Genomic DNA, 57,671 nt, shown 5'->3' with positions numbered 1-57,671 from the left:
TTACCTCGTTAAGGGGACGAAGTTTTTGGAAGGTTTTCATCTTCCACCGAATGTTACCTCCTTTTGGACGCATGGCTTCGGTCATGAATTTACCCCAGGTGCCCATCTTATAAGATTCGGTTGAGGCATCTGGATAGGTGTTTTTGGCAATAGCACGATTTACCGCCTTTACGTAATAGGCGTTGGTGAGATTGAGGTGCTCGATACATTGCAGGATGCTCCAAGATTTTTCGCTTGGCTTCATGTTGAGCTCTTCAGCTTCCATAAAGTAAAAGGCGTTCTCTACTTCCTTTTGAAGCTGAAGAATCTGCTCCTTTAGACGACGTGCAAATTCCTGCTGATTCATTGGTTTTCGCTTGAAGTTTTTTCCATCACCATCTCTTGTGGAATCAACGGTTGAAGCAATTCCATAGCGTCCGAGATGGTTTCTACTTTGTTGATTACCAGGCTCAATCTATCCTTGCGTTGCTTCATTTGAGCACGCTTGTGCTGTTGTGCAGTAAAGGCCAGCATGCTGTGGAAAATCGGTGATTCGAAGTATTCGCTTTCTGGTTTCGATAGGAAGTATCCGATGAACTTGCCCATCTTCAATACGATCTTTTCAAAGCCAAGTTTTTGCCCCATCCAACGCAAGTGCATAGATGTGATGAGGTCGTCCACTTCACGTGGAAGTTCGCCAAAACGGTCTTCTAGTCCCTCGCGGAAATCTTGGAGTTCCTGCTCGGTCTCAAAGCTGTCGAGATCTTGATACAAGCGGAGTCGCTCCTCAATATTGTTGACGTAATTGTCGGGAATGAGAAGTTCGAGATCGGTATCAAGCTGACATTCTTTGACGTATTTGCCCTCTTTCAACTCCTCGTTATAGAGGTCTTTGAACTCAGTTTCTTTCAGTTCTTCTACGGCTTCGGCGAGAATTTTTTGATACGCTTCGATACCCATGTCGGTAATGAAGCCAGACTGTTCAGCTCCTAGCATGTCGCCTGCACCGCGAATCTCCAAGTCACGAAGGGCAATCTTGAAACCGCTTCCCAAATCGGAGAATTGCTCAATGGCTCTAAGTCGTTTCCGGGACTCATCTGGAAGACTTCCCAACGGCGGAGCGATGAGTTTACAGAATGCTTTCTTGTTGCTTCGTCCAACACGCCCACGCATCTGGTGAAGGTCACTCAATCCAAAGTTCTGCGCGTGATTAATAATGATGGTATTCGCATTCGGAACGTCAAGTCCACTTTCGATGATAGTTGTACTAACGAGGACATCAAACTCGCCTTCCATAAAGCGCAGCATGAGATCTTCGAGTTTCTTGCCCTCCATTTGACCATGTCCGATGCCAAAGCGCACATCGGGACAGAGCCTTTGTAATGTTCCAGCTACCTCACGAATATTCTGAATTCGATTGTGAATGAAGAATACTTGTCCACCTCGACTCACCTCATACATAATGGAATCGCGGATGACGTCTTCGTTGAAGCCGACAATTTCGGTCTCAATAGGCTGGCGATTTGGAGGAGGAGTGTTAATTACGCTCAAGTCGCGCGCCGCCATCAATGAGAATTGAAGTGTTCTCGGGATTGGGGTGGCGGTAAGGGTGAGCGTATCGACATTCACGCGCAAGGTCTTCAGCTTATCTTTTACGGAAACACCAAATTTCTGTTCCTCATCAATAATGAGAAGGCCTAGGTCCTTAAACTTCACATCTTTCCCTACCAATCTATGGGTGCCGATTATGATGTCCACCTTTCCTTCTTCAAGATCTTTCAAAGTCTGGCGTGTTTTGCCCGTGCTTTTGAATCGATTCAGGTAATCCACCCGAACGGGAAAATCTTTAAGTCGCTCTGAGAAAGTCTTGTGGTGCTGGAAAGCGAGAATGGTTGTTGGGACGAGAACCGCAACTTGTTTTCCATCAGCTGCCGCTTTGAATGCCGCGCGAATGGCCACCTCGGTTTTGCCGAATCCAACGTCGCCGCAAACTAGACGATCCATTGGAATGGTTTTCTCCATGTCGGCCTTCACATCTTGGGTCGCCTTGAACTGATCAGGCGTGTCCTCGTATAAGAATGAAGCTTCTAACTCGTGCTGTAAGTAGCTGTCGGGCGAGAATGAGAAACCTTCGGCGCTCCTTCGCTTTGCGTAGAGCTGAATGAGGTCGTAGGCAATTTCCTTGACCTTTCGTTTTGTCTTATTCTTCAGGTTGCTCCATGCGGGTGAACCGAGCTTATGCACAACTGGCGCGACGCCATCTTTCGAATTGTACTTCGAAATTTTGTGAAGTGAGTGAATGGAAATGTAGAGCACATCACTGTCTCGATAAATGAGCTTGATGGCTTCTTGAGTCTTTCCATTGACATCAATTTTCTGCAGTCCGCCAAACTTCCCGATTCCATGATCGATGTGTGTTACAAAGTCGCCGTACTGAAGGCTGTTCAGTTCTTTGAGCGTGATGCTTTGCTTTTTCTCAAAGCCGGTTTTTAACCTAAAGCGTTGATATCGTTCAAAGATTTGGTGATCGGTGTAGAATGCCAATTTCCGATCTGGATCATCCCATCCCTCATGCAGGGCACCGAGAATGGGGGTGAATTTCACATCGGCTTCGAGGTCTTCGAAAATAGAGTGGAAGCGCTCAATTTGCTGCTGACTTCCACATAGAATATGGTTCGTCATCTCCTTAGAACTGTTGGCATTCAACGTGTCCTTTAAGAGATCAAAATTCTTGTTGAAACTAGGTTGAGGCTGGGCGTTGAACTGTATCCGTTCGCGAACGGGGTGAGTTTTTGCTCCGAACTCCACGACTGTATAAGCTTCCAAGTTGCGCTTGAAATCCTCGCCTCGGAGGAACATTTCGTACGGTTTGTAATGCTTGATATCGGTAGAAAGTGTCGCAAATATTTCCTCTGCCTTGGCGTAGAGTTTGTCGAGTATTTGCCCTGTAGTGCTGATATCCTTAACCCAAACGGAGGTCTTTTCTGGAATGTACTCCAGGAAGCTCTCACGCGATTCAAGTACCTTTTTGTTTTCAACGTTTGGCACTATTTCCATCCGCTTTATTTGCTCGATGGAAAGTTGCGTTTCTACATCGAATGTTCGGATGGATTCCACTTCATCACCAAAGAACTCAATTCGAACCGGGTGATCGTGTGCAAAGCTGAATACGTCGGCTATACCGCCTCGGATACTAAATTGTCCGGGGTCGGTGACGAAATCAACTCTTTCGAAATGATATGCGAATAGGGTTTCATTTAAAAAATCAACACCTAGTTTTTCTCCAACCTTTACCTGAAGTGTATTGGCGCGCAGTTCCTTTTTGGTGATGACTTGCTCGAAGAGGGCTTCGGCATAGGACACCATCAACGGAGCTTTTCTGCGATTCGAGATGCGGTTCAGCACTTCTGCTCGTAGGAGAACGTTGGAGTTGTTCGTGCCATCGACTTCGTAAGGTCGGCGATACGAACCTGGATAGAATAGCACGTCGCGGTCCTTGACGAGCTTCTCGAGGTCGTTTAGGATATAGGCGGCTTCTTCTTTGTCTGTTAGAACGAGAAGCAGAGGCTTATCATCGGAGACATAAGAGGTTGCGGCAATGACAGAAAGGAGGGATCCGGGTACGCCGTCTAGTCCGAGAGCGTTACCACTGGGGGTGTCTCGGAGCAGTGAAATCCACTGTTGTACAGTTTCATTTTCGGCGTAAAGCGAGAGTATATCTTTCGCGTTCAAATTTTAGTGCTCTTCGGCTCGGATAAAGGCCTCGGCAGTTTCTACCATTTTGGGTGATCCAATGAAATAAGGCACACGCTGGTGAAGCTCCTCTGGCTGGATATCCAAGATTCTATTGATTCCATCGCTGGCTTTTCCACCTGCCTGTTCGGCAATCATGGCCAACGGATTACATTCATATAGCAAGCGTAACTTTCCTTTCGGGGCTTTTGTTCCCGTCGGGTAGATATAAATTCCACCTTTCAACAAGTTTCTGTGGAAGTCGGAAACAAGGGAACCGATGTATCGTGAAGTGTACGGGCGGTTGGTCGACTCATCCACTTCCTGACAATACTTGATATATTTCTTTACGCCCCCGTGGAAGTGCGCATAGTTTCCTTCGTTTACAGAGTATATTTTTCCTTCTTCTGGAATACACATGTTCGGATGCGATAGGCAGAACACGCCAATTGAAGGGTCGAGCGTGAATCCGTTTACGCCATGACCTGTAGTATATACCAACATGGTAGATGATCCGTAAACCACATACCCTGCGGCCACTTGCTTGTTTCCTGGCTGTAGGAAATCTTCTAGCTGAACGGGTGTTCCCACTGGAGTAACACGTCGGTAGATAGAGAAGATGGTACCTACGGAAACGTTCACGTCGATATTCGATGATCCGTCGAGAGGATCCATCAAAACCACGTATTTGGCTTCTTTGTGAATCTCGTCATTGAAGCTGATGAAGTCTTCGAGTTCTTCGCTGCCTACACCGCAAACCTCACCCATAGCGCGCATGGCGTTGATAAAAGTGTCGTTCGCGAATACATCTAGCTTCATCTGATTCTCACCCTGTACATTTTCAGAACCGATGGCCCCGAGAATGTCAGCCAATCCGGCTTTGTTGATTTCGCGGTTAACCACTTTTGCAGCAAGTCGGATAGAAGTAAGGAGTTGCGAGAGTTCGCCTGTGGCGTATGGGAATTCGCTTTGTTTTTCTACAATGAATTCTCCAAGAGTTACGGGTCTGTTCATGACGGGATTTTTCTGAGCTCGACAAAGATAGCGATGCTTGGGGAATTGAACATCGTCGCCGCAAGAGGAGATGGCTATCGAATTCATTCCTTGGACTTGTTAAAAATAGTACAGAATGTTATAAAATAGTTCAACGAGTTGAAAAAGGTTGTGCAAGGCTATTTGTCGATTTACATTTGCAGCCCTAAAATCATGACAGAGAATGAGTCAGCAAGCAATTGAATGGAACGCAAAGATGGCGGCGCAGCTAGTGCAAGAGCACGGTTCACCGCTATTTGTTTATGATTCGGCGGTAATCGACCGTCAATATCATCGTTTGCGCAGCGCCTTTAAACGTTGTGCAACGCGAATTCACTTTGCGGGTAAATCTTTGAATAATATCAATGTTTGGAGATACATCCATGAATTGGGTGCTGGTTTCGACGCTGTTTCGATTGAGGAAGTACAACTTGCACTACACGCCGGATTTGCCCCTCAAGATATCCTCTTCACACCCAACAGTGTTGGACTCGCCGAGTACGAGGAAGCGATCCGATTAGGCGTACATATCAACGTAGATAACCTCACAGTTCTTGAAGAACTCGGGGCTATCTATGGAGATAGAGTTCCTGTGGGCATTCGCATCAACCCGCATATTTTGGCGGGAGGGAATTCAAAGATTTCTACGGGTCATATCGACAGTAAGTTTGGAATTTCAGTTCATCAAATGCGTCATCTACATCGCATAGTAGATCACTACAACTTGCGCATTGATGGATTGCATATGCACACGGGGAGCGAGATCCTTGACGTTGAAGTATTCTTGCGCGGAGCACAGATCTTATTGGATCTCGCCCTCGATTTCCCACATCTTGAATACGTTGATTTTGGTTCGGGCTTCAAGGTGGCTTATCGTCCAGACGACCTAGAAACCAACATTGAAGAGTTGGGCGAACAGATGTGTGACCTCTTTGCAAACTTTTGCGAGGAGTATGGACGTGAACTTGAGCTCATCTTTGAGCCCGGTAAGTTCCTCGTGTCAGAAGCGGGAACGTTCCTTACCACTGCGCAAGTGATAAAGCAAACTACCAGCACTGTATTCGTTGGTGTTGACAGTGGTCTAAATCACTTCATCCGTCCCATGTTCTACGATTCGTATCATCACATTGAAAATCTCACAAATCCCGACGGGAAACAGCGTATTTATTCTGTAGTCGGTTACATTTGTGAGACAGACACTTTCGCGTGGGATCGACCACTTCCGGAAGTCCGTCAAGGTGATATCCTGGCATTTAAAAATGCCGGAGCCTATGTGATGTCGATGGCGAGTAACTATAACAGCCGACGCTTACCCGCGGAGGTCTTTCATCACAACGGACAGTTCCACTTGATTCGACGAAGACAAGAAGTTCAAGATCTTCTGCGCGATCAGATAGAAGTACAATGGAATCAACCCGCATTGAGCTAAGGCGCGCCGCTGCAACGGATATGTCATCCGTTCTTCATCTGATTCAATTATTAGCTGTTTACGAGCGAGAGCCCGATGCCGTTGAGGTTACGGAGGATGATTTGGTACGCGATTATGAAGCCAGCAAATTCGAAGTTTTTCTTGCCGATCTGGATGGAAAGACCGTTGGAATGGCACTGTTTTATGAACGGTACAGCACTTGGAAGGGTCCCTACATTCATCTCGAAGATTTAATCGTTGAAAAAGAGCACCGAGGCTACGGAATTGGACGCATGCTTCTCGAAGCTATCATTGCTACGGCAGCGGAAAGAGGGTGTAGAAGACTGGGGTGGGAGGTTCTTGACTGGAACACTCCGGCGGTAGAATTCTATCAAAAAATAGGAGCGAGTATAGAGAAAGAGTGGTGGCAATGCCGCATGTATGCTGAATCGATTCAATCGTTCTCCTATCAATATTCAGAAAAGATTAAAGCGCTTCTTTCATGAGCGACGTGTTTAGAGTTTACAAGTTTGGTGGTGCATCAGTAAAAGATGCTCAGGCCGTGCAGAACGTGGTTAACATTATCCGAAACTACGCGGAAGAACCGATGGTAGTGGTTGTTTCGGCGATGGGTAAAATGACAAACGCCCTGGAAGAGGTTGTTGCGGCAGTGATGGCCAACGATGAATCTCGCATTCACAATAGTATTCAGGTTGTGGTCGATTTTCACCGAGTGATTGGCGAAGAGCTCTTTTCAGAGAATCACCCCGTTTGGGAAACTCTTGAGGGGTATTTCAATCAACTTCGCACTCGCGCTGCGCTCCATTCTGGGGAGTCGTACGGCGCAGTGTATGACCGACTTATCTGTTTTGGAGAGTTCCTTTCAACCCAAATTATTCAAGCTGTATTATTAGATGCCGGACTTAACTCTCGCTGGCATAACGCGCAAGAGTTGGTCATTACAAATGGACATCACAGAAGAGCTACGGTAGATTTTACGGTAACGGAAGATGTGGTGAGAAAATCAGTTGCTCCAGAAGGAATTCACATCGTTCAAGGTTTTTTAGGAGCTACTGCGGAAGGGACGCCCACTACCTTAGGAAGAGAGGGGTCCGACTATACCGCAGCTGTTCTGGCTTACGTGCTAGACGCTTCGGAGGTGTGCATTTGGAAAGACGTTCCCGGAGTACTTACCGGCGACCCGAAGGTGTTTAGCGATGTCATTCGACTTGAAACAATTTCGTTTCGTGAGGCGATTGAGTTGGCATATTATGGAGCTTCAGTCATTCACCCAAAAACGATTCAACCCTTACAGCGTAAGGAGATTCCATTGAGGGTGAGAAGTTTTGTGAATCCAGATGAGCCCGGCACGGTTATCCAGAAGGGAAAGTTGCTGCACCCGATGTCGCCTTGCTTCATCCGAAAGGGACAGCAGGCACTCATTACGCTAAGTACCCGCGATCTCGCTTTTATAGTTGAAGATCACCTCAGCAAGATTTACAACACTTTTCACGAGTTGGGCATTGCGGTCAATTTGATGCAGAACTCCGCCGTGAGTAGCTCGTTCTCCATAAATCATGATCCCATCTTGTTGAATGATTTATTGGAGAAACTGCGAGAAGATTTTGTAGTAAAACACAATACAGATCTGTGTTTGTATACCGTACGACACTACGACGAAAAGTCCACCGCATCTATTCGAAGTAAAGGTGAGGTGTTCTTGGAGCAGGTGACTAGGCACACCCATCAATTCGTTGTAAAAGAATAACTTGGACAAATGGATCAGGGTTCTAGATGACGCAGCTTAAAGAAGCACCTGATTTACTACATTTGTTCTGGAATGGATACCACCAAACAACTCGTAGCCAAAGAAGATCTCGCCAAAGCGGCTAAGCTAGACAAGCTCGGAATGAGCTGGTTAGCAGGTGTCGTTATGGACCTGACAAAAATTACCGAAATCAATGAGCTCTACGCTCGCTTTGGTGATAAAAGTGGAATTGAATTCATAGATGCAGTTTTCGACGCACTAGATGTAGAATTTACCTACTTCGAGGACGAGCTAAAACGCATTCCGAAAGAAGGACCATTCATTACGGTCTCCAATCATCCACTTGGTGGCATTGACGGACTTGTTCTCCTGAAACTTATTTCGCTGGTTCGCCCAGATTTCAAGGTGATGGCAAACTTTCTTCTCAAGAAGATAGAGCCGTTGTCAGACCAATTCTTTGCTGTCAACCCGTTTGAAAATCGAAAGGAAGCTTACAACAGTTCGGTTGGTCTGAAGGAAGCAATCAAGCACCTGAAGGAAGGTCATGGACTCGGGATGTTTCCGGCAGGCGAGGTGAGTGCCTATAAGTTTGGTGAACGCAAGGTGATTGACCGTGAATGGCAAGAAGGGGCTATTAAGCTCATCGAGAAGATGGGTGTTCCGGTTGTTCCTATTTACTTCAAGGCTAAGAATTCGCCTCTTTTTTACCTGCTTTCTTCACTGTCATCAACACTCCAAACCGCCAAGTTGCCAAGTGAGCTCTTAACCCAGCGAAACAAGCAGATTTTGGTTCGCGTTGGCAAGCCGGTTGAGAAATCAGAAATGGAGAACTGCAAGAGTTCACATGAAGTGAACTGCCTCCTGAGAGAGCGAACATACCGCCTGTCTTCACCTCTGGAAGATCCTTCCCGACTAGAGCGCTTACGCAAAGTTGTGGCCAGGACTCCAAAAGAGCCAGCGAAAATTATCGACGCTACTCCTCAACATCTCATTTGGGATGAGATTGAGAACCTTCGCGAGAATGGCGGAAGGATGACGGAGTTCCGCACTTTCGAAGTTTTTTGTGGCGAAGCAAAGGATATCCCCAACATCTTAAGGGAAATTGGTCGTCTTCGCGAGATAACTTTCCGAGCAGTAGGGGAAGGCACAAACGACGAAACGGATATAGACGATTACGATTTAGAGTACCTTCATTTATTCCTATGGGACAATGAAAAGCAAAAGATCGTTGGAGCTTACCGTTTAGGTATGGGTGCTGACCTGTATGCCCGAAATGGCATCAAGGGATTCTACGTTCAGAGCCTGTTTAAGATTGAAGAAGAAGCCTATCCAATCTTCCAAAAATCATTGGAAATGGGCCGAGCTTTTATCGTTCAAGAATACCAGCAAAAGCCGATGCCGCTATTTCTTTTGTGGAAAGGCATCGTTCACGTTATTCTAAGAAACCCTGAAAAGGTGCGCTACCTAACGGGGTGTGTAAGCATATCGAATCAATTTTCAACCTTCTCAAAAGCAATGATGATTGCCTACGTGCAACACCACTTTTTTGATAAGGAATTGGGCAAGTATGTTCACCCGAGAAAGGAATTCCGCGTTCGTTTGAGTGATGATGATGAGAAGTTTATCCGAAACACTTCGGGTGAAGATTTGAATAAGTTCGATCGATTCATCGATGAGGTAGAGCCGGGAAATATGCGTTTCCCTGTACTATTCAAGAAGTACATCAAGCAGAATGCGAAAATTGTGTGCTTCAATGTTGATCCTAAGTTCAACAACTCGATTGATGGCTTCATGTATATCGACATCAACGATTTGCCTGAACAGACTATTCAGCCTGTTTTAGAGGAATTGGAAGAAGCCACGAAGAACGAGGTAAAACGTCAGCCTTAACCGTTTAAGGTTCGAATCATTTTTTGAGCGAGCAGCTCTCCCATTTTTTGAAAAGCTTCGGTCGTCCACCCACCCACATGTGGAGTAAGAATCACTTTCTCCGAACTTAAGAGTTCCTGCAGTACGGGGTTCGAGTCGTGGTTTAGCTTGAAGGACTTGCTCTCGAATTCGAGCACGTCTAATCCGGCCCCAAGCACGGTCCCTTCTTGAATAGCCACTAGCAAATCTTCCGTATTCACAATTGGACCTCGAGCGGTATTGAGGAAGTAGACAGGTTTCACAACCTTCTTCCAAAAAATGCGGTCAATCCATCCCCTGGTTTCATCGGTGAGGGGAGTGTGAATGCTAATGACATCAGCGGTGTCACAGAGCTCTTTCAAGCTCACACTTCGAACGTTATTCGCAGGCCATTTTTCAATGTAGGGGTCGTAGGCGATTATATCTACATCAAACCCTCCCAGGACTTTCGCGAATGATTGTCCCATGTTTCCAAGACCAATGATGCCAATGGTTTTTCCAGAGAGTTCTGTGCCTGTGTTCCCATGTCGATCCCAAATTCCATTGCGAACCTCTGCGTCTGCCTTTCTGATGTGATTAAGCAGATTGAGCAATAGGGCTGTGGTGTGTTCTCCAACGGCTTGTCGGTTGCCTTCTGGAACATTGTGACAAATAATTCCGTGCTTTTGAGCAAGTTCTAGGTTGATGTTTTCCAGCCCGGCTCCAAAGCGGCCAATGCATTTCAAACTTTTCGCATGTGCGAAGAATTCTTCTTGAACAGGGATTCTACTGCGGATTACGACACCATCCATAGAAGGGAGGTGTTCGTGAATTTTCTTTTCTGGCCAAGCTGTCCCATCGACTACGTCAAATCCAGCACGGCCCAGAAGTGTGGGCAGGACAGGGTGGGTCGTGTCAATTAAGAGGATTTTCATCGCAACCAAAAGGTGAAGCCCACATTCGACACAAGTTGTGCGCTGCTGAAATCATCAAATGGTGTAGAAACAAAGGCGTCGAGTTGCAAATCTCTGTGAATCAAATAAGACGCTCCTGTGACAAACCTTGCATTGCCATTTTCCCAATCGGTAATGAAACCCTCGACGAACAGTCCAAGTCTGCCTGTGGAGTAGCCAAGGTTCAGTGTGGTAGTAGCTCGGGTAGGATTGAACTCAAGGTCTCTATTCACAATTCCAATGCTGGAGCTGATGCTCCAGTTGTCGTTTAGCTGATAGGCGAGGTTGATGCCAAATCGTCCTCCATAAACGAATGAGCTCGTTTTGTTTGAAAGGGTATCGAATGCTGTTGTATCTGGAATGAAATCACGGCTCACATAGTATTGCTCCAGGCGATCTAGTCCTCCTGAAACACCGGCTATCACCCCGGCGGTAAACTGTTCGGTCACCTTCCATCCATAGCGGTAGCGGGCTCCGATGATCGTTTGTCTATTATCTGTGTATCCGGCGCCAAAAGTCACTTCATTATCAACCAAATAATCCTGAAGAGCAGCCGATCCGCCTAAGGTGACATTGAATTCTCCGATGCACGTACCAAATCGGATGGTAGACGCGAAGCCTTGATTGTGTCCATCTTCCAAGAACTGAGCTGAGAATCCTCCTTGAATCAACACGCCTTGTCGAACATGTTGGGCATCAAAAGTAGCACCTGGTCTATCGGAATGCATCGGCTCCCACCAAAGTAGAGTTGAAGCGTTAATCGTGTCGCTTTGCGCTTTGAGTGCAAGAGAAAACAAGAATGCAATTAGGAGGGTTGCGTACTTTTTCATGACCTCATTTTTTAGAAAATGGCCGAACCAATGGCGAAGTAGATGAACAGCCCGAGCACGTCATTGGCTGTCGTAATGAACGGTCCTGTCGCCAAAGCTGGGTCAACCTTGTATTTGTTTAACACAAGCGGTACAAAAGTGCCGAAGAGGCTCGCAAACATGATCACGGCTAAAAGTGCAAGTCCGACCGTAAGCGCCAATTTTGTACCGTATCCAAGAACCAGGCTGATTCCATAAATCGCCAATGCACAGATGATTCCGTTTACGAGGCCGACACTTAATTCTTTCCTCAATCGTCGCACAGCGGTATCCGTCACACTTTGGTGTGCTAGAGCTTGAACTACAATCGCACTGGATTGTACACCAACGTTACCGCCCATCGCGGCAATAAGCGGGATGAAGAAGGCGAGTTGAGGGATATTGCCCAGTTCGGCTTCATTCTGGCCGATCACTGAAGCTGCTACGACACCTCCAAGGAGACCGATAAGCAACCATGGCAGGCGAGCTTTGGTGATGTCGAAAATGGAGTCATTCACTTCGACGTCGTCGCTCAAACCAGATGCAAGTTGGTAATCGCGATCCGCTTCTTCAACAATCACATCTACAACATCATCTAGTGTAATACGTCCGAGTAAACGACCCATATCGTCGACTACTGGCACTACAAACATGTCGTATTTATTCATGATTCGAGCTACTTCCTCATTGTCGGTAGTAGAACGAACGCTGTGAATTTTATCGTTATACACCTCTTTAATTGGGGTACGCGTGGAGGTTGTCAAGAGCTTTTTTAGACTCAACGAACCTAGCAGGACATCGTTGTCATCCACCACATAAACCGCATGGACTTGTTCCACTTCTTCGGCTTGCTTTCGCATTTCGCTCACACAACGAAGGACGGTCCAATTGTGGTTTACTTTGATGAGCTCCGTTGCCATCAAGGCACCTGCTGTATTTTCGGCGTGTGTAAGAAGGTTGGCGATTTGCTTCGCCTGCTCAATATCCTCGAGATTTGAAAGAACTTCTAGTTTCTTCTCTTCATCGAGTTCGGAAAGAATATCTGCGGCATCGTCGGAATCGAGATTTTCAACGACCTCTTCGGCCAACTGCTTTCCGCTATAGGTTTCGAGGATGTCTTTACGGACGTCTTCATCTAATTGAATGAGGACTTCACCCACGAGTTCGGGTGGGATGTGTGTGGTGATGGCAAGTACCTCTTCTTCATCGAGTTCATCGAGTACTTCGGCGATATCGGCCGGGTGATGCTCACAAAGTTCGGCTGCCGCCTTTTGTGCATCACCAGCTTCAATTAGGTCCCTCAGGAAGTCTAAGTATTCGTTGGTGAGTTCAAAGCTCATGATGAAAGGGCGTTGGTCAGTTGCGTAAATTCTTCGAAACTAAGCTGCTCGGCTCTCTTTGGAAGCATAGCTTCTGTTTCGGCCGTATGTTCGAAAGTTAAGGATTTAAGGGCGTTGCGCAACGTTTTTCTTCTCTGGTTAAAAGCGAGTTTTACAACCATTTTCAACTTTGAAAAGGCCACATTTGGCTCTTCATTCTTTCGTCGCATCACCATGACCCCGCTCTTCACTTTTGGAGGTGGGTTGAACACGTGCTCATCCACCGTAAAGCAATATTCGACGTCGTAATAGGTTTGGCAAAGAACCGAGAGAATGCCATAGTTCTTATTCCCAGGAGGAGAAGCGATTCGTTGAGCTACTTCTTTTTGAAACATTCCGCCGAATTCGGGAATGTAGTCTCTCAACTCCAGCGTTTTAAATACGATTTGAGAGCTGATGTTATATGGAAAGTTCCCGATGATGGCGAACGGTTTATCACCAAACTGAGCCTTGAAATCATGTCGAAGGAAATCACCTTGAACGATACGGTCACTGAGTTTTGGGTAATGTGCTTGTAGCCAAACGACTGATTCACTATCGAGTTCAACAACCCACGTTTCAAAATCCTTTTGTAGCAAAAATTGTGTCAGGACACCCATTCCTGGGCCAATCTCTAAGACATGGTCATATCCATTTCCGGAGAGGACATTTGCTATGCGTTCGGCAATACTTTCGTCTTTCAGAAAGTGTTGACCAAGGTGTTTTTTCGCGCGGACTTTACTCATGCGGTAAAGTTAGGGGAAATATGGGAGGGTGGGGGTGAGGGTACAATTCCAAACCGTGGCATGGCAAGTCTTTAGTTTGGAAAGATGAACACGCTATTTTTCCTTATTTACAAGGTAGGAAGTAGGAATCAGGAAGAGATTCAAATTCTTCTGACCAATATTGAGCGTTGATTTCATCTTTCGTCTGATTAATTTCAAGATCTCCTGAGTGATGAATTGAAGTATAAGGTACTAGTGTCACGTGACCATTGTGCTTTGATAGTAACTGCCACTTAAGTCTACCATTATACCATGATGCTAGAAGCAAAAGTTCGTTCTCTCGCAACTCCATTCCGGCAAGTGTTACTCCGGTGTTTCTGCTCGTGCGAACTGCTCCTTCTTGGCCTCTAAATTGATGGGAGGTGGCATGGAATGGGGTTCGGTCGAGTTCTAAAAACTCTATTCCAATAAAGAGCTCTTGCGTGCCGTGGGTATAAAAGCTCAGTGGGATATAGAATTCGCCAGAATGATTTGGAGTAATTGGGTGCGGTGAGCTACAACTAAGTCTTGTTCCAGTTCTATCAAATATGACTGCTCGAATCCTGCTTGTTTCACGAATAAGTTCTTCAACCTTGATTTCAATCGAGTCCAGCCTACCTATACCTTTCACAGTGTAGCCATAGCAATAGATGTCGCCTGGTTCCCTTTGAATGCTTCTTCGTGCTCTATGTGGTCGGAAATAGTCGTGCTCGAAAAATTGAGTGATGTCGACGTCGGGAAGAATAAGATTATTATCCATGAGATGTAATGTGTCATACGCTCTTAGGAGACAGGCTGTATCCCTTGAGCCGAGAAAGCTTATTCTCGCTTCTGCAACAGAATCACGAGGAAGTGTAACTGCACCGTTTTCACTTGTGTACCTGATTTCTTCCCCAAATTCTACTCTTGCATAAGAGGCGGGACGATTATCAAGAGTCCAGACAAATGCCTGGAAATCTTGACAATAAAGACTGTTTGCGGCTAGGCAAGCGGCCATACGCAATAAGTAGAGTCTTAGAAAATTAGGAATGACCATGTGAACCACAAGTTCCTTCGTGAATTTCAGGCGTGCTCCAGCGTGTTGTGGTGTTGAGTCCCCACAGGTTCTTAATCGGACAGGTAATCCAATGATAGAATTCGTAATCGTGACAGGAGCAATCAGGGTCTCCCTGATCATAATAATCACCACCGAGCCAGCTTGGCCAAGCTCCCAAAGTTTGCAAACCTACTCCAGCGATACCTCCACTCAAGGCCGAAACTAAGAGTAAAGTAGAAGTCATTCCAATCTTTACTTTTTGATTTAAGGAGTGGCGTTTTTTTGTGTGCTTCATAATTTCTTGGTTTGATTTTACAATTGATACTAATGCAAATCTGACCAAAGTTGAAGTCGACAAGGTGCGCTAAAAGTTCAATCATTGAACTTTTAGCGCACTATTCAAAAAAAATATAACGTGCTGAAGTATTTCGGATTGATGTGGGGTGGGTAAGATACCGTTAAGTTCGAAATGGACCGTCGGCTATGAGCGGCAGGGGGCCACCACTCCTCCTCCCCAGGCAGAAGTTACACCGCTAACGCCATCCAAGTCGTGTATTAAACGTTTACAATCGGCTAGTTTTCAACTTCACGTTAAAGGACAAATTTGTCCCCTTGAGAATCCGCCTGTTCATTTGGATACTTAGTAACTTGAGACCGGGGAGGGGCTAAACGCCCCCCAGAAGAAGCACCTTTCAAGCTTCAAGCTTCAAGCCTCAAGCCTCAAGCCTCAAGCCTCAAGCCTCAAGCCTGATCTTTCACGCCTTTACCAACCCAGCTCTCCTCAACAACGCCTCCGGATCCGGTTCCTTCCCCTTAAATTCCACAAAAAGCTCCATTGGATGCACCGTGCCTCCCGAAGAGAGAAGTTTGCGGAAGCGCTTCGCTGTCTCCGGATTGAACAAACCTTCCTCCAAGAAGCTCTCAAATGCGTCAGCGTCCAATACCTCTGCCCATTTGTACGAATAATATCCAGCGCTGTAACCACCCTGGAAGATGTGTGAGAAGGCGGTAGACATTGCCGATCCCGTAGTTTCGGGGAAGACCTCCATCTCGCGGAATACAGATTTTTCAAACCGCTCAACGTCACTAGAAAATCCACCCTCAGAGTTATGCCAAGCCATATCCAAGAATCCAAAGCTCAACTGTCGAATCGTGGCGTAGCCCTCTAGGAACGTGGCGCTCCTTCTTAGCTTGTCCACCATTTCCTGAGGGATAACCTCTCCAGTCTCATAGTGCTTAGCAAATAGGGCCAAGGCCTCTGGCTCATAGCACCAGTTCTCCATGATTTGCGACGGAAGTTCCACAAAGTCCCAATAAACAGAGGTTCCCGTTAATCCGGGATATGTGCCTTCTGCTAACATACCGTGTAATGCATGACCAAATTCGTGAAACAGCGTTGTAACCTCCTGGAAGGTGAGCAAGGCTGGTTTAGATTTGGTGGGACGTGAGAAGTTGCATACAATGCTGATGTGTGGTCGGTACTCGGTTCCTTCGAGTTGATACTGACTCCTATATGACGTCATCCACGCACCATTCCTCTTGCCTTTACGCGGGTGGAAGTCAGCATAGAACATGGCGAGGTGAGATCCGTCGCTGTTCTTCACTTCAAATGTTCGTACCTCTTCGTTGTATTTTGGAATATCGTGACGTTCCTCAAAGGTGATTCCATAGAGCTTTTGTGCGACAATGAATGCCCCGTCAAGCACTTGTGGAAGCGGGAAATACGGTTTAAGCGCCTCGTCATCAATGTCGAATTTCTCCTTTTTGAGCTTTTCGCTGTAATAGCCAAAATCCCAACGCTGCAATGGTGAAATTCCATCTCGTTTTTCGGCATAATCCGCTACCTCTTGAACATCAGATTTTGCCGCCGGTAATGCCTTTTCTTTTAAGTTCTGGAGAAACGAAACAACCGTAGAAGGCTTTTCAGCCATTCGCTCAGCTAGTACAAAGTCGGCATGTGTTTTAAACCCAAGAAGCTGGGCCCTTTTAGCGCGTAGGTCAGCAATTTTCTGTACGATCTGAGTATTGTTGTTGTCATTCTCATTATACCCGCGCTTCGAAAAGGCACTCCACATTTTATGGCGTAATGCTCTATTGTCCGCGTAAGTCATAAAACCCATATACGACGGGTAGTCTAGCGTGAATACCCATCCTTCTAATTCGCGCTGTTTAGCAGCCTCCTCGGCCATGTCAATCACTGAATCAGGTAAACCAGAGAGGTCTGATTTATCCGTTAAGTGCATTGTGAAGTCATGCGTGTCAGCTAGTACATTCTCCCCGAATTGCAGACCTAGAGTGCTCAATTGCTCGTCTAGCTTTCGGAGTTCCTCCTTTTTTTCATCTGAAAGACTCGCGCCATTTCTGGTGAAAGATTTCCATGTCTTTTCGAGCAAGCGATTTTGTTCCCCAGAGAGGTTCAGGCTTTCTTTTTGACGATATACCGCGTCAACCTTCTCGAATAGCGCAGCGTTGAGCAAAACGTCATTTCCGAAGGCTGTGAGTTTAGGTGAAATTTCTCTGGCAGCCGACTGAATCTCATCATTCGTTTCAGCTGAATTGAGGTTGAAGAATACCTCCGCAACTCGATTTAATTCTAAGCTCGAAAATTCAAGTGCCTCAATTACACTTTCGAACGTTGGATCTTCAGTAGCAGCAATGGCATCAACTCTCTCGCGAGCCATCTCAATTCCCTCTTCAATGGCAGGAATGAAATCTGAGTTAGAAATTTTATCAAAAGGAACAGTCTCGTCCGGAGTATTGTATGGCGGGAGAAGTGGGTTTACACTCTGCATGTCAATCTTATTTAGATGTACAAAGATGTTTAACCTAATTCGGGTGAACAAGGTTTTGATAGAGTAGGGTTAAAAGAAAACTGTCCCGAGTTCTTGCGAAAACGGGACAGTTAGTTTATTGACTTAGAACGGATACTTGTTCTCGTCTATGATGCGTTTCGCTATCGCTCTTCTGAGCTCTTTCGGGTTTGGTGGATTCTGCCACTTGGTGAATCGTCGCAAGCCCATTAACATCATGCGTTGCTCATCTCCTTCGGCAATTGCATAAATCGCTTCCTTACCCATGAGGTGAAGCTTTTCAATTGCGAAGTGCATGTACAAGCGAGCCATCTCTGCCGCAGCTTCGGCATTCGCATGTCCGCGATCCGCCAATTTTTGTGCGCGGAGTACAGCACTCTGTGCTACATAGGTTTCAATTACCATGTCCGCAACAGTCATGAGTACTTCTTGCTCTTCTTCCACATCCATTCCAAATTTTTCCACAGCCTTGCCGGCAACCATCAGGATGGCCTTCTTCATCTTTCCGAGAAGCACAGCTTCTTCTGAGAGTGGCTTCGAAAAGTCTGGAGTGTCAAAATCAGGAATCTCCATCAATTCACCAGCAACTTTCATAGCAGGTGACATCAGATCGAGCTCTCCTTTCATTGCCTTCTTCAGCAACATCCCCACCGTAAGCATACGGTTGATTTCGTTCGTACCTTCATAGATACGCGCAATTCTTACATCACGATAAGCACTCTCCACCGGAGTGTCTGCAGAGAATCCCATTCCGCCATGAATCTGAACAGCTTCATCAGCAATAAAGCTGGAAGCCTCTGACACGTGAACTTTTAGAATGGCGCATTCAATTGCAAATTCCTCAACACCCTTCAATTTGGATTGCTGAGGATCCATCCCTCCGTTTTCGAGACGCTTGATATTGTTCTCTACATCCTGTCCCGCACGGTATGTCGCACTTTCTGCCGCGAAATGCTTCGTTGCCATATCCGCAAACTTGGCTTGAATTGCTCCAAAGCTTGAAATAGGACGCTTGAATTGCTCACGCTCATTAGCGTATTTTACAGACACACTAATACCTCGACGGTTGGCGTCCAAACAAGCAGCAGCAAGTTTGATACGCCCCACGTTGAGTGCATTCATCGCAATTTTAAATCCACCGTTTCGCTCACCAAGTAGATTTTCTACTGGCACGGTTACATTGTTGAAGAACACTTGACGAGTGCTGGAAGCCTTAATTCCCATCTTGTGTTCTTCATCGCCTAGTGTGAGGCCTTCGGCTCCTTTTTCGACTATGAAGCCTGTAATGTTCTTGTCATCTTCAATACGTGCAAAAACAATGAAGAGGTCCGCGTATCCCGCATTCGAGATCCACATTTTCTGTCCATTAATCACGTAGTTCTTTCCATCGTCGGTGAGCTCAGCTTTCGTACGGCCAGAGTTGGCATCCGAACCCGCTCCCGGCTCTGTCAAGCAGTAGGCGCCAATCCACTCACCAGAGGCGAGTTTTGGCAAGTATTTCTGCTTTTGTTCTTCATTTCCATAAAGGAGGATAGGTAGCGTACCAATTCCAGTGTGAGCGCCGTAAGCCGTGGAAAGGCTTCCCGTTGCTCCTGAAATTCGATCGCATACCAACATGCCGGTGTTGAAGTCCATACCAAGACCTCCGTAGTTTTCTGGAACAGATATACCAAGTAGACCAAGCTCTCCGGCTTTTTTCATCACCTCGAGGGTGAAGTCGTAATCCTTGTTTTCAAAGCGCATTTTATTCGGCCAAACTTCTTTGTCAATGAAGTCTGTTGTTGCCTGCGCCATCATCATTTGTTCCTCGCTAAAATCCTCCGGAATGAATACATTCTCCGGTTGGATGTCGCGAATGAGGAATTCTCCTCCTTTGATAAAATCTTTCTCTTCAGTCGCCATTTCTAATTAGTTCATTCGTTCGAAAATGCCTGCCGCACCCTGACCAGTTCCCACGCACATGGTTACGAGTCCATATTTCTTATCTCTCTTCGCTAACTCGTTCAGAATTTGAACCGTTAGTTTTCCTCCTGTACATCCAAGCGGGTGTCCAAGTGCAATCGCACCACCATTCACATTCAAAAGGTCTTGGTTGATTCCCAATTCGCGGACAACCGCCAAACTTTGCGATGCAAATGCCTCGTTCAATTCGATGAGGTCGATATCATCCAACTTCATGTTCGCCTGCTTCAATGCGAGTGGTACGGCTTTAACCGGACCAATTCCCATGATTCGCGGCTCCACACCCGCGGCCGCATAGCTAACCATTCTGGCAATTGGCTTGAGGTTGTACTCCTTCAAGATTTTCTCGCTTACCACAAGAACAAAGGCAGCTCCATCCGAAGTTTGTGATGAGTTACCTGCCGTTACAGAACCTCCCTGCGCAAATACAGGGCGAAGTCTACCGAGCGCTTCAACACTTGTGTCGGCACGCGGACCTTCATCTGTATCGAACACGTATTTCTTGGTTTCGATTTTCTCCTTGCTATTGAGGAAGTTCTCCTCAATATTGATAGGCGCGATGTCGTCGGCAAATCGATTGGTTTCAATTGCTTTCAAAGCTTTTTGGTGGCTGTTGAACGCGAATTGATCTTGATCCTCACGACTCACTTTGAATTGATTCGCTACCGCCTCAGCCGTCAATCCCATACCGTTGTAATAGTCGGCATGGTGTTTTGAAAGCTCGTAGTTCGGAGTCACTTTCCATCCGCCCATGGGGATGTAGCTCATCGACTCCGTTCCCCCCGCGATAATGGCATCTGCCATTCCAGCGTGAATTTTCGCCGAAGCCATAGCGATGGTTTCCAATCCAGAACTGCAATACCGATTAACGGTCACTCCTGGAACGTCGACAGTGTCAAGTCCCATCAAAGAGATAAGTCGACCAACGTTCAAGCCTTGCTCGGCCTCTGGCATTGCATTCCCAACAATAACGTCGTCAATGCGCGTATGGTCAAATTCCGGAACACTGTCCATCAAGTGTTTAATCACTTGAGCGGCGAGGTCGTCCGGACGAAAGAAGCGCAATGTGCCTCGTGGAGCTTTGCCCACGGCGCTTCGGTATCCTGCTACGATGTATGCATCCATTGTGTTTCTTTCTTTTAGTTGCGAAGCGGCTTACCCGTCTTCAACATGTGTTGTATTCTTTCAAGCGTTTTGCGCTCACCACAAAGACTGAGGAAAGCCTCGCGCTCTAGTTTCAATAAGTATGATTCGCTCACCTCCGCTGGTTCTGATAGGTCTCCACCTGCCATTACCCAAGCGAGTTTTTCAGTCATCTTCAAATCGTGATCTGAGATGTATCCACCTTCACGCATTTGGAAGGCACCTACCTTAAACATTCCAAGTGCCTGCTTGCCTAGCACTTTTACATCCTTTCTTTCGATAGGAGCTTGGTACCCTTGCTGTGCTAGCATGAGCGCCTTTTGCTTGGCATCCTGAATCTGGCGATTCACGTTCATGGAGTAGTGGTCTCTACCTTCAACTAAGAATCCTAAGTTCATGGCTTCTTGTGCCGATGTGGCAACCTTCGCCATACCTATGGTGAGGTAGTTCTCGCGATATGCGTTCAACTCGACATCATCCTTTACATAGCGGTCGCTGGCGCGAAGCGTAAGTTCTTTCGTTCCACCACCACCAGGGATAACACCCACACCGAACTCTACTAGTCCCATGTAGGTTTCTGCCGAAGCTTGTACGGCATCAGCGTGAAGTGTCATTTCGCAACCTCCACCCAAGCTCATTCCATGTGGTGCCACAACTACTGGGATGTTGCTATAGCGAACGCGCATCATGGTGTCTTGGAAGTGCTTAATCGCGAAGTTGAGTTCATCCCATTCCTGCTCAATGGCCATCATGAAAATCATTCCCAGATTGGCGCCTACCGAGAAGTTGGAAGCTTGGTTACCAATCACCAGGCCTTCATATTCCTTTTCGGCCAGGTCAATCGCCTTGTTCATTCCAGCTAATACACCACCGCCGAGCGAGTTCATCTTAGATCGGAACTCGAAATTGATGATGCCATCTCCCAAGTCTTGAATAGCACTTTCACTATTGCTCCAAATGGTCTTGGTGCCGCGAATCGTGTCGAGAATGATATATGAACCTTGACCTGGAATCGCCTTGTAATCTCCGCTTTCTACGTCGTAATAGTAGCGTGTTCCACCCTCGGTTTTATAGAATGATTTGACACCCTTCTTCTGCATGTCTGAAATCCAGTCGGCCGCCTTTTCGCCGCGCGCTTCAATGAATTTCAATCCGTGCTCTAAACCAACGGCATCCCACAGTTCAAACGGCCCAAGTTCCCAACCGAAGCCTGCACGCATAGCATCGTCGATGCGGAATAGTTCGTCAGAAATCTCTGGGATTCGGTGTGTGACGTAAGCGAAAAGTCCCGCATATGATGCACGGTAGAACTCTCCTGCCTTGTCTTTCGCTTTTGCTAAGAATGCGATTCTCTCTTTTAGATCTGAAATCGGTTTCGCTGCATCGAGTGAGCCAAACTTCGGACGACCTTTTGGAGCGTACTCCATGGTGTCGAGATTCATGGCTAGAATTTCACTAGAGCCGTCATCTCCTTTCACCTTTTTATAGAAGCCTTGTCTCGTTTTATCTCCGAGCCATTTGTTCTCCATCATCTTATCGATGAAGTCAGGCAACTTAAACACGTCTCTTTTCTCGTCGTCCGGACAAGCCTCGTAGAGACCATTGGCCACGTGAACGAGTGTATCTAATCCAACAACATCGCAGGTTCTGAAGGTTGCCGATTTGGGACGACCAACAAGCGTGCCGGTGAGTTTATCCACCTCTTCGACCGTCATTCCCATTTCTTTCACTTGGTGGAAGAGGTCCATGATGCCGTAGATGCCAATTCGGTTTGCAATAAACGCTGGAGTGTCTTTGGCGAGAACGGTAGTCTTGCCTAAGTACTTATCGCCGTACTCCATGAAGAAGTCCACAACTTCCTGCGAAGTGTGAGGAGTAGGTATGATTTCCAGAAGGCGAAGGTAGCGCGGTGGGTTGAAGAAGTGCGTTCCACAGAAGTGCTTGACGAAATCTTCAGATCTCCCCTTCGTCATCAAATGAATAGGGATACCACTTGTATTAGAAGTGATGAGGCTGCCCGGCTTGCGATACTTCTCTACTCTTTCGAATAGTTGTTGCTTAATGTCGAGTCGTTCAACAACAACCTCAATGATCCAATCTACGTCGGCTATTTTGGAAAGGTCGTCATCGAAATTCCCAAGCGATATTCTAGAGGCAAAAGCCTTGTCGAATAGGGGAGCGGGGTTCGACTTTAGTGCGGTTTGAAAATTCTCGGTTGTAATTCGATTACGAACGCGAGGATCTTCGAGAGAAAGCCCTTTGGCAGTCTCTTTTTCGTTTAGTTCCCTCGGCGGGATGTCGAGCAATAAAACTTCGACTCCTTTATTGGCAAGGTGGCAAGCAATTCTGCTGCCCATAATGCCGGAGCCTAAGACTGCTGCTTTACGAATGATTCTCTTCATGGTGAAGTTCTTCGTTGAGTTGTTCTATAAGTATGTTGATCTTGTTCATGGTCCTGAAAAAACCATTGAGGTCTGTCTTACTAACCTTTTCTTGTACGGCATTGTTGAAGCGAAGCACTGCATCTTTCGCGTGCTCTCGTTTCTCAAGTCCCAGAGGTGTCAAAAAAATAAGAACCACGCGTCCATCTTCTGGATGTGGTTCTCGTCTAATAAAGCCTCGGTCCTCCATTACTTTTAGAAGACGTGAAAGACTGGTGGGCTCCATGCCCATTTTCGGACCTAAACTTGTGCTTGGAGTTCCTTGCTGCTGATCGATATTCAACAACACATAACCCGTGGCCATGGTTGAGTCGTACTGAGCGGCTACATCATTATACCAACGAGCAATCCCCTGCCAGGTGAACTTGATGTGGAAATCCACAGTTTCTTCGGGACGCATAATAAATCTTTTGCTCAAACATAATAAATTTGAGCCGTAATCCCTCTGTGAATCAGCTTAATTTTGTGTGAAGCCTGCGCTAATTCAAAAATAATTTCCTGAATTCGTGGTCTTCAAGTTCTCGAATTGCGCGTCGATATGCATCTTGAGACGAAAGCTCTGCCGAAAGTTGCACACCACGGAATCCATCCAACGGATAGCTTCGTTGTAGGCGACCCATATCATCTTGAATTCTGATTTCACCAGATAGTCTGGTCAAGTACATTTCGTTTTGGCGACCATTCATGGTGGATTTTGCAAAAATCTCAACTGTCATGTCCGCCTGCTCTTGATCATTCACAATTTGAAATTTCTGAGCGAGTAGAAATCTTCTCAATGCCTGAGTTATCGGAGGCGAGGTCATTTCTTCATCGCCCGAATATTCAGAGGAGCTGATGTAGACTTTTGGAGAACGAACTTCGATTCGAACGAGCGCCTTTTTACTTGGGAATCTCGAGATCATCATTCTCAACAGGGGATCTCGCGTAGCATTTTCTGCAAGCGCTACATAGTTCACGTCCGCTTCCACACGCTCAAAGCTAGTTTCTGCGTCAGCCACGGGAAGTGCGAAGGCAACCATGCCGCTAGATTCAGAAATCGTCTGTGTATTGCGCAAGAATCCGCCTGTGTAATAGATATATACAGGTATGTTCTCTAACCATTGTCCGCGACTATCCTGCACTTGATAAAACGAGCGGTGCACGGGTTCGTCATACCTGATGATTTCTACTGTTTCTTGAACAGGCGTAACGCGGATACTTCCGAGAATAGAATCGACGAAGGAATATAAAACAATGCCAAAGTCTCCTTCGACTTGCTCGCTTCTAATCGGTTCATTTAAATAAGGCTTCAGCTCCGAAAGCGCAGAGAAAGCATGCGATAACGAAGGTTGAATCTCATTTGCTCTTGCAGCTTCCTTAGCTAGGTTATAGAAAGCTACGGCTCTTGATACAGCCGATTGCTTCCTTGCGGCACGAATGCGCGCATATTCCGCTTTGTCGAGCTTGTATTGAACCCAGTAATAGTCCTTGCCCTCATAGCTCCCAGTAAGCTCAAACCCCTCGATGTCCTCGTAAGAATTAATCTCCGTTTGTGCTCTGAACTCTTCTCTAAACTGACGATTTGTTTCCATTTGATGGAGCAAGCTGGTCGAAGAAATCTCCACAGAAATCTCACTTGCCAGGTCAGATAAAGCCGCATTTTTCGCAGTTTGAAGGTGGCTGCCATCCGATTGTATCCTAGCAACTCCGATGCCTACATAGGCGAATGGATCGCTTGGTTTAGACTGGGTCCACTCCGGTGTTCTTGTACTTCCAGAACTCACATTTTCGGAAGACCCACAACCCGAAAGGATTCCAAATCCAATTAAAAGGGATGCTATGTATAGTTTCAATTTCATTAATCCTCTATCTGAAGGAAGGTTCTATAAATCTGGTCGGCCACACGTTGAGATAAATCTGTGTATAGCTCTTGTTTCATCTCTTCGTCACTACGCAACGACTGACGCGCTTTCAGGCGGTCGTCAAGCTGACGTTTACTTCTCGAATCGCTTAAGCGACGGTCGCCAGCCTGTGGAGTGCTTATGTTTCTCCATTCACCCATGTACAGGTAACGAGTTTCGCCACTATAAGTTGAGTAATCAATCTCATCTGTTTCCGAAACGGTAATTGCATCCGTTAATAGGATTTCACCTGTTTCAACGCTAACAAGCTTGAATTGAAGAATGGCGCTCACCTTTATAGTTTGCTCTACATCATAATACCACACCTTATCATAAATCATAGTGGTATAGCGCTCTCCTTCTGAATTCGTACGAGTAACCCTTCTGCCAAGGTATCCTGGTCGACGAGTTCTGCGAAGGTTTGATTTCTCCACACTCATGCTCACAAGCTCCCCAACTAGAATCGCTTTGGCGCCAAGAAGTTGTCCAGTTTCGGCAGCTGTTACGGGATCACTCTGACCCGACATGGCTCGAATTTGCTCATCCGTCAGGCGTGCAAGCATGGTTCGGTCGATGAGTTTCAAGAACGGGTCATTCTTCGCTTGGAGGTTACGGGTAATCTTACTCGATAATAGGGACTCTACTCCTCCGAAGTCCGTGTGATTTTCGAACTGCATAATACCAAGACCGTACTGTCCATTTCTCAGGGCGATGGCTTTGTAATGTGCGCTCTGGTCGAATTCACCCACTTCGTTTTCGAGGTTGTCGAGAATGCGATAAGCCCTTCTGTACTCTCTATTGTCGAAAGCTTCCATAGCCTCTGCATAAAGTGGTCGAGCTGTTGCGATTCTGAGAAGATTTGCACTGTCCTTGTATTCATCTTTAAGAGAAAGAATCTCTTCGAAGATTCCTTGTGCGGTCTCATATTCCTTTCGTCCCAAGGCATCTCTTCCTGCTTGGTATTGTATTTCTAAGTAACGCGCGAGGGCTAGCTGGAAATCTTCTTCATGGCCAGATGGTCGTGCGATATCGATATTGTATCTGCGCAAGGCTGATCTGAAGTCTTCTGCTTCCTTGTAATAGCGAATGGCCTCTTTGTCCTCTCCATTCTGCACGGCGGAGAAGAAGTATCCATATTTATTATCCACAACAATTTGTCCAACCTCACGAAGGGCGATAAGCGCCTCAATGTTGTCGTCATCTCTGCGAAGCGCATCCATATAACTTGTGGCAGCTTCTTCATATAAACCTGCATCCTCAAACTCTTGTCCGCGCTTAAACATGCGCTTAGATCCGCTACATGAAACCAGAATGGCTGTAAGCAAAAGGAGGGGTAGGTATGTGTAGAGTTTTTTCACGGTCGTTCGATTTATAGCAAATGTAATCGGCTCTATTGAAAACAAAAGTGATGCCGAACAATTTCGAAGCCTTAATGTTACCTCAATGTTAACCCAGTGTAAAAATGTTTGGTGGTTAGGTAACTTTGAGTTAACTTTGTCTTAACACCAACAAATGAGGAAGGAACATGAAAGCATTATTCACAACAGCACTTTTGGTAGTATTCACTGCCTTGGCTACAGCTCAAGATGTAAGGACAGAGACTTACGACAACGGACAGACTAAAGTAGAATATACAATGTTTGGCAACTACGTACAGATGGTAGCATACCATGAGAACGGCGTAGTAAAAGAAACAGGCTCATTCTTGAATAACAAACCTCACGGCGAGTACCGCTTGTACGATAGTGAAGGCGAATTGCTCAGCGCAGGCGAATATGTTCAAGGTAAAAAACAAGGTATCTGGTTATTCAGAGCCGGAGGTGGAGATATGCTCTATCAAGTAGAATACGAAGACAACGTGAAGAAAGACGTAGAACGTTGGGTAATAGCCGACTAAATACGTTTGTGTTTCGAATGAAGACCCCGCACTTGCGGGGTTTTTTGTTTTTAGGTTAATTCGGCCTCATGAAATTTATCCTCAGTCCCTCAAAGCGGCAAGATGTGTTCGAAACCTCGAGCTCAATCGCCCTAACTCAACCCGATTTCTCAGTTGATGCGGAACGTATAGCTTCTCAAATGAAGAAGTTGAGTGAACGGCAGCTAAAAAGCAGACTGTCTCTTAGCGACGCCATGGCCAGTCAGACGAAAGAACTATGGTCTAGTTGGTCGGCATCTGATGGTCTGTCACCTGCGATTGGCACGTTTCAAGGGGACGTATATGATGGGCTTGATTTCGCTGGATTATCCGCTTCTGATCAAAAGCATGCAGCCGAAAGTGGAATCATCATGAGTGCCTTGTATGGTGTATTGCGGGGTGGTGATGCAATTTCGCCCTACAGATTGGATTTGAAAGATGGGGTGAAAGTAGGCAGTAAGTCGCTTTCTGTCTTTTGGAAAACCAAGACGCAATCTTGGTTTGAAGAGGATCAGCTTTATGTAGATTTAACAAGCACTGAGTACAAAATTCTGCTACCTTCGTGGCCCAGAGAGAATTGCGTAAGAGTAGACTTCAAAGAGAACCACAACGGGAAGCTTAAAACCGTGAGTTTCTTTGCGAAAAAATCAAGGGGAATGTTCGCTAAATGGATGATTGAGAACCGTCCAAAGAGCTTCACCGATTTACAGCGTTTCGATTTGGAAGGCTACCGATTCAATTCTGAGCATTCAACCACTAACTTGTTCATGTTTGTAAGATGAATCGAACCATTTCCCTGCTAACCGCCCTACTAGTTTACTCTCTCGGCTATGGGCAGGGTCATGCATCACACTACAATGTTGGAATTCTCGTAGGATCTACCCACACCTTTGATGATGTTTCAACTGACTTTCAAACCACCGCTTTTTTCAAAGAAGCCCGCCCTCAAATTGGATTTCAAGGTGATTATTATTTCAATCCGCACATAGGTCTCGGAGCTGGATTCAGCTTTGCTCATTTTCACGGAGACGATGCTAATTTTGATGAGGCTCGTGGTCTTTCATACGATACCTACGCCGCCCTCTTGGATTTCCGAGCTACGGTAAATATTCTCCCGTGGGGTAGGTTTCATTACTACACAAAGTGGACTACCTACCTATTCATCGGTGGCGGTGTCGGAGCTTTTAATTCAACCGTGAGTCTGCCACCATCGGAGCAGGCACTGGATATTAATGGCGCAACCTCCACGAAAGTGACGATTTCATTTGGGGGAGGATTCAAACACCGGGTTTCTTACAACAACTATTTGGCGTTCGAAGGAATCGTGTCGCAAGTGCCAGATGATATGTTAGAGGGTTTCACCACGAATATGACTCAGTCACCCGACTATTATTTCGGATTTCGCCTTGTATTCGGTTGGATGAATGCACTCAAGCCAGGCACTTTTTAAGAATTCTCTGACGCATGGACTATCTTTGAGGAAATTTCGTTCCAATTCTATGCGTAAGATTTTCATCCTTTCACTGCTTCTCTCGAGTGTCTTTGCCTTAGGTCAGAGAGCGCTTAGATACCAGGAAATTCAGTTCTCTGTCGGCACCATGAATTACAACGGCGAGCTAACATCAGGCCTCAATCCAGGTAATATCCTTCGCGAAATGGGTTTTTATGGAGCAGTGGATTATAACCACTTCTTCACCCCTAAATTCGGAATGGGACTCCGCGTAGGCTACGGTTATCTCATGGGAGATGACGCAAACCACGACAATCCAACACGAGGCTTGTCGTTCCGATCCGACATCGTGGAGATCAACGGAAACATGATTTATCACTTCCGCAGGTTCGGAAAGCGCTACCAGGCAAACCGAAGCACCTTGTATTTGAAGATGAGCAGCGGTGTGGCATTTTCTCAGGCTTCATTTCCGGATGACATTCAATTTGGCGATGGGGTAACTCTTTATCCCGGAACGAATAGCGCATTCAATCTTGGCTTCGGTGGAGGTATCAAATGGAGGCTGACTGAAACGAGCGCCTTGTCGGTAGAGTTCATGGGACACTATTACTTCTCAGATGTGATCGAAGGCTTTATAATTCGGGATGACACGAACGGCTCCGACGGCTACGGAGGAATTCGCTTGGGGTACTCTATCTTGATTTTATAGAAAGATTGAGGTTTCCCACGACCTGAGCTTTTTTTAGCTACCTTCCAGCTGCCCAATACTACTGGCCTAACCAACCATGAAAGCGTTCCTACGAGCTACGTTTTTTTTACTATTCGCATTCCCCACAAGTGGGTTTTCGCATACTCTAGATACAGCTACACTCGAAGATCGAGTTTTTGAGCTGTATGAAGAGGTTCGGATTTCTCCATTGTTAAGCCGCGAGAATGTGGATCATTTACTCCGTTCACACAGAGGCCAAATTCCTCGTTACTTGGAAGGCTGGCTGTATGAAATCAAAGGGGATAGCTATTACATGGTATCTCAATATGATTCCGCTATCCACTACTTCTTGTACGCGCGGAATCTGATGGAACTGGAACGAGATTCGATTTCCCTCGCTTACAACGATGTTTACCTAGCTGAAGCCTACAACGAAATGGGACTTCACGAAGAAGCGGCCAAACACTTCTTTACGGCTCGTAACTACTGCACCACCGTCGGTGATACGTTCGGCTTAATTGATATAAGCTATGGACTCTCACTGCTCTTTTACGATCGAGAAGAGTATCGTCCTAGTCTGAACTACATTCAGGAAGCAATTGAGCTTGCGGTGTTGAGCGAAGACTCCTCGTATTTCGCAAGCCTCTACACTCAATTGTCATCCGTTTACTTACAATTGAGCAATGTTGATACGGCCATTTCACTCGCTCGAAGTGCCCTGAAATTCGATGCTGCTCAAGGCTCTAGTAAACTCGAACGTGCCTATGCACTTGGCGCCTTGGCAGAAGGTCTTAATGAACGCGGATTGTACAATGAAGCCAGACTCTACTTGGATTCTGCCATGTCTCTAGCGACGGATATCAATGACCTTTATGCTACGATCTACTTCCGTACAGCAATTGCTAGAAATCATTGGGGTAAGGGTGAGTATGATATCGCATGGGAGCTCATCGAAGATGTATTGGATGATAGCGAACGACTTGGGATTAAAAGCGGATTGCGATATGCGCTTCGCGCTGCTGTGGATCTAAGTCGAGAGGAAGGAGATTATCAAAGAGCGCTCTTTTACTCAGATTCATTACAAAGCTTCACCAAGGAGTTGCTGAACGATAACTTCGAGCTAGTCTTACTAGAGAGCGAGCTAAATGAAGCACTTGCCGAATCAGAAAAACTTGAAAGAGAAAAGCAAATCAATGACCTGATCATTCAACGAAATTCTGCGCTGCTCGTCTTGGCCCTCTTAGCTGCCTTGGGTGCGGGAATCGCCTGGTACTTTCAATATAGAGGTAACCGTCGCATGCGGAAATTGAATGCTATTCTAGAAGAAAGAAACAAGATGATTTCTAGTCAGAATACACAGCTGGATGAGCAAACACGTGTGCTGACGGAGAATCAGAAATTACTCAAAAAGTCTAGTGCTGATAAAGACAAGCTCTTGACACTTATCAGTCATGACCTGCGATCACCACTCGCTCAAGTAAAAAGTGTTTCGGAACTCATACTGAGCGGTGCCGTGAACGAAGAAGAGATGAAAACTTTCTTCGAGCGAATCAATGAAACCGCCGATAAATCGCTTGCAAATTTAACCGACGTATTAGTTTGGGCGCGCTCTCAAATGGATAAAGGGATGACGTCTTCTTCTGATGCCGTTGATGCTCGCGAGGCAATCGATAACGCCTATGGGCTCGTTCAATCTAACTTTGAAGGTAAGGAGATTGCGCATCATATTGAATGCCCAGACCCTTCACCTCAGGTGCAATGCGATGAAAGTCACCTGGGCATAATACTCCGTAACTTATTGAGCAACTCCGCAAAGTTCTCACACCGAGGTCAAGAGGTGCGCACCGTTGTGAAGGAAGATGGTGCATGGGTTCACTTTGTGGTTGAAGACAAAGGAGTGGGAATGACCGAAGAGGTACGTCGGAAGATTTTCGAAGAAGGCAGACGAATGTCCGAACGGGGTACAGAACTCGAAAGCGGCACTGGAACTGGACTTCAGCTCGTGCGAGAATTCACAGAGGCGAACGGAGGAAAACTCGAAATCTTCAGTCGAGAAGGAAAAGGAACATCGATTTCGGTTTCATTCCGAAAGGCGTAGGCGCTTATTCCAACGCGTTTTTTTACCTTCATACGGTATGAAACACCAATCCATTACCGTACTCCTTCTGCTACTTGTCCCTATGCAATCTTTTGCGCAGGAAGCCGAAGAACCAACCTATTCCTCACTATCGCTTTCCATTGGTCACACCCTTGTGTTTGAGGGGGTTCGCGATGGCGAACGCACCCCTGTATCCCTACCTTCTTGGGCACTGGACTACAACTATTACATTCACGAAAGATGGATTGTTGGTCTGCATACCGACGTCATTTTCGAGTCTTTTGAGTTTGAAACTCCCAGTGACGGAGATGCCGTATTTGAGCGCAATTTTCCCGTTGCGACGGTTGGCATAGTTGGGCATCGAATAGGGCGTTGGTTTATGTACGCAGGTGGTGGAGCGGAGTTTGGAGATGAAACCTTTGGAGTAGTTCGTCTCGGAGGAGAGGTAGCCCATTCTTTTGACGAGCATTACGAAATGCTTCTTGGTATCGCTTACGATTATAAAGTTGAACACTATAGTTCCTTGGCTATAACCGCTGGGGTGGCTTATAAATTTTGATATCCAATCACATATGATTCTCTCCAAAAAGATCATACTTACTCTCGCAACAGGCGTGCTTTTCCTCACGTCGTGCGACTCAACTGAAGCCACTAAACAGACAATTCAATCATCTGAGCCGACTGTTGAAGATGTTGTCATCAACGAACCTGATACGGTTATTGAAGGGATGGTGTGGGTTCCTGGAGGAAGGTATGTGATTGGCAGTGTTGATTCTGAAGCCAAGATTGTGGAAGGCCCCGCCTATGAAGTCATTCTAGATGGATATTGGATAGATGAAACAGAGGTTACCAATGCTCAATTCGCAGCTTTTGTTGAAGCTACAGGGTATAAAACAGTGGCAGAGCGACCAGTGGATTGGGAGGAGTTGAAGAAACAACTTCCGGCGGGAACGGCACGTCCACATGATTCTCTCTTGCGACCTGGGTCGCTTATTTTTGAGCCTTCTGAAATCGCCAACTTATACGACATTTCGCAGTGGTGGAAATGGGAGGTCGGCGCCGATTGGCGTCATCCTCATGGGCCAAATTCAACCATAGAAGGGAAGGAGAATCATCCCGTTGTTCACATCGCTTTTGAAGATGCTCAAGCATATGCCGAATGGGCGGGAAAGTCATTGCCTACCGAAGCTCAATGGGAGGTGGCCTCCAGAGGCGGAGCAGCACCAAAGCCATTTGCATGGGGCAATGAGCTCCAACCTGATGGTGCTTACTTAGCCAATTATTTTCAAGGCACTTTCCCTGACAACAACACTCGGCTTGATGGTTTTGCGACTACTGCGCCGGTTAAGACTTATCCACCCAATGGTCTCGGACTCTATGATATGATTGGGAATGTGTGGGAGTGGACAAGCGATTGGTATCGGCCCGATACTCACCGACGTAACAGCGAAATAGCAAGCACAAAGGGCTGTATCAATCCCAATGGTCCAAGCTCCAGTTTTGATCCACAAAATCCATTGTCGCCTACTCGAGTGACGAAAGGGGGATCATTCCTGTGCAGTGATCAGTATTGCAGCAATTATCGTCCTAGTGCGAGAATGGCGACGGCTTATGATAGTGGGCAGGAGCATTTGGGGTTTCGGTGTGTGGTTATTCTCGCAGAGAATTAAAAGGATATGTGTGGTGGAGAGAGAACGCAGGGAGCGTGATGGAAACTCACACAGAGAAACAGAGGGCACAGAGATGCTTGGTGTGGTGTGGTTATTCTCGCAGAGAATTAAAGTTTTACGTGGTGGAGAGAGAACGCAGGGAATGAGCGTGAAGTAACCTCACACAGAGACGCAGAGGGCACAGAGATGCTTGGCGTGGTGTGATTTTTCTCGCAGAGAATTGGAGGGATATAGGTGGTAGAGAGAGTTCGCTGGGAATGAGCGTGGAATGGCCTCACCCGCCGGCAGGCGGGCAAGCTACAGAGACGCAGAGGACACGGAGAGTGATTTTTAACAGAGAAAATGAGGGGAGTGTGTTGTGGAAGGCTCTCGGGGATTCAATCATGGGATGCATACATGATTGGTATTTCGATATGGATTTAGGATGGGGTAATGATATTTGAAATGAATGGTATGAGAGTAGAAATCAATAACAAACTGGTTCGGGTAATCTTTTTAACCCTGGCGATTTTTGCACTGATTGTTGCTATCGTAGCTCATTTTTTAGGTGGGGATTTTCTGCTTGTGCTGATAGGACTTGAAGTTGGTTTGGCGCTCGGATATTACATCTATCTCTATCAAATAAAGCGGATTTTCGCTCTTGAGCTTGATTCGAGTTCAGGAGAACTGAAGGTTATATATAACAAAGGCGGTTCGACTGTCACACTAGATAAATCGGCGACGAATCTCACCTTCGAAACGCGCAAGAACAACAACCATCAAGATGTCGAGGTGTTGGTTATTAGGCACAGGGGAGAAGTATTCAGAACCATCTGGCCAGGTTTATCTGGCTTTGTAATCGACGATTTAAAGGCGCTCAAGGTAGCTCATGATGAGGTTGTCTTGTAGGAGCATTTGACCCTCACAAACGGCACGTGCTCAAGCACCGTGCCTATGATCTAGGAACTCGGTCTGATGATTTGGCTAACACGTAGGCGATTGATTTTGTCGGAGCAAATAGCGCAATGTTTTTTGCGGTTTTGCGTGAACCACACAACGCTCACCCCTCTGCGGACTCTCTCCACCACGAATTCCTCATTTTCTCAGCGAGAGATCTCCCACGAATCCGGTTTGCCAACCAGCGGCACGTGCTAAAGCACCGTGCCTACGATCTCGGCATTCAATCTAACGGTTTGGCTAACTCGCAGGCGATTGATTTTGTCAAAGTAAATAGGGCATTTATTTTTTGCGGTTTTGCGTGAACCAAACAACGCTCATCCTCTGCGGACTCTCTCCACCACGAATTCTTTATTTTCCCTGCGAGAGAATCTTCCACGAATCCGGTTACCCTACCAGCGGCACGTGCTAAAGCACCGTGCCTACTATCTCTGCATTCAATCTAACGGTCGGCTAGCTCGCAGGCGATTGATTTTGTAGTAGCAAATGGCGCAATGTTTTTTGCGGTTTCGCACGAACCACACCACGCTCATCCTCTGCGGACTCTCTCCACCACGTATTCTTTATTTTCCCTGCGAGAGAATCTTCCACGAATCCGGTTACCCTACCAGCGGCACGTGCTAAAGCACCGTGCCTACGATCTCGGAATTCATTCTAACGGTTTGGCTAACTCGCAGGCGATTGATTTTGTCAAAGTAAATAGGGCATTTATTTTTTTTGCGGTTTTGCGTGAACCACACCACGCTCATCCTCTGCGGACTCTCTCCACCACGTAATCCTCATTTTCTCTGCGAGAGATCCCTCACGACCCCGCTCTCCCCATCATCTCCAATTTCCCCAAGAACACCCTGCCAATCAAAACCGCTCTTTTCTTTGCCTCGTCAGCTCGTGCTCCCTCAAAGAGCTCGTCTAGCGTTTCATGGAATAGGGTAATCCATCTTTCGAAGTGTGGGACGTCTATTCCTAGTGTTGCATGTGGCGGGAAGGGGCGTCCGTTATAGGCGTTGTTTCCAAAGAGTATATTCTCCCAGAATCCGTACATCTTTTGCAAATGGGGCTCCCAGTCATCCTTTATTCGGTTCTCAAAAACAGGACCTATGAGGGTGTCCTTTCGAACCTTTTTATAAAAGGAATTAACGAGTAAAATGACGTCTTCACGAGAATTGATATCGTTCATGATACGAAGGTAGGGAAGGATGAACTCTGAATAGTATTCACTAACTTCAAAGTTCACAAAACTACTCTCTCATGGGCATGAATTTCGCCGGGGCCTTATTGAGTAAAAAGGGGCTCTCTACACACGATATTGAGCGTTGTTTGAAGGTTGAGCTCGAGGAGATTCAAGCTACGGTTTTTGAAGAGGATCCATTTGTATTGGGTGGGGAGGAAGATGATATCGCGATCCTTACCATGGGAAGTTGCACAGCTATTTGGTTCAATTACGATTGGGTGGGTTACTCCAATTTTGATCGTCTTACGGAAATAGTGGATAAAGCATGCGTCTATTTCATCGGAGAGACTGCTGGTGCCTACCACGTAGAATGGTTCCAGGATGGACAACCAGATGGTACAGATGATTATGAAGATGGAGAGGTTTACCATCTGAATGGTACGAACCGACTCAGTTTAGATGAGGGTGATTTATATTTCGATGGCATCTTGCCTCTGATTGAGGAATGGGGAGGAAATCGAATTTCAGAAGATTATCCAGTAAAGATTTATCGAACGAAAGCAGGTGAATTCGCTGGTGCGAAAACTGATAGTAGGGTGCGGCCTGAAGGAGAATACAGGTTTTCTGATATTGATGAATTCGAACAGACTCTGAATAATTCGCTTAGCGAACCAACGGCAAATCCCGGTGGTGTGTTACTCGCTTTCCAGATTGGCTTAACATCGATGTCAGATGCTCCTCTACCGGGCTTTTACAAAGGCGTACAACTGGTTGGAAATGGTACAGCAGCACAGCGTCGGGCTATGTTTGAACACCTTCGCACACTCTTGAATGAATGGAAAAGTCAGCCAATAACAAGTCCCGAAGCTAGAAAGGAGACCCGCAAGATTCTACTCCATTTTGCGCAGAACCCAGGCTCATTCCCAGGCTTGTTGATGAGAACGCAGAGGTGGGATCAATCTGAAGTCGTGGAAGCGAAGCGGGTTCTTATGGTTCATCTCGATAAATTGGCTGCTTTGAATGGTCAAGAGCTTCGCAATCAATTTCAACTTGTATACGACTTGGCAGATACCTACTTCGTTCTCGGAGGAGAGTTTCCCACTTCCGCTGATCTTTCGGGGAAGTCGATAGCCGAGCTTAAGAAGGACATCTATTTTCCAATTTATGCGCTCAAGGATAATTCGCCGTCAATCGAATTGATTCGTGGCAGAGTGTACCCAGCGCTAGGAGAGTTGTTTAGAAGAGGTCAAGATCCGATAGATGTAAAACTGGGTAATTTCAATCCAGATTCTGCTGAGAATCAAATTAGCGGAAAAGGATCTGGGGCATCGATTAAGATTGGTGGGGTAATCGTCGGAATTCTAATTGTGATTCGCATTATCTATAAGTTGGTCCGCGCGATGGGCAACTAGAACTAAATTGAATGCTGAATGAAACTTTAGCCTTTGATATTAGAAATCGACATCAACATTCACGACACGTACTACGTCATATCCGAATGGGATTTGGCTTTGTTGGTGTTGATGGTTGTGGTAGTGATGGTTGTTGTTAGGAAGGGAGTAAGAAAGTCCCGTGATAAGATTTAGATTCTGTTTTAGAATAAGCGGTCAAGACAACTTTAGTACCTTCATGTTCTATGCAACTTCTTCCTCTCTTCAATAAAAGTAAGGTTCTAGCATTGTGTCTCTTCACCTTGGCACTTTCTTGCTCTAAGCCTTCATCAATACCCGCTGGATATTACAATCAGGAGGATTTACTCGAGCGATATAACTTGGATGTAGTTTTCACGCACAAGTATTCACTCGATGATTCTGAAACAAGGCGCGCTTTGATTGTATTGGTTGATTCGAATCGTTCAGAGTATCGCTTTCTGATGACCTCTGATTATAGCGGAGGCTGGCATCTTCTTTCAATCCCGCATGTAGATTCTGTCCATCGAATTTCTTCAACATTGACGAGAGAATATATTGCGTTTGATGACAGCACTTGGTTTGAGCCTTTCACTTTTAAGGTCATAAGGGATTATACCGTTGAATTCGATGAAGGACAGGGTATAGGATATGGAATCTTGTTTCGACCCGAGTATAGAGACGTTTTCACCTTAGAGAATACCCCGCGAAGCCCTGAATCGGATAAAATATTTCAATCATGGTATTTGTCTGGTGATGAGTTGATTGATCTCAACTGTGATTCAATTTATCGGACGGATGTTCAGTCAATTTACTGTGTTCAATTCCATGACGAAGAATGAAGGAACAAGCAGATGGACAAAAAAAGTCGAATTTCAATTTGATGAGAAAGACGATATTAATTCCCCTTTTCATAGGGATTATTACGTCCAGTTGTGATGATTCTGGTTCCACAGGTGAAGCTCGTGTTCAGCAAGATATATCTCTGAAAGAAACTCCTTGCGATTCACTCCTCGCTGTTTGGGGTAGTGATCCATCTGGCTGCGACAGCTTGAAGAGTCTGCCCTTGCTCAATAGAATAATCAAAGAATGCGATTTATATGGGAAGTCGGAGGCTGAAGTTGTTCAACTGTTGGGAGCCCCTTACAAAAGGATTCCGCCAAAAGGTAATCGAATTGATTCAATAACATTCTTCCATACCTCCAGTCTCTATCTAATGAACTCGAGATGTGATTCGCAAGGCAAGGCTGACTTGAATGCTGATTTAGAGGAATTGTCGATTATGTATAGCGGTGGTTTATTGCTAGACACTTCTGTGGGCTACACTATACATTAGAAGCTTTGAAAAGAGAACGTGATATTTAAAGTGAAGCTGCTACAATAGCCCAATAGAGTATGACCTTATGAAAGCCGAAATCACCATTAATTCTGATCAACATGTTGACCTCTTTGCTGTTGAAAAGAGGATGTCATCATTCGTGAAAGTCACGAATGTTTCAACCAATCTTTTGGAGTTTGAAGCTGAATGGGATTTCTCCTACTTGTTTAGAGGTGAGCTTTTCACAATGATAGATTATGGCTCGATTCAATTGAAAGGTGATGAAGTGATATACAAGATCATCTCAGTGAGATACTGGTTGAATGTTGCGGCATTTTTCGGAGTTTTCTTCGTGTTTCCCTTAGTGATGGGATCTCCGGTCGAAGTCATAATTATAGGGTTGTCACTATCGTCAATTTTAGCCATCTCGATTTGGCAGATTGCAAAGTGGCGACATAAACGATTCTTGAGGAAGTTGCTGGCGTAAACACCCCCAATGTGTTCATTTAATTGCGTGTTTGCTTTTCTTCCGCCAGCCGGCGCGTGAACCACACCGCGCTCACCTCCCTGCGGACTCTCTCCACCACGCAATTCCTCATTTTCTCTGCGAGAGAATATTCCACGAATCCGGTTACCCTACCAGCGGCACGTGCTAAAGCACCGTGCCTATGATCTAGGAACTTGGTCTGATGATTTGGCTAACTCGCCGGCGATTGATTTTGTCAAAGTATATAGGGCATTTATTTTTTTGCGGTTTCGCACGAACCACACCACGCACACCCCTCTGCGGACTCTCTCCATCACGCAATTCCTCTTATTCTCTGCGAGAGAATCTTCCACGAATCCGGTTACCCTACCAGCGGCACGTGCTAAAGCACCGTGCCTACGATCTCGGCATTCAATCTAACGGTCGGCTAACTCGCCGGCGATTGATTTTGTCAAAGTATATAGGGCATTTATTTTTTTGCGGTTTTGCGTGAACCACGCCACGCTCATCCTCTGCGGACTCTCTCCATCACGCAATTCCTCTTATTCTCTGCGAGAGAATCTTTCAAATAAAAATCCCTGCATCACTCCTTACGTCGTGATGAGGGATTCGGCTTGTCTTGTGGAGCTGGCGGGATTCGAACCCGCGTGCAAACAAGGAAAAAATGGGCTTTCTACATGCTTAGTTCATTGTTGGGTTTTCGACGCAAGCCTGGCTATGAACAGCCTAGCGAACGCTTAGATACTAAATTTTCGACATCCTGTAGTATCATCGGAATGCCTAGTCTAACCTTACTGCACCTCTTGATCAGACTCCGTCAGACATGGATTCTGAGAGATGGCTCACTCCCGTACCTAGTACGTGGATTGGCTAAATCGTTCTATCGAATCGATTAAGCGGCAAGCGCGTAATTGTTGTTGCCAGTTATAAAGCTGAAGTCCCTGTTTAACGAGCGGAAACCCCATTGCTCGACATGCTTACACATCCCTTCATCTTGCTGTCAAAACCAGTCAGCCCCAAGGATGAATCTACAAAGGTAAGCCAACCACAACCCACGCACAAACCGTACTACATTTGATTGAGTGTGTGAGATGTTTTACACTTCCAATTCTATTCACGACTTTTGCAACGAACAATCTAAAATCGCTGGCATTGAAAATTGGGTTAATAAAGGAGGGAAAGACTCCACCGGATAAGCGCGTACCTCTTAGCCCAAGCCAATGCGCCGAACTGAAAGAGAAATACCCCCAAGTGGAGGTAGTTGCACAGTCCAGCGACATTCGAGCTTTTACCGATAATGAATACCGGGCTGCTGGTATTCCGGTGGTCGACGATGTGTCTGACTGCGATGTTTTGCTCGGTGTCAAGGAAGTTCCGATTGACCAGCTTATTCCCAATAAGACCTACTTCTTTTTCTCACACACTTTCAAAAAACAGCCGTACAACCGCAATCTGCTTCGCGCTATTCTCGAAAAGAATATCCGCCTCGTAGATTATGAAGTGCTCAAGAGCGCGAAAGGTACTCGCCTCATTGGTTTCGGTAGATATGCCGGAATCGTTGGAGCGTACAATGCATTTAGAGGATACGGCCTAGCTACAAAGTCTTTCGAGCTTCGCCCAGCGCATGAGTGTAGAGACAGAGCCGAAATGGAGTTGGAGTTCTCTAAAGTCAAGCTCCCGAGTGATTTCAAGATTGTGATGACTGGGCAAGGGCGCGTGGCGCGAGGTGCCATTGAAATCCTGAACTCCCTAAAGATTACCAAAGTTCCAATTAGAGCATTCCTTTCTGAGTCTTTTGACGAGCCGGTGTTTGTTCAACTTGGAGTACTCGATTATAACCGTAGGAATGATGGTCTAGTAGCTACGAGGAACGACTTCTATTCGAATCCGGAGAGTTATCGTTCGGACTTTATGCGATTTGCACGAGTGGCGGACATGTACCTCGCTTGTCATTACTGGGGCGATGGTTCTCCCTTCATCTTCACCCGTGAGGATGCCAAGAAGGAAGACTTCAAGATTAAATTCGTTTCAGATATTTCAGCGGATATCGACGGTCCTGTAGCATCAACACTTCGTCCGTCTACGATAGCCAATCCTTTTTACGCCTATGATCCCCATTCCGAAAAGGAGGTCGAATTGGGCACCGAAGGAAGTATAGGTGTCCAAGCGGTAGACAATCTACCTTGCGAGCTGCCGCGTGACGCGGCTGAGGACTTTGGGCGTGAACTTATCGACAAGGTGTTGCCATTCCTGATTGGGGATGACCCAGACGGTATCATTGAGCGCGCAACCGAAACTCGCGATGGCGAGCTGGCTCGAAACTTCATCTATCTAAAGTCGTATGTAGAAGGGGAGGAGTGATTAAATCGCCTTCAATTCTGCAATCGTTGCTTCCGGATCTTCGCTGTTAAACACGAAGGAACCAGCCACAAGGACGTCTGCCCCAGCTTCGATCAATTGCTTGGCATTAGCGGTCGTTACGCCACCATCAATTTCGATCTTGGTAGAGGCGCCACGATCGTCAATCATTTTTCTAAGCTGACGAACCTTTTCGTACGTACGCTCGATGAATTTTTGACCTCCAAAACCAGGGTTAACCGACATCATGCAGACAAGGTCGATATCCTCGATTGTGTCCTCGAGTACATTCACATTTGTGTGCGGATTGAGCGCTACTCCAGCTTGCATGCCCTCAGCCTTAATGGCCTGAAGGGTTCTATGAAGATGCGTTGAGGCTTCGTAATGTACAGTCAGAATATCCGCTCCAACAGCCTTGAACTCCTTGATGTATCGTTCGGGTTGAACAATCATCAAATGAACATCCATTGTTTTCTTCGCGTGCTTTTTGATAGCCTTGATTACAGGCATACCGAAAGAGATATTCGGAACAAAAACACCATCCATAACATCGATATGGAACCAATCAGCTTCACTGCGATTCAACATTTCTGAGTCACGCTGGAGGTTGGCGAAATCTGCTGCAAGGACGGAAGGGGCGATGATGGCCATAAGTGGAAATCTGAAGTTTGGGCAAAGATAGGGAAAGGATGCGCTCCGCCGAATGGCGGATCGGAAAGGATTGCCTGCCCGCCATGCGGCGGGGGGCAAAAGGGTTGCTCGTGCCTCGCAAAAGGGTCCCCGCTGGATGCGGGGAAAGGGTTGCTCGTGCCTCGCGAAAGGATCTTGCCCGCCAGCCGGCGGGGGGAAAGGATCGCTCGTGCCTCGCGAAAGGGTCCCCGCTGTATGCGGGGAAAGAGAGCTACCCTCTCTGCGAACTCTACCCACCACGTAATTCCTCATTTTCTCTGCGAGAAACCTCCGTGTCCCCTGTGACTCTGTAGCTTGCCCGCCTGCCGGCGGGTGAGGATTTCCCAAGAATCCGGTTCCCTACCAGCGGCACGTGCTAAAGCACCGTGCCTATGATCTAGGAACTCGGTCTAATGATTTGGCTAACTCGCCGGCGATTGATTTTGTCAAAGTATATAGGGCATTTATTTTTTTGCGGTTTTGCGTGAATCACACAACACTCACCTCTCTGCGGACTCTCTCCATCACGCACTTCCTCATTTTCTCTGCGAGAAACCTCCGTGTCCCCTGTGACTCTGTAGCTTGCCCGCCTGCCGGCGGGTGAGGATTTCCCACCACGCTCTCCGCGACCTCTCTCCACCACGGAAAACTTATATTCTCCGCGAGAGAAAAAAACCCACCAACGAAAAAGCCCCACTCACCATACGGCGCGTGGGGCTTTCAAATTTCTCTTCTCGAGTATTACCCGAGGTAAGTCTTAAGAATTTTGCTTCGAGAAGTGTGCTTGAGTCGGCGGATAGCCTTCTCTTTGATTTGGCGCACACGCTCACGAGTGAGGTCAAATTTCTCACCGATTTCTTCGAGGGTCATTGGGTGTTGACCGTTAAGTCCGAAGTAGAGGCGAATCACGTCACCTTCACGCGGAGTGAGGGTGGCAAGTGAGCGCTCAATTTCGGTACGAAGTGAATCGTGCATGAGGTCCTCATCCGGGTTTGGTGAATCGGACGAATTCAATACGTCATACAAGTTGCTGTCTTCACCTTCAACAAGCGGTGCGTCCATTGAAACGTGACGACCCGAGTTACGCATGCTTTCTTTCACGTCGTTTTCGCCCATTTCGAGCATATCCGCGATTTCAGCAGCAGAAGGTGCGCGCTCATGCTCTTGTTCGAGTTGAGCGTAAGCCTTGTTGATTTTATTGATTGAGCCAATCTTGTTCAACGGCAAGCGAACGATACGAGATTGTTCTGCGAGAGCCTGGAGAATAGACTGACGAATCCACCAAACGGCGTATGAGATAAATTTGAAACCACGCGTTTCATCGAAACGTTGAGCGGCTTTAATCAAGCCGAGGTTTCCTTCATTAATGAGGTCAGGCAAAGTAAGACCTTGGTTTTGGTATTGCTTTGCAACTGAAACCACAAAACGAAGGTTAGCCTTGGTCAACTTTTCCAAGGCAATTTGGTCACCCGCCTTAATGCGCTGAGCGAGTTCCACCTCTTCCTCCGCGGTAATCAGTTCTACTTTACCGATTTCCTGAAGGTATTTATCTAGTGAGGCGGTCTCCCTATTGGTGACCTGCTTTGTGATTTTTAACTGTCTCATATGTCCTTTCGAATACTAGGAATTAATGGAACGATGAATTGGCAAAGATTGTTTTACTGCTTGTTCTCCTGTTTCTCAGGCTTCGGCAACAATGCTTTACGCGACAATTTCATCTTACCTTTCTCGTCCATCGCCAAAAGTTTCACCTGAACTTTGTCTCCTTCTTTGAAGACGTCAGTTACCTCTTCGATTCTCTTGTGATCGATTTCAGAGATGTGGAGTAGACCTTGTGTGTTGTGGCCAATTTCGATGAATGCACCGAAAGATTGGATTCCTTTAACAACACCTTCGTAAGTCTCTCCAACCGTCGGAACGAACGCGATGTCCTTGATACGACGGATTGCAAAATCCATACCCTCCTGATCGACTCCCGAGATTTCTACTTTTCCTTTTTCGCCTTCTTCCTCGATGGAGATAGTTGTTCCAGTTTCTTCTTGGAGAGCCTGGATCACTTTTCCACCAGGACCGATAACGGCGCCGATGAAGCTCTTCGGAATTTCTACTACTACGATCTTAGGAGCGTTGGCCTTAAGCTGCGTGCGTGGCTCGCTGATAGACTTCGTCATTTCTGTCATGATGTGAAGACGACCTTCGCGCGCTTGCGCTAGAGCTTCCTTCATCACCTGAGCAGAGATACCTGTAATCTTGAGGTCCATCTGACAAGCAGTGATACCATCGCGAGTACCGGTAACTTTAAAGTCCATATCACCGAGGTGGTCTTCATCACCGAGGATGTCAGACAAGATTTGGTACTTGCCAGTTTCCTTATCGGTAATCAATCCCATTGCGATACCAGATACAGGCTTCTTGATGTTGATACCTGCATCCATTAGAGAAAGTGTACCTGCACAAACCGTGGCCATAGATGAAGAACCGTTTGATTCAAGAATCTCAGATACAATGCGAATTGTATACGGAGAATCTGCAGGAATCATTTTCTTCAAAGCACGTTGTGCAAGGTTACCGTGACCAATTTCACGGCGGCTAGTGCCACGAATCGGACGAGCCTCTCCAGTTGAGAATGGAGGGAAGTTGTAGTGAAGGTAGAACTTCTCTTGTCCTACAAACGTAGCGTTGTCAATCTTGTTTACGTCGAGGCTAGTACCCAAAGTAACCGTGGTCAACGACTGAGTTTCACCTCTGGTGAAAATCGCTGAACCGTGTCCTCCTGGAAGGTAATCTACTTCTGTCCAGATTGGGCGAATCTCGGTGGTCTTACGACCGTCGAGACGGATACCGTTATCTAACAAGCAGTTACGAACCGCGTGGTACTGTGCGTCGTGGAAGTAAGTTTTGGCAAGACCAGCTTTTTCGGCTAGATCTTCCTCGCTCCAGTCGGCGATATATGCTTCGAATACCTCTTTGAAAGCGGCAGAACGCTCGTGCTTATTCGGGTTGCCTTGCTTGGCAATCTCGTAGCACTTGTCGTAAGTAGCTTTCATAACGGCTTCGCGAAGCTCCTCGTCGTGAGTTTCGTGGTTGTATTCACGCTTAGGTGAAGAAGCTGCAACTTTAGAAGCGAGTTCTTCCTGAGCGATACACTGATCGATGATAGCCTTGTGAGCAAACTCGATAGCTTCGAGCATTTCCTCCTCGCTAACTTCCTCCATCTCACCTTCAACCATCACGATGCTCTCTTTAGAACCACCGATCATCATTTCGATGTCGGCACGCTCTTTATCAGCTGGAGATGGGTTGATAACCAACTCGCCGTCGATACGTGCTACGCGCACTTCACCGATTGGGCCGTTGAATGGAATGTCAGAAATAGAGATTGCTGCAGAAGCTGCCAATCCAGCGAGTGAATCAGGAGCAACTTCAGGATCGAAAGAGATCAAGTTGATGATAACCTGAGTGTCGGCGTGATAATCTTTCGGGAAGATTGGGCGCAACACACGGTCAACCAAGCGCATGGTAAGGATTTCGTCGTCAGATGGACGTCCTTCACGCTTGATGAATCCGCCTGGGACACGGCCCGTAGCTGAGAACTTCTCACGGTATTCAACTGTGAGTGGAAGGAAATCTACGCCTTCCTTAGCGTCTTTGTTAGAAACTACGGTTGCGAGTAGCATCGTGCCACCCATTTTAACTACCACAGAACCATCGGCTTGACGAGCAAGCTTTCCAGTTTCGAGGGTAATTACTCGTCCGTCCGCGAGCTTAATCTCTTGCGTTGTTGGAGTAGGAATCATTTATTCGATTCAGTTACAATTATAAACTTCATTATACGCGAAAAGGCAATTCATTGAATTGCCTTTATCGCGGTACGCTTTCATCTTATTTACGAAGACCAAGCTTCTCAATAATTGCGCGGTAGCGCTGGATGTCATTTTTGTAGAGGTAGTTGAGCAATTTACGACGCTTACCTACAAGTGCTACTAGTGAACGCTCTGTGTTGAAATCCTTTCGGTTTTTCTTCAAGTGCTCTGTCAAGTGAGCGATTCTGTAAGTGAAGAGTGCAATTTGTCCTTCTGCTGAACCGGTGTCTTCTGCACCGTTTCCGTGCTCTGCGAAAATTTCGCGCTTCTTGTCATTAGTTAAATACATGCCTAAATCGCATTAAGATGTTATTGATGTATCGAAGGCGGCAAAGATAGCAAATTCTTTGACGCTGTGGCACTTGTTATAAATTTTGTGCCATTTTGATGAACTGGCTCATCTTCTTTTTCAAGTTCTTACGCTCAGTCACAAAATCCAAGAAGCCATGCTCTAGCAAAAACTCTGAAGTTTGGAATCCTTCAGGTAGGTCTTTACCAATGGTTTCTTTTACGACACGTGGACCGGCGAAGCCGATGAGTGCGCCAGGTTCAGCAATATTGATATCACCTAACATTGCGAAACTTGCAGTAACACCACCCGTTGTTGGGTCGGTAAGCAACGATATGTATGGCAACCCAGCTTTGTCGAGCAGTGTCAACTTTGCCGAGGTCTTCGCCATCTGCATTAGCGAGAAGGCTGCCTCCATCATACGCGCTCCACCAGATTTGCTAATCATGATGAACGGCTGCTTGTTCTTCAGTGCGTGATCAATCGCTCTCGCAATTTTTTCACCCACAACAGAGCCCATCGAACCTCCAATGAAGCGGAAATTCATGGCCGCAATAGTTACGGGGATGCCATTCATCTTACCATGACCTGTAGTCACGGCATCTTTCAAACCTGATTTCTTTTTTCCTTGCTCTAGGCGGTCAACGTACTTTTTCGTGTCCTCAAAATCCAACGGGTCTTTAGAAACCATGTTGGCATCGAGTTCTGTCCATTTTCCGTCGTCGAACAAGAAGCTGAAGTATTCTGCCGCATCAATCTTGTCGTGGTAACCACAGTTTCCACAAACCCAATGATTGTGCTGATGCTCTTCAACTGAAACAATCACCTTACACTTGGAGCATCTGTGCCACAAGCCTTCAGGTGTTTCTTTCTTATCCTGTGTTGAGGTGGTAATTCCCTCCTTATCTCTTTTGAACCAACCCATACGGTGTTCTTTTCTAGATTAGGCGATGGTAATTTCGTCGCTCAAATAAACGTCTTGTACAGTACGGAGCAATTCAACGCCTTCGTTCATCGGACGTTGGAATGCCTTTCTACCCAAGATCAAACCTTGACCTCCAGCGCGCTTGTTTACAACCGCAGTTGCAACCGCTTCAGCCAAATCACTTTCTCCACCCGATGCACCACCAGAGTTGATCAAACCAACGCGACCCATGTAGCAGTTAGCCACTTGGTAGCGTGTAAGGTCAATAGGATGGTCAGACGACAACTTAGAGTATACGTCTGGGTGAGTTTTACCAAAGTTGATGTTCGTGTATCCACCGTTGTTGGTAGGAAGCTTCTGCTTGATGATGTCCGCCTGGATAGTTACCCCAAGGTGGTTAGCTTGACCAGTAAGGTCGGCAGAAGTGTGGTAGTCAACTCCGTCTTTCTTGAAGCCACTGTTTCTGGTGTAGCACCATAGGATAGTAGCCATTCCCAATTCATGTGCTCTTTCGAATGCCTCCGCAACTTCTAAAAGTTGGCGACGAGATTCCTGAGCTCCGAAGTATACCGTAGCACCTACAGCTACAGCACCCATGTTCCAAGCATCTTCTACAGAGCCGTACATGGTTTGGTCGAATTGCGCTGGGTGAGACAAAAACTCATTGTGGTTGATCTTAACCACAAATGGAATCTTGTGTGCATATTTTCTAGCCACATTGCTCAATACACCGAAGGTAGAAGCAACGGCGTTGCACTCTGCCTCAACAGCTAGTTTCACAATGTTCTCTGGATCAAAATAAATGGGGTTTGGGGCGAATGAAGCAGCAGCACTGTGCTCAATTCCCTGGTCAACTGGAAGGATGCTCAAGTATCCAGACCCACCTAGACGTCCGCTTGAGTATAGTGTTTCCAAGCTGCGAAGCACCGGAATGCTTCTGTTGCTCTCCACAAACGTGCGGTCGATGAAGTCACCTCCGGGAAGGTGAATGCTGTCTTTAGAAATTGTTTTGCTCTCGTGATCGAGCAAGTAGCTTGCGTCTTTACCCAGTAGCTCCTGGATTTTAGCGTATGACATAGGTTCAGCTGTTTATTCTGTTCGTCATTAATTCCCGAAGGACAGTGACAAAATTATGACTTTTTGCCGGGGCGGAAAGGTAGTGGTTTTGTTAGAAAGGATAATTCAATGCGAAGTTATATGTGACAGTTTCCCATCGAAGACCATCCAACACGAATTGGTAACCTAGCGGTTCGCTTGGGTCCCAAACCTTTACACCGCCATCCAATCTCAACTGAAAGAAGCCGAAATCGTAGCGCAAACCAAAGCCCGTTCCCAAGGCAGAGCTTCGGAATAGCGTATTCCAGTTGAACTTAGCCGATTCAATTTGGGCTTCGGTCAATCCTTCGAAATCCTCCGGACGATAGTCGCGATTGAACAACCAAACGTTACCCGCGTCTGTGAACAACGCACCTTGAAGGCTTCCCGAAATAGGGAAACGGTACTCGAGGTTTACCATCAACTTAACTGGGGCTACCGCCGCGTAGTTTTGCTCATCGTAGATGGTGTTCGACAATTCACCTGGACCAAGTCGATAGGCAATCCACCCGCGGATGTCCTGCGAACCACCGGCGAGATAGTTCTTTTCAAATGGGGGCAAGAAGCGCGAGTTCCCATAGTTGTAGGTGACACCGGCAAAGACCCGAGCGACGAGCCTTGTATTTGGACTGGTCTTCAAGTAATGCCTAAAGTCAATATCGGCTCTAATGTATTGTGCATAAGGTACATCGAAGATTTTACGCTGCCCTGTTTCCGGGTCAACCTGGAAGTTGTCATCAACCAAACTGAGAAGATTACCCGATAATTCTAAAGATCCACGCGCAAATATTTTGGTAAGCCAAGTTGTCTCTGACAGAGGAGCGTAGGTTACGACTATTCTTGAGGATGATATAAATACGTCTTGAAACCCCGTTTTGAAGAATAGTGAATTCACATAGCTCGTGTCAAAATCTATCAAGTTGACGTAGTTGAATTCTGGAATGAAAACTTGAGCGCGCCAGTCCTCATCTAGCTGCGCTTGGAAACTCGCACCAAGCTTAAAGATTCGACGTGAGAATTCGACACGCGTTTGCTGACTCAACGACGTGTAGATACGTGTTGATGGTCTCCATTTCTTAGGGAATCGTTCTTGCCAGCTAACAGGAATCAGGAAGCGCGAGAAGGTAAGTCCAGCTTCTGCTCCAATTTCATAAGTGTTAAATAGTCCCGAGTTTTCCCGTGTGTTGAATTGAGCTTGAATACCACCTAGTAATGAAAGGTCCAAGATTTCACCTGCTCCAAATAAGTTTCGGTTCAGCCAACCAATATTTCCGGAAATACCATACTGACCAGAGGTGTTGGTGCCTTCAATTTGCGTGGTAAGAGTTCTTTTGGATCGTGGAGTGAGCTTGATGAACGCGGTCAGTGCATGCTCATTCGTATCCGATGCAGCAGTGAATTCAATTTCAGTAGCGCCGAATACACCTAAACTCGATAAATGCGAATAAGAATCCTTTATTACTTCCGCATTGAATTGCTCACCCGGACTAAAATGAATGGCTCTAGTGATGAGGTGTGGGTGGTAGGTCTGTTCATCCCGAATTAAGAAATCGCTCCCGTTGTAAAAGACGGTGTCGGAATAGTTCGCATTCGGATCCAAGTAATTGAAACCGTAATCCACATAAATATTTTCGATGGTGTAGCGCTCGTGTGGCACCGTGTACGTTGTGTCGAGCAGCCTAACAGGCCTGTCGAGCACCCTCAAAGTGAGTAATACCTTATGATCTCCCAGAGCTGTGTCGGCGCGAAACCGAATCCACTCACTACTGAAGCCAAAGAAACCGTCATTTCGAAATAGTCGTGCAAGACGGTCGCGCTCTTTTTCGAACTGATTTTCAGAGTAAGGGTCACCAATCCTAATGAGAGAATTGGCTGTGTCGCTAAGGACCAACTCTTGTATCAGGGGCGACGGAATTTCGTATTCCAGCTTGCCAATGGTGTATTGGGAACCTAGTTCGACGCGGTAATGTACGTCAACTGCCTTGCGTGGGGTGTCTATTTCAAGCTCGTAACTTGTTTTATTCAAAAAGTAACCCTTGTTGAAATAGTAGTAGCCGAGCTGGGTGCTTGTGCGTTCGGTTAGAGGAATACTCAATAAGGTTGGTGGTGTTCCTTGGTCGGAGACCCATCTAGAGAATCCAGAGGAATCGGTAGGCGTTCCCCAAGTGTAGACCCAGTTGGCAAACTTTGGGGCTGGCTTTTGCTTGACAATGTTGTTTACTGCAGATGGTGCATCTTTGCCATCCACGGTGATTTCGTTGTCATCCAGACGGTATTCACCTTCGGGAACCCACTTACCGAGATTACAAGCGCCGAGAAAAGCACTGAGAAGAATTAGCCCTATGTATCTTAGCACCGGGTTACCCATGAATTGAGTACAAAGTTAAACGGAACAGACCGTGATAAGCAAGAATGAATCCAAACGTATTCAACAACTGCAACTTAAGAAGTTCAGAACGAAGGAAAGTGCCTTTATTGCTGAAACTCCTAAGGTAGTTGAAGAGTTTCTCAAAGCTGGGTTCATTATCAAAAATTGGTTTGCCACAGAGGAATATTCCATCCCTTCTGGAATTCAAGCTCAACCTACAATTGTATCTGAGCGCGACTTAAAGTCGATTTCTCAACTTCAAACTCCGCATGGAACGCTTGCCGTATTCAGCATTCCCAAAGATATTTCAAAAGGAAGGGGGCCATTCATTCTTGCTCTCGATGGGGTTCGCGACCCCGGAAACATGGGGACAATTATTCGCCTAGCCGATTGGTTTAATGTGGATGACCTCTTGCTTTCGGAAGATTGCGTCGATATTTGGAATGGGAAAGTCGTGCAATCGAGCATGGGAAGCTTGGCACGTGTTGTTCCGCAAAGTGTCAACTTGGTTGAGGAGCTTCTCAAACTAAAAGGAGAAGGATACCGGGTAGCCATTGCCGATATGGATGGTGAGAACTATGCTGAAATGGATTGGAATCAGCCAACCGTTCTCGTGATGGGAAACGAAGGTGTTGGTCCAAGACCTGAGGTGTGCGAAATAGCTAACAGCATTGTAACTATACCACGTTTGAGAAGCGATGGAGCGGAAAGCCTGAACGTAGCGATGGCCACTGGGATTATTCTCGCCGAGGCTACGAGGCCTTAGGGCTCTTGCGAGGTTTGAAGAACAAGTTGAGCAACACCCCACCAATCACCAAGCCCATACCAGCAATGGTGATCCAACCATACGTTACGCCGAAGATGAAGTAGTCGAACGATAAGGCGAAAATGATTCCCAAGTACTTCATTCCAGCCAAACCGCTGAGTGAGCTCGATTGAAAAGCCTTGGTCATGTAAACTTGCGCGATCTGTGTAAGCACTCCCATCAATAGCAATAGGAGCCATTCCCGTCCGATAGGCATTACGAAATCTACAATGCCGGTGAGGCCCAAGAGTGCCATAATCGGGGTGGCGATGAGCGGGAAGTAGAATACCACAACTACGGGGTCGTCGGTTTTAGCCAGTTTGCCAATTGCGTTGTAGGCAAGTCCGGCAAAGACTGAACTTACAATTCCCAAGATCAAGTAAGTGGTGTCAATAGTTTCTTCAAAACCCCGGATAAGTGCAATCCCAGCAAAAGAAATCACGAAGAAGAGCCATTGGTACCCTTTCACAACTTCTTTGAGAAGCCAAGTAGCAAACAAGGCTGTGAAAATAGGGGAGAGGTATTGAATGACAATTGCGGCAGAGAGTGGCAGGTGTTGAAGGGTGTAGAAGAAGGACGTCAGTGCTGTAACTCCGAAGACGCCGCGGAGAACGAGCCATTTCCGATTGTTGCCAAGCGGTTTGAGTTTTCTCCTCGTGATGTACCATAGGCTAAGGCCGAGGGATACGACACTTCGGAAGAACACGAGTTCTGGCGCCGGTATTCTATTGCCGAGAAACTTGACTACGAGATTCATCAATGCAAATCCGATGACCGAAATGAGCATGAAGGTAACACCCCGACTTTTCGGGTTGCCAAGTAGACGGTCGCGGTAGTTCTTCGCGAAGTCGAAGTTCATTATTCGAAGGTAAGGCAGAAGAGCATGCCGCGAGTGTGAGTGCTCTCTAATCCAGACACTGGAACGGTGCCGTCAGGAATGGTCAGATCTTGGAATCCCCAAAAACCTTTGATTTGTGGAGAAAGCTTGAAATACTCGAAGTAAATATCCATCCCAATACCGAAGTCGTAACTGAGATCGCTTGAGTTGAGTTTGAAGATAAGGTCGTCTTCCAACTTTTCCTTAGAGGCCAAGTCGAAGGAATAGGTGAAACCAGCAAGCACGTACCAACGGTGGTTGTGGATTCGCTCGGTTTTGAACTTGAGTTCGAAGGGCGCTTGAACAAGTGAGCTTTCGATAATGCGCTCTTGTTCGGATCGAATTCCAGAGTATGGATCGATCATGTCGAAGTAAAGCTTGCGCTCCGTATTCACGAAGGAAGGAAGGAAACGAAGATTGAGGTGATGGCTCAACCTTAGGTCACTCACAATACCGATGCTGTAGCCTGGGCTAACTTCTGTGCGCACCCCGAAGAAGTCAGGAACCTTGGAGATATCCTCTTTCATGCGAAGTTGAAAGTCGTAGAAGTTCACACCTACGTAAAACCCGAAGTGCACTGGACGTTGATCGTACAGACGAAGGTTCTTGGTGCCGTTTTGCGCAAAGGCGCTGGACGAACCGAGGACGAGTAGAAGGAGTGTTATGAACTTAGATGCTTTCAACATGGGTGAGAACGACCTGAGTCTATTCTTATTTTGTAGCAGAATAAATTGTTGCTACGCCAAAGGTAACTTCTCTAGCGTTGGAATCAACAAACCCTAGCTTATTGAGCAGATTGATGAACCTCGTTCCGTATGGGAATGCATCCACTGATTCAGGTAAGTAAGTATATGCGGATTGGTCTTTGCTGACCAAGCGGCCGATAGTCGGCAGGATATACTTGAAGTAGAATCTATACACCTGCTTGAAAGGGAAACCAGTGGGCTGAGAGAACTCAAGCACAGCGATTCTGCCACCGGGTTTTACAACACGGTAGATTTCCTTTAGTCCGGCTTCTAGATTTTCAAAGTTGCGTACTCCAAAGGCTACAGTAATGGCGTCGAAACTATTGTCTTCAAAAGGCAAGTTTTCAGAATCGCCAAGTTGCAGTGCGATGCGTTCGCTCAGACCTTTCTTATCGATCTTTTCTCCTCCCACTTTCAACATTCCGGCAGAGATGTCTACACCGGTAATCTGAGTGTTTGGAATCTTTGAAAGGGCAATGGCAAGATCAGCTGTGCCCGTGGCGATGTCGAGAATAGTAGAAGGATTGTCTTTCGCGATGAGGCGAACAACCTTTTTTCTCCATCCTTTGTCGATGCCGAGTGAAAGAAGGTGATTGAGGAAGTCGTATCGAGCGGAGATATTGTCGAACATCTTCGCAACTTGCTCCTTCTTAGAGCCTTCCTCGGCGGCGTACGGCTTAACTTCTGCCATAGGTTCAATCTTGCGTTTTAATAAGCGGGTGCAAAGGTAGTTAAACGGGTGGAGTAGAAAGAATGTTCAAGAGATAATCCGCTTGGTTGCCAATGGATTAACCGACCATGAAGTTTGCCTTTGGGTACTTGTAGTCGTTCGACTCTTTCTTTCGGCTGCTCAATGCGAAAGCGAGCGTGATGGTTCCAATACGACCGATGAACATGGAAAGCATAATCACGGTGCGTCCTACACCCGATAATTCAGATGTGATTCCAGTTGACAATCCTACCGTACAGAAGGCGCTGACCTCTTCGAAGGCTATGCGAGCTAGACCGAGATGTGGGTCTGAAATACTCAAAACAAAAATGCCGACGAGAATTACGCTGACCGAGAACAGGAAAATGCTGAAAGCTCGATTTAGTAGTTCCCAAGGGATGGTTTGTTTGAAAATTTCAACCTTCTTTTTACCTCGAATGGTTGACCAAGCTGAGAGGAATACGAGGGCGAAGGTGGTTGTTTTGATACCGCCGCCGGTGGAGCCTGTGGATGCTCCAATGAACATCAAAAAGATGAAGAAAATGAGTACAGGTAGGGCTAAGGATCCGATATCTACGGTGTTGAATCCCGCCGTTCTCGTCGTGGCAGATTGGAAAATTGCCGTTATAATTTGACCGCCAATCGACTTATCGGCCATCGTTCCGTTAAACTCAAAAACAAAGAAAACAACGAACCCAAGTACGAGGAGCACACCTGTACTGTAGAGCGCAATTCTACTACCTACACTAAGTGTTTTCCACGGTTTTCGCATCCGCTCTCGAACCTGCCTAAGTGTGAATATGTCGCGGATGGTCCCAAAGCCAAGACCGCCGAAGATCACGATAATGGCAATGATGAGGTGCAGGAAGTAACTGTTTTGAATCGGCGCCTCCATCAATCCGTTTGTAAAGAGTGAGAATCCCGCATTGTTAAATGCTGAAATGGAGTGGAATATGGAGTAGAAGAGCCGTTGACCGAGAGAATCGAAATGCAAGTTTGCCCCCCAAAAGAAGAAGATCAAAATTGCGCCTAGTGCTTCGATTTGAAAGGTGAAGCGTATGATTTTTCGGAACAGTTCAGCACTAGAGGTGAGGCTTTCATTGGAATAGTTCGCCTGTATCAAGCTTTGGTGTCGGATGCCAATTCCCTTCTTTGTGAAGAGCGCAAAGAACGTAGCGAATGAAATGATGTTTAGACCTCCCAATTGGAAGAGCATCATGATGATAAACTGACCTTTGAAGCTGAAGTAGGTGGCTGTATCAACCACGATCAAACCTGTAACGCAGCTTGCAGAAATGCTCGTAAACAATGCATCACTGAAAGGCATAGACATGCCACTTGATGTCATCTCTGGCAGCATCAATAGGCCGGTTCCAATCAATATCAATATGATAAAAGAAATGGCCAGCAAGGCAGGTGGACTTAGCGATGCGAAGGGCAAGAAAGTACTCGCCTTTCCGAGTTCTAAGAACACGATGAGTAGGAAGTACCCTTGAATGAAGATCAGGAAGAATTGATCGAGGGCTTCGAGGCCCAGGAGCTCTCCGAAGAAACTCATTATTTCCGTGTCGAATATGTTAATCGACAGGATATTCAGGAAGAGAAAGGCCATCAGTATTCCCTCCCATTTCGTCTCTTTTAAGTGCTGAATAGGCGAGAAGGAGTACACGAACTCTAGGACGTACTTTAACAGATAGAACCCGATAGAGAACTTGATGATGAAGCCCACGACCACACGTTCTGGAATGGTGAGGTGAAAACCGTGAAAATAGATGAGTGCGAGGATGGTCAGTGAAGAAACAAGGACACCGGCAGTTCGAAGGTCGCGCAATACATTATCTCGGCTATCGAATAGTCGGATATTGATACGCTCACGAATAGCGTTGACACGTCTCTTCAGAGAGTCTGACATCTCAGCTTAGTTGGTTGATGGCGTTTTCGAGTCGGCGATGCGCTTCTTTCAAATCTTCTTCGGAAGCTGCATAGCTGAATCGAACGTGACCTGGCAGGCCAAAAGCCGAACCGGGAACACTACTAACATGTCCTTCGGTTAGGAAATACATGGAAAGGTCAAGGTCATTTTCAATCACCACATCGCCAAACTTCTTTCCGAGGAGTGCGGTGATGTCGGCAAACATATAGAAAGCGCCATCGGGATTACGAGTTACAAACCCCGGTAAGGTTCCAAATGTTTCAATCATGAGTTTGCGGCGACTTGCAAAAGCGTCGACCATGTATTGCACTTCGGAAGGTTTTGCTGCAACGGCAGCGATGGCTGCGCGTTGTGAAATACTGCTTGTTCCGCTGGTAAATTGACTTTGAATTTTATCGCAGGCTTTAGCGAGCCAAGCAGGACAACCCATATAACCGATTCGCCAACCGGTCATGGCGAAGCCCTTAGACAATCCATTCACCGTGGCTGTGCGGTCATACATACCTTCTATGGAAGCAATGCTTACATGGTCGGTGGTATATCTAATGTGCTCATAGATTTCATCGCTGATGATGAAAACATCCGGATGATTTCTCAGAACGGCCGCAATTCCTTCTAGGTCCTCCTGGGAGTACATCGCTCCGGAAGGGTTGTTAGGCGAAGAGAACACCATCAACTTTGTTTTTGGGGTGATGGCGGCCTCGAGTTGTTCTGGGGTAATTCTGAATCCTGATTCAACGGTGGTTGGGATGACTACGGGATTTCCTTCACAGAATTCGATCATTCCAACATAGCTAACCCAGTAGGGAGCGGGCACGATGACGTCGTCTCCTGGCTCAATTAGGCTGAGCATGAGGTTGGCAAGGGTTTGTTTTGCTCCGGTGGAAACTACGATTTGGTCGATGCCGTACTCAAGGTTATTGTCTCTTTTGAACTTTCCGGCAATCGCTTCTCGAAGGTCGTTGTAGCCGGGTACGGGCATGTAGTGACTGTAATTGTCGCGTATCCCTTGGATGGCTGCTTCCTTGATGAAATCTGGAGTGTCGAAATCTGGTTCGCCGAGACTTAGACTAATCACGTCGATGCCTTTGGCCGCGAGTTCGCGACTTTTCTTGGACATTTCGATGGTCATCGGTAGTTCCAACGCTTTTACGCGAGTGGAGAGTAAATCAGTCATAGTTGAATCAATGTAAGACACAAATGTAAAGGTTTTAAGATGTGCGACATCGCGTAAAGTGGCCCCATTTTTTTTCGATATTTGCTACTTCACAAACGAATCGCGCTTATGGAGATCTTTCTTGAGATCCTGAAATACACTTTCCCAGCTTTATTGATGCTCTTGTTGGCTTACTTGATGTTGTCCAACTTCACAGAGAACGAGGAAAACCGTAGGAGATATTACCTCAGGAAGGAAACTCAGAAGCAGGCATTGCCTGTTCGCTTGCAGGCCTATGAGCGCTTGACTCTCTTTTTGGAGCGTATTACACCGAGCAGTTTGTTGGTTCGCATTCCTTCTAAGGGATTGTCGGCATCAGAATACCAATCCCTTCTGCTAAAGACCATTCGCAACGAATTTGAGTACAACTTGAGTCAGCAGATTTACATTTCTGAAGAAGCTTGGCAGATGGTTGTAACGGCAAAATCGGCCACCGTGAGTATTGTAAACCGCGTGGCTAGTCAACTTCCTGAGGGCTCTACTGGCGCAGAATTGTCTAAGAAAATCCTCGAGCACGCTATGGAGTTGGGAACCTTCCCGACGAGAAATGCGATTCATTATATGAAGTCGGAGGCGTATAAGGAGTTTTAGACCTTTGGAGGGTTAAACCTTTGGAGGGATAGACTTTTAGAGGGTTAGAGGGTTGGACGGTTTCGGAGTTGGTTAGTCGCAATGGCGATAACGTTAGCCGTTAGCCGTTAGCCGTTAGCCGTTAGCCTTTAGCCCTTAGCCTCAAGCCTCCGGCCCGCCAATCGTCGCCTCATCTGCCGGTGGGCGAAAAAATTAAGGGTCTATTCAGCCCCTCCCCGGTTTCAAGTTATTTAGTATTTCTGACACTTTGTGGAAACTCACAGGGACAAATTTGTCCTTTTGTGTGATGTTGAAAACTACCCGTTGTTAAACGTTTACAACACGACTAATTGGCGGTGGAATTGTAGCTTGAGAACGGGGTGGGGTTGTGGACCCCGGAAATGGAGGGTTAGACTTTTAGAGGGTTAGAGGGTCAGACTTTTGGAGGGTTAGAGGGTTGGACGGTTTCGGAGTTGGTTAGTCGCAATGGCGGTATCTTTGGCCTTTAGCCTTTAGCCTTTAGCCTTTAGCCTTCAGCCTCAAGCCTCAAGCCTACCCAAACAACCTTCTCGCGCCCGCAAGCGGACTCATTTCTCCCGATTGAACCTTTGCTTTCACCTCTGAAAGTCGGGTTGCATTGTCGCCCTGTTGAAGCCAGTAGGAGTGAAGAAGCTCGCCAATGGTGTCATCGAGCCACCAAAGGGCTTGAGAGCTGCGGAGCTCGTGCCAATGACCTTTGAGTTCCATATGTCGACGGAATTTTTCGATTTCGTCGATTACTTCCGGGATGTTCGTTCCTTCCACAGCAGAGATTGGCTCCACTGGAATGGTCCAGCCACGTGGGTCGTCCGGGTAGAGCTTTAAGGCTCGACGGACTTCCGCAGCCGCGAGTTGGGCTTTCCGTTCCTGACCACTATCCGCCTTGTTGAGGAGGATGAGGTCGGCCATCTCCATGATTCCCCGCTTGATTCCCTGTAGCTCGTCACCCGCTCCGGGAAGTAGAAGCAATGCGAACAGATCAACCATACGTTTCACGCTCGTCTCGCTTTGTCCAACACCTACAGTTTCAACTAGAATGATGTCG

General features: G+C 46.6%; 50 protein-coding genes and 1 other RNA gene (2 of these 51 running past the window's edge). 20 read left to right on the top strand and 31 right to left on the bottom strand.

Annotation, left to right across the window (positions count from 1 at the left end):
* The 3 genes in view from F8C67_RS09875 to fbp are tightly spaced (at most 3 nt apart) and all read right to left on the bottom strand, a layout consistent with a single transcriptional unit that may run on beyond the window.
* Positions 1 to 346: the 5' portion of a DinB family protein gene (locus tag F8C67_RS09875; protein WP_151667672.1), read on the bottom strand. Its footprint begins 236 nt before the window's first position; only the first 346 of its 582 coding nucleotides appear in the window; its start codon is at positions 344 to 346; its stop codon lies beyond the left edge, outside the window.
* Positions 343 to 3,711: a transcription-repair coupling factor gene (mfd, locus tag F8C67_RS09870; RefSeq protein WP_151667671.1), complete on the bottom strand. Its 3,369-nt coding sequence runs from the start codon at positions 3,709 to 3,711 to the stop codon at positions 343 to 345. The genes F8C67_RS09875 and mfd overlap by 4 nt, the downstream gene beginning before the upstream one ends.
* Before the next feature lie 3 nt (positions 3,712 to 3,714).
* Positions 3,715 to 4,725, bottom strand: coding sequence for a class 1 fructose-bisphosphatase (gene fbp, locus F8C67_RS09865; protein ID WP_151667670.1), 1,011 nt, complete (start codon positions 4,723 to 4,725; stop codon positions 3,715 to 3,717).
* Between the two features lie 202 nt (positions 4,726 to 4,927).
* Here fbp and lysA point away from each other — a divergent pair, with 202 nt between their 5' ends.
* From lysA to F8C67_RS09845, 4 genes are all read left to right on the top strand, one after another.
* The gene (gene lysA, locus F8C67_RS09860) at positions 4,928 to 6,172 is read left to right on the top strand and encodes a diaminopimelate decarboxylase (RefSeq protein WP_223277548.1); all 1,245 of its coding nucleotides are present in this window, start codon (positions 4,928 to 4,930) and stop codon (positions 6,170 to 6,172) included.
* Positions 6,148 to 6,657: a GNAT family N-acetyltransferase gene (locus tag F8C67_RS09855; protein ID WP_151667669.1), complete on the top strand. Its 510-nt coding sequence runs from the start codon at positions 6,148 to 6,150 to the stop codon at positions 6,655 to 6,657. The genes lysA and F8C67_RS09855 overlap by 25 nt, the downstream gene beginning before the upstream one ends.
* A complete protein-coding gene (locus F8C67_RS09850; RefSeq protein WP_151667668.1) occupies positions 6,654 to 7,919 on the top strand; it encodes an aspartate kinase in 1,266 nt (421 codons plus the stop codon). The genes F8C67_RS09855 and F8C67_RS09850 overlap by 4 nt, the downstream gene beginning before the upstream one ends.
* Positions 7,920 to 7,991: 72 nt before the next feature.
* Positions 7,992 to 9,809, top strand: coding sequence for a lysophospholipid acyltransferase family protein (locus F8C67_RS09845; RefSeq protein WP_151667667.1), 1,818 nt, complete (start codon positions 7,992 to 7,994; stop codon positions 9,807 to 9,809).
* Here the strand turns inward: F8C67_RS09845 and F8C67_RS09840 are convergent.
* The 13 genes from F8C67_RS09840 to F8C67_RS09780 all read right to left on the bottom strand — a co-directional run bounded on the left by F8C67_RS09840 (position 9,806) and on the right by F8C67_RS09780 (position 26,359).
* Positions 9,806 to 10,741, bottom strand: coding sequence for an NAD(P)-dependent oxidoreductase (locus F8C67_RS09840; RefSeq protein ID WP_151667666.1), 936 nt, complete (start codon positions 10,739 to 10,741; stop codon positions 9,806 to 9,808). The genes F8C67_RS09845 and F8C67_RS09840 overlap by 4 nt on opposite strands.
* Entirely contained in the window at positions 10,738 to 11,589 is an 852-nt protein-coding gene (locus F8C67_RS09835; RefSeq protein WP_151667665.1) for a hypothetical protein, read from the bottom strand. The genes F8C67_RS09840 and F8C67_RS09835 overlap by 4 nt, the downstream gene beginning before the upstream one ends.
* Positions 11,590 to 11,600: 11 nt before the next feature.
* Positions 11,601 to 12,947: a magnesium transporter gene (gene mgtE, locus F8C67_RS09830; RefSeq protein ID WP_151667664.1), complete on the bottom strand. Its 1,347-nt coding sequence runs from the start codon at positions 12,945 to 12,947 to the stop codon at positions 11,601 to 11,603.
* A complete protein-coding gene (gene rsmA / locus F8C67_RS09825; protein WP_151667663.1) occupies positions 12,944 to 13,711 on the bottom strand; it encodes a 16S rRNA (adenine(1518)-N(6)/adenine(1519)-N(6))-dimethyltransferase RsmA in 768 nt (255 codons plus the stop codon). Before rsmA ends, mgtE begins: the two co-directional genes overlap by 4 nt.
* A 103-nt stretch (positions 13,712 to 13,814) precedes the next feature.
* Positions 13,815 to 14,489 carry a hypothetical protein gene (locus F8C67_RS09820; protein WP_151667662.1) on the bottom strand — a complete coding sequence of 225 codons (675 nt, stop codon included), beginning with the start codon at positions 14,487 to 14,489 and terminating at the stop codon, positions 13,815 to 13,817.
* Between the two features lie 262 nt (positions 14,490 to 14,751).
* A complete protein-coding gene (locus F8C67_RS09815; RefSeq protein WP_151667661.1) occupies positions 14,752 to 15,060 on the bottom strand; it encodes a hypothetical protein in 309 nt (102 codons plus the stop codon).
* 460 nt (positions 15,061 to 15,520) lie between these two features.
* Positions 15,521 to 17,557, bottom strand: a complete 2,037-nt coding sequence (locus F8C67_RS09810; protein ID WP_151667660.1) for a M3 family metallopeptidase — start codon at positions 17,555 to 17,557, stop codon at positions 15,521 to 15,523.
* 123 nt (positions 17,558 to 17,680) lie between these two features.
* Positions 17,681 to 19,477, bottom strand: coding sequence for an acyl-CoA dehydrogenase family protein (locus F8C67_RS09805; protein ID WP_151667659.1), 1,797 nt, complete (start codon positions 19,475 to 19,477; stop codon positions 17,681 to 17,683).
* A 6-nt stretch (positions 19,478 to 19,483) separates the two neighbouring features.
* Positions 19,484 to 20,662, bottom strand: a complete 1,179-nt coding sequence (locus F8C67_RS09800; protein WP_151667658.1) for an acetyl-CoA C-acyltransferase — start codon at positions 20,660 to 20,662, stop codon at positions 19,484 to 19,486.
* A gap of 14 nt (positions 20,663 to 20,676) precedes the next feature.
* On the bottom strand, positions 20,677 to 23,082 hold the full coding sequence (locus F8C67_RS09795; protein WP_151667657.1) for a 3-hydroxyacyl-CoA dehydrogenase/enoyl-CoA hydratase family protein: 2,406 nt from the start codon (positions 23,080 to 23,082) through the stop codon (positions 20,677 to 20,679).
* On the bottom strand, positions 23,063 to 23,539 hold the full coding sequence (locus F8C67_RS09790) for a MarR family winged helix-turn-helix transcriptional regulator (RefSeq protein ID WP_317132319.1): 477 nt from the start codon (positions 23,537 to 23,539) through the stop codon (positions 23,063 to 23,065). The genes F8C67_RS09795 and F8C67_RS09790 overlap by 20 nt, the downstream gene beginning before the upstream one ends.
* A 61-nt stretch (positions 23,540 to 23,600) precedes the next feature.
* A complete protein-coding gene (locus F8C67_RS09785) occupies positions 23,601 to 24,959 on the bottom strand; it encodes an LPP20 family lipoprotein (RefSeq protein ID WP_151667656.1) in 1,359 nt (452 codons plus the stop codon).
* Positions 24,959 to 26,359 (bottom strand): CsgG/HfaB family protein, encoded by a 1,401-nt coding sequence (locus tag F8C67_RS09780; RefSeq protein WP_151667655.1) that lies wholly within the window; start codon positions 26,357 to 26,359, stop codon positions 24,959 to 24,961. Before F8C67_RS09780 ends, F8C67_RS09785 begins: the two co-directional genes overlap by 1 nt.
* Before the next feature lie 167 nt (positions 26,360 to 26,526).
* On the opposite strand from F8C67_RS09780, the gene F8C67_RS09775 reads away from it, so the two are divergent.
* The 8 genes from F8C67_RS09775 (at position 26,527) to F8C67_RS09740 (ending at position 33,731) form a co-directional block, all read left to right on the top strand.
* Positions 26,527 to 26,898 (top strand): toxin-antitoxin system YwqK family antitoxin, encoded by a 372-nt coding sequence (locus F8C67_RS09775; protein WP_151667654.1) that lies wholly within the window; start codon positions 26,527 to 26,529, stop codon positions 26,896 to 26,898.
* 68 nt (positions 26,899 to 26,966) lie between these two features.
* Positions 26,967 to 27,698, top strand: a complete 732-nt coding sequence (locus tag F8C67_RS09770) for a YaaA family protein (protein ID WP_151667653.1) — start codon at positions 26,967 to 26,969, stop codon at positions 27,696 to 27,698.
* Positions 27,695 to 28,366: an outer membrane beta-barrel protein gene (locus F8C67_RS09765; RefSeq protein ID WP_151667652.1), complete on the top strand. Its 672-nt coding sequence runs from the start codon at positions 27,695 to 27,697 to the stop codon at positions 28,364 to 28,366. Before F8C67_RS09770 ends, F8C67_RS09765 begins: the two co-directional genes overlap by 4 nt.
* 49 nt (positions 28,367 to 28,415) lie before the next feature.
* On the top strand, positions 28,416 to 29,075 hold the full coding sequence (locus F8C67_RS09760; RefSeq protein WP_151667651.1) for a DUF6089 family protein: 660 nt from the start codon (positions 28,416 to 28,418) through the stop codon (positions 29,073 to 29,075).
* A gap of 76 nt (positions 29,076 to 29,151) precedes the next feature.
* Positions 29,152 to 31,173, top strand: coding sequence for a sensor histidine kinase (locus tag F8C67_RS09755; RefSeq protein ID WP_151667650.1), 2,022 nt, complete (start codon positions 29,152 to 29,154; stop codon positions 31,171 to 31,173).
* Between the two features lie 37 nt (positions 31,174 to 31,210).
* The gene (locus F8C67_RS09750) at positions 31,211 to 31,732 is read left to right on the top strand and encodes a hypothetical protein (protein ID WP_151667649.1); all 522 of its coding nucleotides are present in this window, start codon (positions 31,211 to 31,213) and stop codon (positions 31,730 to 31,732) included.
* Between the two features lie 13 nt (positions 31,733 to 31,745).
* Positions 31,746 to 32,843: a formylglycine-generating enzyme family protein gene (locus F8C67_RS09745; protein WP_151667648.1), complete on the top strand. Its 1,098-nt coding sequence runs from the start codon at positions 31,746 to 31,748 to the stop codon at positions 32,841 to 32,843.
* Positions 32,844 to 33,296: 453 nt separating this feature from the next.
* Complete coding sequence (locus F8C67_RS09740; RefSeq protein ID WP_151667647.1) at positions 33,297 to 33,731, top strand: hypothetical protein; 435 nt, start codon at positions 33,297 to 33,299, stop codon at positions 33,729 to 33,731.
* Positions 33,732 to 34,581: 850 nt separating this feature from the next.
* Here F8C67_RS09740 and F8C67_RS09735 read toward each other — a convergent pair.
* A complete protein-coding gene (locus F8C67_RS09735) occupies positions 34,582 to 34,956 on the bottom strand; it encodes a group III truncated hemoglobin (RefSeq protein WP_151667646.1) in 375 nt (124 codons plus the stop codon).
* A 71-nt stretch (positions 34,957 to 35,027) separates the two neighbouring features.
* Between F8C67_RS09735 and F8C67_RS09730 the strand changes: the two genes are divergently transcribed.
* The 5 genes from F8C67_RS09730 (at position 35,028) to F8C67_RS09715 (ending at position 38,164) form a co-directional block, all read left to right on the top strand.
* A complete protein-coding gene (locus tag F8C67_RS09730) occupies positions 35,028 to 36,362 on the top strand; it encodes a hypothetical protein (protein WP_151667645.1) in 1,335 nt (444 codons plus the stop codon).
* 33 nt (positions 36,363 to 36,395) lie between these two features.
* On the top strand, positions 36,396 to 36,536 hold the full coding sequence (locus F8C67_RS14315) for a hypothetical protein (RefSeq protein WP_170266429.1): 141 nt from the start codon (positions 36,396 to 36,398) through the stop codon (positions 36,534 to 36,536).
* A 50-nt stretch (positions 36,537 to 36,586) separates the two neighbouring features.
* Positions 36,587 to 37,201, top strand: a complete 615-nt coding sequence (locus tag F8C67_RS09725) for a hypothetical protein (protein ID WP_151667644.1) — start codon at positions 36,587 to 36,589, stop codon at positions 37,199 to 37,201.
* A 41-nt stretch (positions 37,202 to 37,242) separates the two neighbouring features.
* Positions 37,243 to 37,695: a hypothetical protein gene (locus F8C67_RS09720; protein ID WP_170266428.1), complete on the top strand. Its 453-nt coding sequence runs from the start codon at positions 37,243 to 37,245 to the stop codon at positions 37,693 to 37,695.
* 67 nt (positions 37,696 to 37,762) lie between these two features.
* The gene (locus F8C67_RS09715; protein WP_151667642.1) at positions 37,763 to 38,164 is read left to right on the top strand and encodes a hypothetical protein; all 402 of its coding nucleotides are present in this window, start codon (positions 37,763 to 37,765) and stop codon (positions 38,162 to 38,164) included.
* Positions 38,165 to 38,783: 619 nt separating this feature from the next.
* Here F8C67_RS09715 and ssrA read toward each other — a convergent pair.
* Positions 38,784 to 39,182: a transfer-messenger RNA gene (gene ssrA / locus F8C67_RS09710) on the bottom strand.
* Positions 39,183 to 39,316: 134 nt separating this feature from the next.
* Here ssrA and F8C67_RS09705 point away from each other — a divergent pair.
* Complete coding sequence (locus tag F8C67_RS09705; RefSeq protein WP_151667641.1) at positions 39,317 to 40,525, top strand: NAD(P)-dependent oxidoreductase; 1,209 nt, start codon at positions 39,317 to 39,319, stop codon at positions 40,523 to 40,525.
* Here the strand turns inward: F8C67_RS09705 and rpe are convergent, their stop codons facing one another.
* The 7 genes from rpe to tamL all read right to left on the bottom strand — a co-directional run bounded on the left by rpe (position 40,526) and on the right by tamL (position 49,719).
* The gene (gene rpe, locus F8C67_RS09700) at positions 40,526 to 41,173 is read right to left on the bottom strand and encodes a ribulose-phosphate 3-epimerase (protein ID WP_151667640.1); all 648 of its coding nucleotides are present in this window, start codon (positions 41,171 to 41,173) and stop codon (positions 40,526 to 40,528) included. It lies immediately after the preceding gene.
* Positions 41,174 to 41,932: 759 nt separating this feature from the next.
* Positions 41,933 to 42,796, bottom strand: coding sequence for a sigma-70 family RNA polymerase sigma factor (locus F8C67_RS09695; protein WP_151667639.1), 864 nt, complete (start codon positions 42,794 to 42,796; stop codon positions 41,933 to 41,935).
* A 53-nt stretch (positions 42,797 to 42,849) separates the two neighbouring features.
* Positions 42,850 to 44,988 carry a polyribonucleotide nucleotidyltransferase gene (locus F8C67_RS09690; RefSeq protein ID WP_151667638.1) on the bottom strand — a complete coding sequence of 713 codons (2,139 nt, stop codon included), beginning with the start codon at positions 44,986 to 44,988 and terminating at the stop codon, positions 42,850 to 42,852.
* An 85-nt stretch (positions 44,989 to 45,073) separates the two neighbouring features.
* Positions 45,074 to 45,343 carry a 30S ribosomal protein S15 gene (gene rpsO, locus F8C67_RS09685; RefSeq protein ID WP_151667637.1) on the bottom strand — a complete coding sequence of 90 codons (270 nt, stop codon included), beginning with the start codon at positions 45,341 to 45,343 and terminating at the stop codon, positions 45,074 to 45,076.
* Positions 45,344 to 45,419: 76 nt separating this feature from the next.
* Entirely contained in the window at positions 45,420 to 46,268 is an 849-nt protein-coding gene (gene accD / locus F8C67_RS09680; RefSeq protein ID WP_151667636.1) for an acetyl-CoA carboxylase, carboxyltransferase subunit beta, read from the bottom strand.
* A gap of 18 nt (positions 46,269 to 46,286) precedes the next feature.
* The gene (locus F8C67_RS09675; protein WP_151667635.1) at positions 46,287 to 47,345 is read right to left on the bottom strand and encodes a class I fructose-bisphosphate aldolase; all 1,059 of its coding nucleotides are present in this window, start codon (positions 47,343 to 47,345) and stop codon (positions 46,287 to 46,289) included.
* Positions 47,346 to 47,436: 91 nt separating this feature from the next.
* A complete protein-coding gene (gene tamL, locus F8C67_RS09670) occupies positions 47,437 to 49,719 on the bottom strand; it encodes a translocation and assembly module lipoprotein TamL (protein WP_170266427.1) in 2,283 nt (760 codons plus the stop codon).
* Between the two features lie 43 nt (positions 49,720 to 49,762).
* Between tamL and F8C67_RS09665 the strand changes: the two genes are divergently transcribed.
* Positions 49,763 to 50,497, top strand: coding sequence for a TrmH family RNA methyltransferase (locus F8C67_RS09665; protein ID WP_151667633.1), 735 nt, complete (start codon positions 49,763 to 49,765; stop codon positions 50,495 to 50,497).
* Here F8C67_RS09665 and F8C67_RS09660 read toward each other — a convergent pair.
* The 5 genes from F8C67_RS09660 to F8C67_RS09640 all read right to left on the bottom strand — a co-directional run bounded on the left by F8C67_RS09660 (position 50,484) and on the right by F8C67_RS09640 (position 55,978).
* On the bottom strand, positions 50,484 to 51,395 hold the full coding sequence (locus tag F8C67_RS09660) for a DMT family transporter (protein WP_223277547.1): 912 nt from the start codon (positions 51,393 to 51,395) through the stop codon (positions 50,484 to 50,486). The two genes, F8C67_RS09665 and F8C67_RS09660, sit on opposite strands and share 14 nt — an antisense overlap.
* Positions 51,395 to 52,099, bottom strand: a complete 705-nt coding sequence (gene porT, locus F8C67_RS09655) for a type IX secretion/gliding motility protein PorT/SprT (protein WP_151667632.1) — start codon at positions 52,097 to 52,099, stop codon at positions 51,395 to 51,397. The genes F8C67_RS09660 and porT overlap by 1 nt, the downstream gene beginning before the upstream one ends.
* Positions 52,100 to 52,124: 25 nt before the next feature.
* A complete protein-coding gene (gene ubiE, locus F8C67_RS09650) occupies positions 52,125 to 52,850 on the bottom strand; it encodes a bifunctional demethylmenaquinone methyltransferase/2-methoxy-6-polyprenyl-1,4-benzoquinol methylase UbiE (protein ID WP_151667631.1) in 726 nt (241 codons plus the stop codon).
* Positions 52,851 to 52,947: 97 nt separating this feature from the next.
* The gene (locus F8C67_RS09645) at positions 52,948 to 54,780 is read right to left on the bottom strand and encodes a TrkH family potassium uptake protein (protein ID WP_151667630.1); all 1,833 of its coding nucleotides are present in this window, start codon (positions 54,778 to 54,780) and stop codon (positions 52,948 to 52,950) included.
* Between the two features lies 1 nt (position 54,781).
* A complete protein-coding gene (locus F8C67_RS09640; RefSeq protein WP_151667629.1) occupies positions 54,782 to 55,978 on the bottom strand; it encodes a pyridoxal phosphate-dependent aminotransferase in 1,197 nt (398 codons plus the stop codon).
* A gap of 108 nt (positions 55,979 to 56,086) precedes the next feature.
* Between F8C67_RS09640 and F8C67_RS09635 the strand changes: the two genes are divergently transcribed.
* Positions 56,087 to 56,608 carry a DUF7935 family protein gene (locus F8C67_RS09635; RefSeq protein ID WP_151667628.1) on the top strand — a complete coding sequence of 174 codons (522 nt, stop codon included), beginning with the start codon at positions 56,087 to 56,089 and terminating at the stop codon, positions 56,606 to 56,608.
* A gap of 531 nt (positions 56,609 to 57,139) precedes the next feature.
* Here F8C67_RS09635 and meaB read toward each other — a convergent pair.
* On the bottom strand, positions 57,140 to 57,671 hold the final stretch of the coding sequence (gene meaB, locus F8C67_RS09630; RefSeq protein ID WP_189660811.1) for a methylmalonyl Co-A mutase-associated GTPase MeaB. 533 nt of this gene lie beyond the right edge of the window; the window shows 532 of its 1,065 coding nt (coding positions 534-1,065); the start codon falls outside the window, past its right edge; the stop codon is at positions 57,140 to 57,142.

Origin of the sequence: Phaeocystidibacter luteus, from assembly GCF_008933115.1 — a bacterium.
GTDB classification, from domain to species: Bacteria; Bacteroidota; Bacteroidia; order Flavobacteriales; family Schleiferiaceae; genus Phaeocystidibacter; species Phaeocystidibacter luteus.
Note: the sequence above shows the minus strand (reverse complement) of the source record. Positions and strands in the feature narration are given on the sequence as shown.

What these genes read in the sequence shown, in the direction of transcription:
- F8C67_RS09755 (WP_151667650.1), top strand. Translation starts at nt 29,152, where the DNA reads ATGAAAGCGTTCCTACGAGCTACGTTTTTTTTACTATTCGCATTCCCC.
- F8C67_RS09815 (WP_151667661.1), bottom strand. Translation starts at nt 15,060, where the DNA reads ATGAAGCACACAAAAAAACGCCACTCCTTAAATCAAAAAGTAAAGATT.
- F8C67_RS09820 (WP_151667662.1), bottom strand. Translation starts at nt 14,489, where the DNA reads ATGGATAATAATCTTATTCTTCCCGACGTCGACATCACTCAATTTTTC.
- F8C67_RS09800 (WP_151667658.1), bottom strand. Translation starts at nt 20,662, where the DNA reads ATGGATGCATACATCGTAGCAGGATACCGAAGCGCCGTGGGCAAAGCT.
- F8C67_RS09635 (WP_151667628.1), top strand. Translation starts at nt 56,087, where the DNA reads ATGGAGATCTTTCTTGAGATCCTGAAATACACTTTCCCAGCTTTATTG.
- fbp (WP_151667670.1), bottom strand. Translation starts at nt 4,725, where the DNA reads ATGAACAGACCCGTAACTCTTGGAGAATTCATTGTAGAAAAACAAAGC.
- F8C67_RS09785 (WP_151667656.1), bottom strand. Translation starts at nt 24,959, where the DNA reads ATGAAATTGAAACTATACATAGCATCCCTTTTAATTGGATTTGGAATC.
- F8C67_RS09660 (WP_223277547.1), bottom strand. Translation starts at nt 51,395, where the DNA reads ATGAACTTCGACTTCGCGAAGAACTACCGCGACCGTCTACTTGGCAAC.
- mgtE (WP_151667664.1), bottom strand. Translation starts at nt 12,947, where the DNA reads ATGAGCTTTGAACTCACCAACGAATACTTAGACTTCCTGAGGGACCTA.
- F8C67_RS09745 (WP_151667648.1), top strand. Translation starts at nt 31,746, where the DNA reads ATGATTCTCTCCAAAAAGATCATACTTACTCTCGCAACAGGCGTGCTT.
- F8C67_RS09715 (WP_151667642.1), top strand. Translation starts at nt 37,763, where the DNA reads ATGAAAGCCGAAATCACCATTAATTCTGATCAACATGTTGACCTCTTT.
- F8C67_RS09845 (WP_151667667.1), top strand. Translation starts at nt 7,992, where the DNA reads ATGGATACCACCAAACAACTCGTAGCCAAAGAAGATCTCGCCAAAGCG.
- F8C67_RS09735 (WP_151667646.1), bottom strand. Translation starts at nt 34,956, where the DNA reads ATGAACGATATCAATTCTCGTGAAGACGTCATTTTACTCGTTAATTCC.
- F8C67_RS09795 (WP_151667657.1), bottom strand. Translation starts at nt 23,082, where the DNA reads ATGAAGAGAATCATTCGTAAAGCAGCAGTCTTAGGCTCCGGCATTATG.
- F8C67_RS09740 (WP_151667647.1), top strand. Translation starts at nt 33,297, where the DNA reads ATGAGAGTAGAAATCAATAACAAACTGGTTCGGGTAATCTTTTTAACC.
- F8C67_RS09840 (WP_151667666.1), bottom strand. Translation starts at nt 10,741, where the DNA reads ATGAAAATCCTCTTAATTGACACGACCCACCCTGTCCTGCCCACACTT.
- F8C67_RS09760 (WP_151667651.1), top strand. Translation starts at nt 28,416, where the DNA reads ATGCGTAAGATTTTCATCCTTTCACTGCTTCTCTCGAGTGTCTTTGCC.
- F8C67_RS09770 (WP_151667653.1), top strand. Translation starts at nt 26,967, where the DNA reads ATGAAATTTATCCTCAGTCCCTCAAAGCGGCAAGATGTGTTCGAAACC.
- F8C67_RS09750 (WP_151667649.1), top strand. Translation starts at nt 31,211, where the DNA reads ATGAAACACCAATCCATTACCGTACTCCTTCTGCTACTTGTCCCTATG.
- F8C67_RS09850 (WP_151667668.1), top strand. Translation starts at nt 6,654, where the DNA reads ATGAGCGACGTGTTTAGAGTTTACAAGTTTGGTGGTGCATCAGTAAAA.
- ubiE (WP_151667631.1), bottom strand. Translation starts at nt 52,850, where the DNA reads ATGGCAGAAGTTAAGCCGTACGCCGCCGAGGAAGGCTCTAAGAAGGAG.
- lysA (WP_223277548.1), top strand. Translation starts at nt 4,928, where the DNA reads ATGAGTCAGCAAGCAATTGAATGGAACGCAAAGATGGCGGCGCAGCTA.
- F8C67_RS09835 (WP_151667665.1), bottom strand. Translation starts at nt 11,589, where the DNA reads ATGAAAAAGTACGCAACCCTCCTAATTGCATTCTTGTTTTCTCTTGCA.
- F8C67_RS09855 (WP_151667669.1), top strand. Translation starts at nt 6,148, where the DNA reads ATGGAATCAACCCGCATTGAGCTAAGGCGCGCCGCTGCAACGGATATG.
- rpe (WP_151667640.1), bottom strand. Translation starts at nt 41,173, where the DNA reads ATGGCCATCATCGCCCCTTCCGTCCTTGCAGCAGATTTCGCCAACCTC.
- F8C67_RS09690 (WP_151667638.1), bottom strand. Translation starts at nt 44,988, where the DNA reads ATGATTCCTACTCCAACAACGCAAGAGATTAAGCTCGCGGACGGACGA.
- rsmA (WP_151667663.1), bottom strand. Translation starts at nt 13,711, where the DNA reads ATGAGTAAAGTCCGCGCGAAAAAACACCTTGGTCAACACTTTCTGAAA.
- F8C67_RS09725 (WP_151667644.1), top strand. Translation starts at nt 36,587, where the DNA reads ATGCAACTTCTTCCTCTCTTCAATAAAAGTAAGGTTCTAGCATTGTGT.
- F8C67_RS09695 (WP_151667639.1), bottom strand. Translation starts at nt 42,796, where the DNA reads ATGAGACAGTTAAAAATCACAAAGCAGGTCACCAATAGGGAGACCGCC.
- F8C67_RS09730 (WP_151667645.1), top strand. Translation starts at nt 35,028, where the DNA reads ATGGGCATGAATTTCGCCGGGGCCTTATTGAGTAAAAAGGGGCTCTCT.
- accD (WP_151667636.1), bottom strand. Translation starts at nt 46,268, where the DNA reads ATGGGTTGGTTCAAAAGAGATAAGGAGGGAATTACCACCTCAACACAG.
- porT (WP_151667632.1), bottom strand. Translation starts at nt 52,099, where the DNA reads ATGTTGAAAGCATCTAAGTTCATAACACTCCTTCTACTCGTCCTCGGT.
- rpsO (WP_151667637.1), bottom strand. Translation starts at nt 45,343, where the DNA reads ATGTATTTAACTAATGACAAGAAGCGCGAAATTTTCGCAGAGCACGGA.
- F8C67_RS09810 (WP_151667660.1), bottom strand. Translation starts at nt 17,557, where the DNA reads ATGCAGAGTGTAAACCCACTTCTCCCGCCATACAATACTCCGGACGAG.
- F8C67_RS09775 (WP_151667654.1), top strand. Translation starts at nt 26,527, where the DNA reads ATGAAAGCATTATTCACAACAGCACTTTTGGTAGTATTCACTGCCTTG.
- F8C67_RS09805 (WP_151667659.1), bottom strand. Translation starts at nt 19,477, where the DNA reads ATGGCGACTGAAGAGAAAGATTTTATCAAAGGAGGAGAATTCCTCATT.
- F8C67_RS09640 (WP_151667629.1), bottom strand. Translation starts at nt 55,978, where the DNA reads ATGACTGATTTACTCTCCACTCGCGTAAAAGCGTTGGAACTACCGATG.
- F8C67_RS09765 (WP_151667652.1), top strand. Translation starts at nt 27,695, where the DNA reads ATGAATCGAACCATTTCCCTGCTAACCGCCCTACTAGTTTACTCTCTC.
- F8C67_RS09645 (WP_151667630.1), bottom strand. Translation starts at nt 54,780, where the DNA reads ATGTCAGACTCTCTGAAGAGACGTGTCAACGCTATTCGTGAGCGTATC.
- F8C67_RS09720 (WP_170266428.1), top strand. Translation starts at nt 37,243, where the DNA reads ATGAGAAAGACGATATTAATTCCCCTTTTCATAGGGATTATTACGTCC.
- F8C67_RS09675 (WP_151667635.1), bottom strand. Translation starts at nt 47,345, where the DNA reads ATGTCATACGCTAAAATCCAGGAGCTACTGGGTAAAGACGCAAGCTAC.